This window comes from Streptomyces sp. PA03-3a (assembly GCF_033792735.1).
Classification (GTDB): Bacteria; Actinomycetota; Actinomycetes; order Streptomycetales; family Streptomycetaceae; genus Actinacidiphila.
The window spans coordinates 115,081-171,397 of sequence record NZ_JARAVM010000001.1; the positions used below are offsets into that span (position 1 = coordinate 115,081).

Sequence of the window (56,317 nt, forward strand, 5' to 3'; positions counted from 1 at the left end):
CGGCGCGGCTGGGACTTCGTCTCGGCCGGGCACGGCGACGTGCCGTGGGAGGACGTCTTCCGGATGCTGCGGTCGATCGGATACGACGGCCCGATCTCGGTCGAGTGGGAGGACGCGGGGATGGACCGCCTCGCCGGCGCCCCTGAAGCGCTTTCCCTCCTGAAGCGCTTTGACTTCGACCCGCCGACGGCGTCCTTCGACGCCGCGTTCGGAGGCAACGACTAGGGCGTCGTCGCAGGTCACAGCCAGAAGTCCGCAGCCCGGCGGCCATCGCCGCCGGGCCTGTCGGGCTGCCTGGGCGCTCCTTTGTCCTGACCCTGGAGAAAGTTCAACTTATCTGCCGCACAAGGGCTTTCGGTCCCGGACGAACCCGGCTACCGTCCCTGAGGTGTACAGGACACGGGCCTGAAACACGAGGCCGGTCCTGACGTGGCATCCCCGACCAGCGTGACGGCGCACGCCGGTCCCCGGATCTTCCGCACGGCAGCTGCATCCGCCCGTACGACCTTCCCGGAGGACACACGTGCACAGAAAACGGCCCGGAGCACCCGGAACCCGATTCCGGCAGGGACTCGCGCTCCTCACCGGCGGCCTCCTCGCCGCCACGTCGCTCGTCGTCTCCGCCCCCTTAGCCGCCTCGGCCCGGCCTCTGGATACGGAGCCCGCGGCCGCGGCGGCGGAGGAGTTCCAGCAGGTCACCCTCGCCAAGGGCGAGCCCGAGACCGGCGAGCCCATGTCGCTCGCGGTCCTGCCCGACCGCAGCGTGCTGCACACCTCGCGCGACGGCGAGCTGCGCAGGACCGACGCCGCCGGCGACACCACCGTCATCGGCACCGTCCCCGTCTACACCCACGACGAGGAGGGCCTGCAGGGCGTCGGCATCGACCCGGACTTCAGCGAGAACCGGGCGATCTTCCTCTACTACGCGCCCCCGCTCGACACCCCCGCGGGCGACGCCCCCGACCAGGGCACCGAGGCCGACTTCGCCAAGTTCGACGGCGTCAACCGGCTCTCCCGCTTCACGCTGAACGCCGACTGGACCCTTGACCTCGGCAGCGAGAAGAAGGTCCTCGACGTCTCCACCACCCGCGGCATCTGCTGCCACGTCGGCGGTGACATCGACTTCGACGCCCAGGGCAACCTGTACCTGTCGACCGGCGACGACTCCAACCCCTTCGCCTCCGACGGCTTCTCGCCCATCGACGACCGCCCGGGCCGCAACCCCGCCTACGACGCGCGCCGCACCTCGGGCAACACCAACGACCTGCGCGGCAAGCTGCTGCGGATCAAGGTCGCCGACGACGGTTCGTACACGATCCCCGAGGGCAACCTCTTCGCCCCGGGCACCGAGAAGACCCGGCCCGAGATCTACGCCATGGGCTTCCGCAACCCGTTCCGCTTCAGCGTCGACAAGAAGACCGGCATCGCCTACGTCGGCGACTACGGTCCCGACGCCGGTGCGGCCGACCCCCAGCGCGGCCCCGGCGGCCAGGTCGAATTCGCCCGTGTGACGGAGGCCGGGAACTTCGGCTGGCCCTTCTGCACCGGTGACAACGACCCGTACGTCGACTACGACTTCGCCACCGGGCAGTCCGGCCAGACCTTCGACTGCGCCGCGCCGAAGAACGACTCCCCGTACAACACGGGCCTGACCGACCTGCCGCCCGCGCAGGCCGCCTGGCTCCCCTACGACGGCGGTTCGGTGCCCGAGTTCGGCTCCGGCTCCGAGTCCCCGATGGGCGGCCCGGTCTACCGGTACGACCCCGAGCTGGACTCCCCGGTGAAGTTCCCCGAGGCCTACGACGGCGACTTCTTCGCCGGCGAGTTCGGGCGCCGCTGGATCAAGCGCATCGAGCAGGGCGAGGACGGCACCGTCCAGTCCATCAACGACGTCCCCTGGACCGGGACGCAGATCATGGACATGGCCTTCGGCCCGGACGGCGCGCTGTACGTCCTCGACTACGGCACCGCCTGGTTCGGCGGTGACGAGCACTCCGCGCTCTACCGGATCGAGAACGCCACCGACGGCCGCTCGCCGAGCGCCGAGGCGTCCGCCAACAAGACCTCGGGCACCGCGCCCCTGAAGGTCACCTTCTCCTCGGCCGGCACCACCGACCCCGACGGCGACACGCTCGCCTACAGCTGGGACTTCGGCGACGGCGGCACCTCCACCGCGGCCGACCCCGCCCACACCTACCGCACGAACGGCACCTACACCGCGACCCTCACGGTGAAGGACCCGACCGGGCGCACCGCGACCGCGAGCGTCCAGGTCGTCGTCGGCAACACCGCGCCCAAGGTCACGTTGGACCTGCCCGCCGAGGGCGCCCTGTTCAGCTTCGGTGACGAGATCCCGTTCAAGGTCACCGTCACCGACCCCGAGGACGGGACCGTCGACTGCTCCAAGGTCAAGGTCACCTACATCCTCGGCCACGACAGCCACGGCCACCCCGTGACCTCCGCCAACGGCTGCTCCGGCACCATCAAGACCTCCGCCGACGGCGGCCACGACCCCAACGCGAACATCTTCGGCGTCTTCGACGCCGAGTACACCGACGGCGGGGGCGGCGGCCAGGAGGCGCTCACCGGCCACGACCAGGCCCAGCTGCAGCCGCGCCACCGGCAGGCCGAGCACTTCACCTCCTCGTCCGGAGTCGACCTCTTCGACAAGGCCGAGGCCCACGGCGGCCGTACCGTCGGCAACATCGACAACGGCGACTGGATCTCCTTCAAGCCCTACAACCTCACGGGCTCCGTCCGGCTGACCGCCCGGGTCTCCTCCGGCGGCGCCGGCGGCTTCCTCGAGGTGCGCACCGGCTCGGCGACCGGCCCGATCCTGGGCTCCGCCCCCGTACCGGTCACCGGCGGCTGGGAGACCTTCCAGGAGATCGACGTACCGCTGCGCGCCGTGCCGAAGAAGACCACCGAACTCTTCCTGGTCTTCAAGGGCGGCTCCGGGGCGCTCTACGACCTGGACGACTTCGAGCTCTCCGACGTTCCGGCCGACCGCGCCGCCAAGCGCGTCCTGGTCTTCTCCAGGACCGCCGGCTTCCGCCACGACGCCATCCCCACCGGGATCGCCGCGCTGAAGGAGCTCGGCGCCACCGCCAACATCACCGTCGACGCGACAGAGGAGCCCAAGCAGTTCACCAGCAACAACCTGGCGCGCTACGACGCCGTGGTGTTCCTGTCGACCACCGGTGACGTCCTCAACGCCGAGCAGCAGCAGGCGTTCGAGAACTACGTCAAGGGCGGGGGCGCCTACATGGGTGTCCACGCCGCGGCCGACACCGAGTACGACTGGCCCTTCTACGGCGGTCTCGTCGGCGCCTACTTCCAAGGCCACCCGCAGATCCAGAAGGCCACCGTCCGCGCCGAGGACCACGACCACCCGGCCACCGCGCACCTCGACGAGGCCGGCTGGGAGCGGACCGACGAGTGGTACAACTACCGCACCAATCCCCGCGGTCAGGCCCGCGTCCTCGCCACCCTGGACGAGACCACCTACCAGGGCGGCACGATGAAGGGCGACCACCCCATCGCGTGGTGCCAGACCTACCAGTCCGGCCGCTCCTTCTACACCGGTCTCGGGCACACCAAGGAGTCCTACGCCGAGCCGGCCTTCCGCCAGCACCTCCTCGGCGGACTGCGCTACGCCGCCGGACAGGTCAAGGCCGACTGCAAGCCGCAGACGGGCTACCGCGACCTGTTCAACGGGCACACCCTGGAGGGCTGGAAGCAGGCGGGCCCGGGCAAGTTCAACGTCGTCGACGGTGAACTGCGCACCGAGGGCGGCATGGGCCTGCTCTGGTACCAGGCCAAGCAGTACGGTTCGTACTCGCTGAAGCTCGACTGGAAGATGGACGGCGACGACAACTCCGGTGTCTTCGTGGGCTTCCCGGCCTCCGACGACCCCTGGTCCGCCGTGGACAAGGGCTACGAGATCCAGATCGACGCCTCGGACGCCTCCGACCGGACCACCGGCTCCGTCTACAGCTTCAAGTCGGCCAACCTCAAGGCCCGCGACCAGGTACTGCGTCCCCCGGGCCAGTGGAACAGCTACGAGATCAAGGTCCAGGGTGAACGACTTCAGATCTTCCTCAACGGAGTGAAGATCAACGACTTCACCAACACCGACCCGGTCCGCAGTCTGAAGGACGGCTACATCGGCCTGCAGAACCACGGGGCCGACGACAAGGTGTCCTTCCGGAACGTCCAGATCAAGGAACTGCCCTCCTCGTAGGGCGGGTCCTGCCGGCACCCACGAGCCGGCGGCGGGCGGGGAGACGCCGTGCCCCCGCCCGCCGCCCCCCACCACTCGCACCAGGGAGGCAGCCGTGACGAACCCGTCCGCCCCGGCACCGGCATCGGACAACCAGTCGCCCCCGCGCACCGGAGTGTGGCTCATCGGAGCCCGCGGCTCCGTCGCCACCACCGCCGTCGCAGGATGCGCGGCGGTCACCGCCGGGCTCCATCCCGCGACGGGCATGGTGAGCGAGACCGCACCCTTCGCGGCGGCCGCACTCCCGCCGCTGCCGTCCCTGGTCTTCGGCGGCCACGACACGGCCGCCTGCCCACTGGGCAAGCGGGCCGAACAGCTCGCGGAGGGCGGCGTGCTCCCGCACGGCCTGCCGACCGCGCTCCGCGCCGAACTGGCCGCCGCGGACCGGGAGATCCGCACCGGCGGCCCGCTCCCCGGCGACACGCGCGGCGACGAGGAACTCATCGCGGCCTTCGCCGCGGACATCACCGCCTTCACCCGGCGCCACCACCTGGCCCGGACCGTCGTCGTCAACGTCGCCTCCACCGAGCCCGTGCCCGAGCCCGGGAGCGACCGCCTGCCCGCGAGCTCCCTCTACGCGGCGGCGGCGGTCGAGGCCGGCTGCGCCTATGTGAACTTCACCCCCTCCACCGGGATACGGACCCGGGCCCTCGCCGAGGCGGCCACCGCCCGCGGCCTTCCCCACGCGGGACGGGACGGCAAGACCGGGCAGACCCTGCTGCGCTCCGTCCTCGCCCCGATGTTCGTGCAACGCGCCCTGTCGGTGCGGGCCTGGTCCGGGACCAACCTGCTCGGCGGCGGTGACGGCGCGGTCCTCGCCGACCCCGCGGCGGCCGCCGCGAAGAACGCGGGAAAGGAACGGGTCCTCGCCGACGCCCTCGGCGCCGCCCCCGAGGGCGAGGTGCACATCGACGACGTGCCGGCCCTCGGCGACTGGAAGACGGCCTGGGACCACATCGCCTTCGACGGCTTCCTCGGCACCCGCATGGTGCTCCAGACCACCTGGCAGGGCTGCGACTCCGCCCTCGCCGCCCCGCTCGTCATCGACCTCGCCCGTTTCGCGGCCCGCGCCCACGAGGCCGGTCTGAGCGGCCCCCTCCCCGAACTGGGCTTCTACTTCAAGGACCCCGACCCGGGGGCGCCCGCATCGCTCTCCGAGCAGTACGGCGAGCTGCTGGCCTTCGCCACCCGGCTGGGGGAGTCCCGGTGAGGGCTCCGGGAGCGCGGCGGCTGCGGGCCCTGGCCTTCGTGGCGGCCCTCGGCGCCGTGACGGCGTTCACCGCCCGCCGCCCGCCGGGCGGCGCGGCGCAGGACGCCGTCCCGCGGAACGGGGCGCGCGGCACCCACCCGCCCGGGGCGGCGGAGGGGGCCGTCCCGGGAGGGGGCAGAAGCGGCGGTCGGGCCGACGTCGCCGAGGACGCGGAGGGCTCCGATGCGCGCCGGACCGCTCCGGGCACGCGGCTGTGGGACTGGGCCGAACTCTTCCGCGTCTCCGCCCTGTTCACCGTCCCGGGTGACGCCCTCGCGGGCGCCGCCGCGACCGGTCGGGGCCCCGGTCGCGGCACCTTCCTCGCCATCGGCAGCTCGCTGTGCCTCTACCACGCGGGCATGGCGCTCAACGACTGGGCCGACCGCGACGAGGACGCAGTCGACCGCCCCCACCGACCCCTCCCGTCCGGCCGGATCAGCCCGGCCGCCGCCCTGACGGCCGCCGGAGCCCTCACCGCGACCGGCCTGGCCCTCGCGGCCCGCGCGGGACGCGCCCCGCTCGCCCTCGCCACCACCCTCGCGGCGACGGTCTGGGCGTACGACCTGCGCCTGAAGCACACAGCGGCGGGCCCGGCCGCCATGGCCACGGCACGCGCCCTTGACCTGGTGCTCGGCGCGACGGCCACCCGCCCCCGGGCACTGGCCGCGGCGCTGCCCCACGCCGCCCTGCTCGGCGCGCATACCTACGCGGTCACCACCGTCTCGCGCAACGAGACGCGGGGCGGTTCCAGCACCGCACCGCTCGCCGCGCTGGTCACGACCACGGCGATCGCCGCCGTCACCACCGACGCCGCCCGAACCCTGCGCCGGCTGCGCACGTCCGGACGCCCGCCGGCGGCCACCACCCGGCACGGGGCGGGCGGTGGCCGCCGTGCGCGACCGGCGGCACCGCCGACGGCGCGGCCACCGGACCTGCCCCACGCCATGACGGCACTGGCCTCCGCCGTCTACGCGGGCACCGCTCTCACCCCCTACCTGCACGCTGCTCTCAACCCGTCACCACCCCTCACCCAGCGCGCGGTCGGGGGCGGGATCCGCGCCATGATCCCGCTGCAGGCCGCCCTGGCGGCCCGATCCGGCTCGGGTGCCTCCGCGGCGGCCGTCCTGGCCCTCGGCCCCGTCGCCCGCCGGATCGCCAGGAAGGTGAGCCCCACATGAGCCTGCGCCTCGGTTACGGGACCAACGGCCTCACCGACCTGCGTCTCGACGACGCCCTGGCACTTCTCGCCGACCTCGGCTACGACGGCGTCGGACTCACCCTCGACCACATGCACCTCGACCCCCTCGCACCCGACCTCGGTCCCCGCACCCACCGGCTCGCGCAACGGCTGTCCGCCCTCGGCCTCGAGGTCACCGTCGAGACCGGCGCCCGCTACGTCCTCGACCCGCGCCGCAAGCACGGCCCCTCCCTCCTCGACCCCGACCCCGACGCCCGGGCCGCCCGCACCCGGCTGCTCGTGCGGGCCGTCCAGGTCGCCGCGGACCTCGGGGCCCACGCCGTGCACTGCTTCAGCGGGATCACGCCCGCCGGCACCCCGTCCACCACCGCCTGGCAGCGGCTCCAGGACGCCTTGGCACCCGTCCTCGACGCGGCGTCCACCGCCCGGATCCCCCTCGCGGTCGAGCCCGAGCCCGGTCACCTCCTGGCGTGCCTGGACGACTTCCACCACCTGCGCGGCCTGCTCGGCGACCCCGAACCGCTCGGACTCACCCTCGACATCGGCCACTGCCAGTGCCTGGAACCGGCATCTCCCGCCGACTGCGTCAAGCAGGCCGCTCCCTGGCTGCGCCATGTCCAGATCGAGGACATGCGCCGAGGCGTCCATGAGCACCTCCCCTTCGGCGACGGGGAGATCGACTTCCCGCCCGTCCTCCAGGCCCTGGCAGACAGCGGCTACGAGGGCCTGACCGTCGTCGAACTTCCCCGCCACTCCCACGCCGGGCCCGAACTCGCCCGCACCTCCCTCGACTTCCTGCGCTCCCACACCCCCACGAACGGAGCCACGGCATGACGACACCCGCCCATGAAGTAGTCCACGACCGGCTCGGCGACGCCGCCCGCGCCTGGCTCGACGCGGCCCTCGCCGAAGCCGGAGCCGCCCCCGGCGGCGCCACGGACGACGACACCCCCACCGCACCCTCCTCCCCGCCGGGCTGGGAACAGCACTTCGCCTCCGCGGGCCGCCACTGCGGTCAGGAGCACGCGGACTCCGCCCGGGTGCTGCTTCTGCGGGAGGCCCGCGCCGACGCCGCCACCCTGACCCGTCTATACCGGCAGGGCACCGCCGCGGAGCGCCGCGCAGTCCTCCTCGCGCTGCCCCACCTCGAGCCGGCCCCCGCCGACGGGGTCCCGCTCGTCGAGGACGCCCTGCGCACCAACGACACGCGGCTGGTCGCCGCCGCCGTCGGCCCCTACGCCGCAGAGCACCTCGATCCGCACACCTGGCGCCACGCCCTCCTCAAGTGCCTGTTCACCGGGGTTCCGGTGGACGCCGCCGCCAAGCTCGGGCAGCGAGCACACGGTGACGCGGAACTGGCCCGCATGCTCGGCGACTACGCGGCGGAACGCACCGCCGCGGGCCGGCCCGTCCCCGCGGACCTCCACCGCGTCCTCGCCCTGACGTCCCGGACGGAGGAGTCCTGATGCGCATCTTCGACCCCCACATCCACATGACCTCCCGGACCACGGACGACTACGAGGCGATGTACGCCGCCGGTGTCCGAGCCCTCGTCGAACCCTCCTTCTGGCTCGGTCAGCCCCGTACCTCTCCCGAGTCCTTCTTCGACTACTTCGACTCCCTCCTGGGCTGGGAACCCTTCCGCGCCGCGCAGTACGGCATCGCCCACCACTGCACCGTCGCCCTGAACCCCAAGGAGGCCAACGACCCGCGCTGCCTCCCCGTCCTCGACGCGCTGCCGCGCTTCCTCGTCAAGGACAACGTCGTCGCCGTCGGCGAGATCGGCTACGACTCGATGACCCCGGCCGAGGACACCGCACTCGCCGCCCAGCTCCAGCTCGCCGCCGACCACGGACTGCCCGCCCTCGTCCACACCCCGCACCGCGACAAGCTCACCGGGATGCGCCGCACCATCGACGTCGTCCGCGAGTCGGCGCTCGACCCCGAGTTCGTCCTGCTCGACCACCTGAACGAGACCACCGTCAAGGAGGCCGCCGACAGCGGCTGCTGGCTCGGCTTCTCGATCTACCCCGACACGAAGATGGACGAGGACCGCATGGTCGCCGTGCTGAAGTCCCACGGCACCGAGAAGATGCTGGTCAACTCGGCGGCCGACTGGGGGAAGAGCGACCCCCTCAAGACCCGCAGGACCGCGGACGCGATGCTCGCCGCCGGATTCAGCGACGACGACGTCGACCAGGTCCTGTGGCGCAATCCCGTCGCCTTCTACGGCCGCAGCGGCAGGCTGCAGCTCGACGCCGCCGCCTCCGGGGACCTGCACGAGGGCAACTCCATCCTCCGCGGCGGGGAATGAGGAGGCGGGACCCATGCGCTTCCGGCACCCCGACGGCTCGGTCGTCCACCTGGCCTACTGCACCAACGTCCATCCCGCGGAGACGCTCGAGGGAGTCCTCTCCCAGCTCCGCGACCACTGCGAACCCGTCCGCAAGCGGCTCGGCCGGGACCGCCTCGGCATCGGGCTCTGGCTCGCCAAGGACGCCGCACACGCCCTCCACACCGATCCGGCGGCCCTGCGCGGGCTGCGCACCGCCCTCGACCGCCGCGGCCTCGAGGTCGTCACCCTCAACGGCTTCCCCTACCAGGGCTTCGGCGCCGCCGAGGTCAAGTACCGGGTCTACCGACCGGACTGGACCGAACCGGAACGGCTCGCCTACACCAGCGGCCTCGCCGACCTCCTCGCCGCCCTGCTCCCCGCCGATGTCACCGAAGGATCGATCTCGACCCTTCCGCTCGCCTGGCGGACCCCCTGGGACGACCGTTCCGCGCGGACCGCCCGGGACGCCCTGACCACCCTCGCCGCGCGGCTCGACGCGCTGGCCGAACTCACCGGGAAATCCATCAGGATCGCGCTGGAACCCGAACCCGGGTGCATCGTGGAGACCACCGCGGACGCGATCGAGCCCCTCGCCGCGATCGCCCACCCGCGCATCGGTGTGTGCGTCGACACCTGCCACCTCGCCACCTCCTTCGAAGAACCCGCCGCCGCGCTGGACGCGCTCACCGCCGCGGGGATCACCATTCCCAAGGTCCAGCTCTCCGCCGCCCTGCACGCCGAACACCCGCACCTGCAGGACGTACGCGACGCGCTCGCCGCCTTCTCCGAACCCCGGTTCCTCCACCAGACCCGCGCCCGCACCGCCGGCGGCCTGCACGGCACCGACGACCTGAACCAGGCGCTCACCGAGGGCCCACTCCCCACCGGCGCCCCCTGGCGGGCCCACTTCCACGTGCCGCTGCACGCACCGCCCGCGCCTCCGCTCACCTCCACCGTCCCGGTCCTCAAGGACGCCCTCGCCCGCCTCGTCGGCGGTCCGTCCCCGCTGACCCACCACCTCGAGGTCGAGACCTACACCTGGCAGGCCCTTCCCCCCGAGCTGCGCCCTCGTACCCGCGCCCAGCTCGCCGACGGCATCGCCGCGGAACTCGGCCTCGCCCGCGACCTCCTCCACGACCTCGGCCTGAAGGAACTCCCATGACCGACACCGCCGGGCCGTCCCCCCTCCTCGTCCTGGACGTCGTCGGCCTCACCCCCCGTCTCCTGGACCACATGCCGCGCCTGAAGCGCCTTGCCGACGCCGGTTCACAGGCCCCGCTCGGCACCGTCCTCCCCGCGGTGACCTGCGCCGCCCAGTCCACCTTCCTCACCGGTGCGCCGCCCGCGGAGCACGGCATCGTCGGCAACGGCTGGTATTTCCGCGAACTCGGCGACGTCCTGCTGTGGCGCCAGCACAACGGTCTCGTCGCCGGCGACAAGCTGTGGGACGCCGCCCGGCGCGCGCACCCGGGCTACACCGTGGCCAACATCTGCTGGTGGTACGCCATGGGCGCCGACACCGATGTCACGGTCACCCCACGCCCCGTCTACTACGCCGACGGCCGCAAGGAACCCGACTGCTACACCCGGCCCCCCGAGCTCCACGACGAGCTCACCGACGCCCTCGGAACCTTCCCCCTCTTCCACTTCTGGGGTCCGGGCGCCGACATCGTCTCCAGCCGCTGGATCATCGACGCCACCCGGCACATCCTGCGCACCCGCACTCCCGACCTCGCCCTCTGCTACCTCCCGCACCTCGACTACGACCTGCAGCGCTTCGGCCCGGACGACCCCCGATCCCGGCGCGCGGCCACCGAACTGGACGAGGCACTCGCCCCGCTCCTGGACGACGCACGCCGGGAGGGCCGGACGGTGGTGGCGCTCTCCGAGTACGCCATCACGCCGGTCAGCCGGGCCGTGGACATCAACCGGGAGCTGCGGCGCGCCGGGCTGCTGGAGGTCCACACCCAGGACGGCATGGAGTACCTCGACCCGATGGCCTCCCGCGCGTTCGCGGTCGCCGACCACCAGATCGCCCATGTGTACGTGCGCCGTCCCGAGGACCTCGAGGCCACCCGCAAGGTCCTCGCCACCCTGCCCGGAATCGCCGAACTCCTCGACGACGAGGGGAAGAAGCGCCACGGCCTGGACCACCCGCGCTCCGGCGAGCTCGTCGCCGTCGCGGACCCGGACGCCTGGTTCACGTACTACTACTGGCTCGACGACGACAGGGCACCCGACTTCGCCCGGCTCGTCGAGATCCACCGCAAGCCCGGCTACGACCCCGTCGAGCTCTTCATGGACCCCGAGGACCCCTACGTACGCGTCAAGGCCGCCACGGCCCTGGCCCGCAAGAAGCTCGGCATGCGCTACCGCATGGCGGTCGTGCCGCTCGACCCCTCGCCTATTCGCGGCAGCCACGGCCGCCTCCCGGCGAGCGACGAGGAAGGTCCGCTCATCATCTGCTCCGCCCCCCGTGCCGTCGACGGCCGCGTCGCGGCCACCGAAGTGAAGTCCCTGCTCCTGCGCCTGGCAGGACTCCACTGAACCACACGTCACCGACGCCAAGGAGTTATCCACAATGACCAGCACGCGTCGTAACAGCAGCCCCGACCCGGAGCTGAGCCGCAAGCTCAGCAGGCGCGGCATGCTCGGCGTCGCCGCAGGGGCCACCGCCGCCGCGCTGCTCGGCGCGACCGCCCCGACGGCCGCCGCCCACGGCAAGGGCCACGGCCGCCCCCTCCTGCCCCCCGGCCGCCTCGGCGTCCAGCTGTACTCGCTGCGCGACAAGGTCTCCACCCTCGGCTTCGCCCCCGTCTTCGCCGAACTCGAGAAGTACGGATACGACGAGATCGAGTACGCCGGCTACACCCAGGGCTCCGCGGGCGCGATCACCCTCGCCCAGCTGCGCCGGCTCGCCCGCGACCACGGACTGCGCGCCATCGGCAGCCATGTCGGCTACTACGACGACGGCGACCCGGGCGCCTATACCTTCGCGCAGAACCTGACGAAGGTCCTCGACGACGCCCAGGCGCTGGGGCTGAAGCACATCGGCACCGCGTCCGGGCCCTGGCGGTACGGCAGCACCGTCGACGGCTGGAAGCGCTGCGCCGAGGAGTTCAACGAGTACGGCGCCGCCGCCAAGGCCCGCGGCATGAAGTTCTACCAGCACAACCACGCCGAGGAGTTCTCCTTCGCGACCGACCGCCCGAACGTGCGGCTGTACGACGTCCTCCTCGCGGAGACCGACCCCGACCTGGTCTACCTGGAGATGGACATCTACTGGGCCTACGCCGGCCAGTTCCGCTTCTCCAAGCGGGTGGACGGCACCCCCGCCCCCTTCGACCCGCTGCGCTACGTGCTGAAGCAGCCCGACCGCTACCCCCTCTTCCACGTCAAGGACGGGGACCGGGACGAGACCACCCGCGACGGCTACCGCATGGTCGACGTGGGGGACGGCGACATCGACTACCAGCGGTTCATCTCGGCCGTGACGCGCACGCACGGCGGCCGCCTCGACCACCACTGGCAGACCGAGCACGACACGCCGGCCGATTCCCTCAGCTTCGCGCGCAGGTCGAGCGCGTACCTGCACTCGCTGCGTGAAAAGGACTGCTGACGCCGTGTCGGTGACGAGCTGACGCTTCGTCCGGCCTGCCACAGGGGCCCCGTGCCCGCCCGCTCGGGCGGGCCGGGCCCTTTTGTCTTCCTGAGGGGGGCCGGGCTTGCGTGTCGCCCCGACTTCGTGCAGTCCTGCGGCTGCAGCGCCACCCGAGCCCATGACCAGGGCCGGAGCGGTTCCCATCCGCTCCGGCACCGCGGTCGGCTCGGTCGTCCCGCGGGCTGGGTGGCCGCGTTGACGTACGTTGTCGGTGACGAGGATTCACCCGTCGGGAGGCCCGGACGTGACGGTTCGTGATTACGGTGCGTGGCCGAACGGTTGAGGCCCCGTCGGACCCGTGATCATCGGGCATTCAGCGCCATGCGCCCCGTCCGGAGTCCACCGTTCGCCGCATCTGACGCGCTGTCGCGTAACGGAGTGTGACGGAATTCCGTCGTGCGGCGCGAATGTCCTCGACGCACGCTCTCCCTGTCGGAACCTTGCGGACACCGCCACGGTGCCCGCCGAGACAGGAGAGTCAGTATGCGCGTTTCCCGTTTTGTGGCCGCTGTCGGTGTGGCCTCTGTCGTTCTGCTGGGTGGTGCCACTGCTGCCGGCGCCGCCACCCCGGACCTCGCCAGCACCAAGGGAACCCACGTCACGGGCGACCACGGTCGCGGCGGCTACGACCGCGGCCACGGTGGCCGCGGCCACAACCGTGACTTCTACCGCTTCGACCGCGGCTTCTTCGGCTCGTACCTCTTCGGGCCCTACCTCTTCGACCCCTTCTTCTTCGGTGGTCGCTTCCGCTGAGCTCCGGCCGGCCTGAACGCCCACGCGTGACGGCCCTCGATTCCCGGGCCGCCGCCCCCGCACGGGGGCGGCGGCCCCGTCGCGTGCGGGAGGGCGCACGTCGCGGACTCCCATGTGAACGGCGCTAACGAGATCTCGTTAGCGCCGGTTGCGTTTCCGTCGATAACGTGGCACTGTTATCGGTGGAAGCGGGGCGACGGAATGAGCCGCCCCCCTCGTGTGATCAGGAGACCGCAATGACCGAGACCACCACCGCCCGCCGCGTCGCGATCGTCACGGGCGGCTCCCGCGGCATCGGCCGCGAGGTCGCGCTGCGCCTGGCCGCCGAAGGCCAGGCGGTCGTCATCGCCTACGCCGGCAACCAGGCCGACGCCGACGCGACCGTCGCGCAGATCGCCGCCGAGGGCGGTTCCGCCCTCGCGGTACGGGCCGACGTCGCCGACGAGAAGGCGGTCCAGGCGCTCTTCGACGCCGCGGAGCAGGAGTTCGGCGGTGTGGACGTGGTGGTCAACTCGGCCGGTCTCATGATCCTGAACACCGTGGCGGACTTCGACCTCGACGCCCTGGACCGCATGCACCGCACCAACATCCGCGGCACCTTCGTGGTCAACCAGCAGGCCGCCCGCAGGCTCCGCGACGGCGGTGCCGTGATCAACGTGTCCTCGTCCCAGACCCGGATCGCCACGCCGACCTACGCCGCGTACGCCGCGTCGAAGGGCGCGGTCGAGGCGATCAGCCTGATCCTGGCCCGGGAGCTGCGCGGTCGCGACATCACCGTGAACGCCGTCGCGCCGGGCCCGGTCGCCACCGATCTGTTCCTGAACGGCAAGGACGAGGCGACCATAGAGCGGTTCGCGAAGATGAACCCCCTCGAGCGACTCGGGTCCCCCGAGGACATCGCCGCGGTCGTCTCCTTCCTGGCCGGCCCCGGTCGCTGGATCAACGGCCAGACGATCTTCGCCAACGGCGGAGTGGCCTGACTCGCGGGCCGCGCCTCGCGCGGCTCCTGCCGGGTGCCGGCCGCGGGCCCGTCCGCCGGACGCCGGCCTCCCGGTTCCCTCGGCCCCCCGTACCGAGCAGCACCCTGCCTCCCGGCAGATCCAGTACCTCGCGCCACCCACCCGATCCGTGACCCGGACGCCGCCTGAACCGGGAGCGGCCCCCAGTAGCCCAAGGAGCTCCGAAATGTCCCCCGTGTCTTCCGTCGTCCTGGTCACCGGTGCGAGCTCCGGATTCGGCGCTCTCGCCGCCCACGCCCTCGCCTCCGCGGGTCACACCGTCTACGCGAGCATGCGCGACATATCCGGCCGCAACGCCGAACGCGCGGCGGAGGTACGCGAACGGGCCGCCCGCGAGGACATCGACCTGCGGGTCGTCGAACTCGACGTGCTCTCGCAGGACAGCGCGGACCGGGCCGTCGCCACCGTTCTGCGCGAGGCCGGCCGGCTGGACGTCCTGGTCCACAACGCGGGCCACATGGTGCTCGGCCCCACCGAGGCCTTCACCCCGGAGGAGATGGCCGCCGTCTACGACACCAATGTGCTGGGCACCCAGCGGGTGAACCGCGCGGCCCTGCCGCACCTGCGGGCCCAGGGGCACGGTCTGCTGCTCTGGGTCGGGTCCAGCAGCACCCGCGGCGGTACTCCGCCCTACCTCGCCCCGTACTTCGCCGCGAAGGCGGCCATGGACGCCGTCGCCGTCAGCTACGCCGCCGAGCTCGCACGCTTCGGCATCGACACCTCCATCGTCGTCCCCGGCGCCTTCACCTCCGGCACGAACCACTTCGTCAACGCGGGGCATCCGGCCGACACCGCCACCGTCGCGGACTACGAGACCCGCTACGAGGGCCTGACCGAGCAGGTCGGCCGCGCCCTGGCGGCCATCACACCCGAGGACGCCGACGTCGCCGAGGTGGCGCGCGAGATCGTCCGCGTCGTGGGGCTTCCCGCGGGCAAGCGGCCCTTCCGGACTCACATCGACCCCGCCGACGACGGCTCGGAGGCCGTCTCCGTCGTCGCCGACCGGATCCGTGAGGACTTCTACCACCGGATCGGCCTGGAAGACCTGCTCGGCCCCCGCACGCAGGCCTGACGAGCCCACGGCCACAGCCGCCCGACACCGCCAAGGAGAACCGCCATGACCGCTTCCGACTTTCCCGAGCTTCCCGAGCCCGTACGGCGCGCCGTCGCCGCGGCGAACGCCCATGACAACGAGGCCTTCCTCGACCAATTCAGCGAGCACGGCGCAGTGGACGACTGGGGCCGCCGCTTCGAGGGCCGTGAGGCCGTCGAGGGCTGGAGCGACCGCGAGTTCATCGGCGTCAAGGTCTCCCTGACGGTCACCGGAGTGACCCGGCGCGGGAGCCAGGTGATCGTCTCCACCCAGGTCGGCGGCGACGGTTTCAACGGCCCGTCGGACTTCGCCTTCACGGTCGAGGGCGACCGGATCGCCCTGATGAGGATCACCGGCTGACCGGCTGTGGCCGGAACGCCCGGTGGGGAACCGTCGCACGACGGTTCCCCACCGGCCGTTTCCGCGCAGGAAGAGCAGGAAGAAGTGAGGCAGCCGCAAGGCGCCGCGGGCAGGGCGGCGGCGGGTCCCGCGCGCGGCGGCTCAGGCGGAGTGCGTGATGCGGTCCAGCAGCTCGTTCAGCAGGATGCGTTCACCAGGTGTGAGGATCTCCTCGATCTCGGGGAGCACGGCCTTGAAGGCGACGGTACGGGTGATCGTCCGGCGCTCCTCCCCGGCGGCATCCTCGGGCTGCGCGGTGGTGATGGCGGCGAGAATGGCCTCGCGTGTCCGCGGTGACAGTTCCGGGTCGCGAGCCCCGGGCAGTGTGGCGATCAGCGTCAGGACGACCCCGCAGCCGGCCGAGTGGATCATCAGCATGGCGCGTTCCACGTCGACGCTCAGCCGGCCCGCCTCGGCGACCCGGGTCACCAGGCCGCGCAGGACGTTGAAGGACTCGGTGACGGCCGCCGGCTCGGCCCCGGGCCTGGGCTGACCGAACATCAGCTGGTATATCTCCGGGTTGGCCACACCGAACTCGATGTGCAGGTCCCAGCCCCAGCGCAGGTCCTCGACGGGATCGTCGGCCCGCGTCCGGTCGGTCTTGCGGTGCAGGTAGTCGGCGAAGCCCTCCGCCGCGACGGCGTCGAGCAGGCCCTGCATGTCGCCGAACTGCCGGTAGATGGTCGGCGGCTGAACGGCCGCAGCCTTGCTGACCGACCGGGTCGAGACCGCGTCGCGGCCGCCCTCGGCGAGCAGGTTGGCGGCAGCGGACATGATCCGCTCTCTGGTGGTCGCCCTCTCATCCATGAATCAACGATAACAGAAAAATGTTACCAAAGGAAACTTACCCGCCGAAAGGCCGTGAAGGGGCGGCAGGATGAGCCCGCCGCCCCTCCTCGTACGGTGTGCCGAAAGCTCACTTGGCGGGGCCGGAATCCGCCCCGTGCAGCGCCTCGCGGAGCGCCGCGGTGACCTCGGCCACCGCCTTCTTGTTGGACTCGGTGTCGCGGAGGGCGTTGAGCATCATGAAGTCGTGCGTGATCTTGGGGTAGTGCGTCAGCCGGACGGGCACGCCGGCCTCCCGCAGCTTCTCCGCGTACGCGGTGCCCTCGTCGAAGAGCGCGTCCGAGTCCGTGACCATCAAGGCCGGTGGCAGGCCGCGCAACTGGTCGACCGTGGCGCGCAGCGGGGCCGCCAGCGGGTTCTGCCGGTCCTTGAGGCGGGGGGCGTACGCGTCCCAGAACCACTTCATCGCGGGTTTGGCGAGCCAGCAGTTCTCCGCGAAGCGGTTGTACGAGGCGGTGTCGAAGTTCGCGTCCGTGACCGGGTACAGCATCACCTGGTGCCGGAAGTCGGGCCCGCCGCGCTGCTTGGCCATCATCGTCACGGCGGCGGTCATGTCACCGCCCACGGAGTCGCCGGCGACCGCCAGGCGCGAAGGGTCGACGCCGATCCGTCCGCCGTTGTCGGCGACCCACTTGGCCACGGTGTACGCCTGCTCGATCGGCACGGGGAACTGCGCCTCGGGAGAGGGGGTGTAGTCGACGAAGACCACCGCCGCCTGCGCGCCGTTGGCGAGCTCGCGCACCAGGCGCTCATGGGTCTTGAAGTTGCCCAGCACCCAGCCGCCGCCGTGGATGTAGACGATCCCGGGAAGGTCCCCCTTGGCACCCTCGGGCCGTACGACGTGCACCGACACCGGGCCGGTCGGTCCGCCGGGCACGGTCCGCTCGCTGACCTGCGCCGGGAGCATCTCCACCGGACCCGCCTGCAGCTTGTCCAGCACTCCCCGGGCGGCCGCGTAGGAGAGCGTGTACAGGGGAGGGCCGTCCGCCGCCGCGAGCTGGTCCAGGAAGTCCTGAGCCTGTGGGTCGAGCTGCACCGGCGGGTTGCCGCAGGGCACCTTCGGCGCGGGCGTGTCCGCGGGCACCGCGTGGTCGACGCGTGCGGCGTTCGTCGTCTTCTCCCCGCAGGCGGTGAGGCTCGCGGCGGCCGCGAGGAGGACTGCGACGGCGTAGCGAGCCTTGCGTCGCGTTATGGACCGGACGTGCGGACAGGTCATTGCGGTCTCCGAACCGTGGTCGGTCGTTGGCCCCCACGTGAGCAGCCTGCGGAGGCGGTACGGTCCGGACAACCGGGGATGGGCCGGGTGAGTGGCCCGCGGGCGCCGGGCGCCGCGCGGCCCTGCCGGGCCCGGGGGTCAGACGACGACGAGGTCCCAGGCCGTCATCGCGTCGGCGAGACGCAGGTGGGGGGCGGCCTCCGCGAGCCGGCCCTGCCGCTCCAGCGTGCGGCCGAGAAGGAGGTGCGCGTGCGCGTCCTGCGGCTCGGCACGCAGGAGGTCGCGCAGCTCCGCCTCCGCCCGCGAGAGCTGCGCGGAGAAGTAGTACGACCTGGCCAGCAGCATGCGCACCGCCATGTTGCGGGGCGCCACGTCCACGATGGACGCGAGCGTCCGGGCCGCGGCGGCGTAGCGCTGCCGGTTGAAGAAGAGCACGGCGCGCTTGAACGTCTCCGTGGACGGACTGGTCATCTCGGTGCCCACTGCTGTATCACCTCGGCGGAATGACGATCTCGGTGTCAGGGCTTTCAACCGGGGCAAGTGTCGGATTTGTTCCACGGCGACCCTTGATCTGGTCGCATTTTTCCGTACCCATCCGATGACTGAGCGTGTCGGTGGGGCCCGAACATGGTCCGGCCGGGTTGCGCGCCTCACCCTCCTGGAGGAACGTGACTTCGAGGCCGTACGGCCGCGGACCGGGGACCGCGTGCCGTCCCTCCGTCCTTCCGCCCCTGCTCTCCGTGCCACGCCTGCCCGCGGGCACGCCGCCGGCAGTCCTGCCTCCGGTCCCGCGGCCGGCGCGGCGGCACTCCGGACCGCACCCTCGCCACCGACCGCCACCACTCCCGGCGGCGGCCAGGAAGGCAGACCGAGATGCCACTCCTCCGCACCCTCGCCCTGACCGCCACTTCCGCCGCCCTCGCGACCGTGATCGCGGCAGCCCCCGCCTCAGCGGCCTCCGGTGTCCAGGCGGCCCAGGCCGAACCGACCTACGCCACGGTCCTGGTCACCTGCTTCGGCCGGGGGCTCGTCATGCCCCCCGACTTCCTGCTGGCCTGCGGGGACGGGAACGACCGGCTGGGCGGCCTGTACTGGTCGCACTGGGGCGGCGACTCGGCCGTGGCCACCGGTTACGAGGAGGCCAACGACTGCGATCCGTACTGCGCGGCGGGCCACTTCCACACCTTCCCGGTCAAGATCACGCTCTCCGACAGCAAGCCCTGGCCCGGGGACCTGGGCCTGCGGCACTTCACCAAGCTCACGATCAGCTACCCCGACACCGAGCCGTCCTGGCCGCACGACCCGGTCCGCGAGCTGTGGGACTGAGCGGTCGCGCGAGCGTGTGACGCGCGACTGTGCGACGCGGGACCGTGTCACGGGAACGGCCGGGGCCGTCCGCGCGTCCTTCCCAGCCGGGACGCGAGGGAAGAACGTGCCCCGTGGTGGCAGGGAGGGACATGACCGCGAGTGGATTCGCCTGGTGGACGGAGCGCTTCGAGGAGGAGCGGGACCGGCGGCATGCGACGGGTGATCCCGCGTGGGCCCGGGGAGCGGTGCTGCACGACGCGGTACGCGCGAGCGTGCAGCGCTTCCAGGCCGGTGAGGACGGCGACGGCGCGCACCTGATCGCCAAGGCGGACGCGGCCGGGGACCGCGACTACGCGCGGGCGGTGCGCCTGTTCGTCGCCGAGGAGCAGAACCACGCCCGGTTGCTCGCCCGGCTGCTCGACGCGGCCGGCGCTACCACCATCGACGGCCACTGGACGGACCGGGCCTTCGTCGCCCTGCGCCGCCTGCTGGGGCTACGTCTGGAACTGCTGGTGCTGATGGTCGCCGAGGAGGTCGCGCTGCGCTACTACCGGGCCCTGAGGGAGGGTGCGGACGACGAGCTCACACGTGAGGTCGCGGGCCGGATCCTCGCCGACGAGCAGCGGCACGTGCCCTTCCACTGCGCGCGCCTGCGGGCGTCGCTCGCGGCCCTGCCGGCTCCTTCGCGCCGTGCCGCGACGGCCGGCTGGCGTGTGGCCGTGGCGGGGGCCGCGATCCTGGTGGCGGTGGATCACGGCCGGGCGCTGCGCGTGCTGGGCGTGGGGCGGGCGCGGTTCGTCGCCGACACCGTGGCGTCCTCGGGAGCCGCCGCCTCCGCGATGCTGCGCGAGCCCGACGCGACGGACTCCGAGGCGGACGAGGGCACACCGAAGGCCCCCGCATCACGGGGGCCGTCGGTGGTTCTGCGGAACACGCGCTTGTCCTCGCCGGGTCGGGCGGGCCGGAGGGCCTGACGGCCCTGGCCGGCCCCGTCCGCCCGGCGGGTCGAAAGTCGACACCGTGGGCCGTCACCGTCCGAGTCCGGAGGCCCGGACGGCGGCGGTCGCGGTGGGGACGTCATCGGACGGGCCGGCGGGGCGCCGGCCCGACGACCTCAGCGGTAGAAGCCTCCGTAGAAGCCGGAACCGTAGAAGCCGGGGTAGAAGCCGTAGTAGCCGCCGTAACCGCCATAGCCGCCGTAACCGCCCCAGCCGTAACCGTTCCCCCAGCCCCAGCCGCCGTGTCCGCCACCCCAGCCGCCGTGTCCGCCGCCCCAGCCGCCGCCGTGGTCGACGACGGACTGCGCAGTGGCGGGTGCTGTCTGTGGCGTCGCCGCGCTGGCCGCGGTGGCTCCGGCGAAGGCGAGCAGGGGCGCCACCACAGCGGCGGCGGCGATCCTGCGGATGGTAAGCGTGCGCATGACTCCCCCTTCGGGGATCTGGACTTCGGGTCGCGGTCCGCGCTGTGCCGACCGCCGCCACGCGGGAACGTGAGCGATCCCGGCGCGGATGGGGGTGCGGACGCCTGGGCGCTGACGCACCTCACGGACGTGGAACGCCGGAACAGATGTCTGTAGTTGAAGACGTCCCTATATGAACGGTAGGCGTGTTTTGCACCGCGCGTCAAAGGGATCCGGCAAAAAGTGCATATTGGTACCTTTTGCTCGACCGTGACGGCCCCTCAACCGTGCGTGCCGCGGAGGTTCCGTTGCGTCAGCGATGGCCCAACCATGCTGCGCGGCGCGGTGGTTGAGGCCGCGTGGGAACCCCTCTCCGGCGGAATCCTCTGTGGCGCAGAGGCTGTCGTGACGTATGCGACAAAAGGGGTCATTGATGCGCGTGGGATGCAAAGGAAAATTCCGCCGAAACGCCGGAGCCCGCAAGTCCGCTTCGCCGTCAAGCGCTTGCGTCCCGCGCCGTGCACCGCTGCGTCCATGCCTCGTCACTCCGGGCATCCGTCAGCACGTCACGCGGTCGTCGAGCGTCGGTAACGCTTCGAAAATCGCTGGTCGGCAATTTGTTAACACCATTGACATATCCGCGCTTGCTGCATACGGTCCTGCGTCGAAGCGCTTCGACGCGTCGCATCGAAACCATTCGATGGACGCCTCACTCGTTCGGCCCAGGTGGAGGTCACTTCAATGTTGAAGGTGCGCAGACCGCTGGCTCTCGCAGCAGCTGCCCTTGCGGGCGCCATGCTCATCACTTCGTGCGGAAGCTCGGACAGCGGTGCGGAGGGCGACGGCAAGACGCTGAAGCTCTGGCACTACGAAGCTCCGAACAGTGCCATGGGTATCGCCTGGAACCAGGCGATAGAGGAGTTCAAGAAGTCCCACCCCGGCGTCAAGGTCGAGTTCGAGGCGAAGGGCTTCGAGCAGATCCAGAAGACCGCCTCGATGGTGCTCAACTCCAGCAACGCCCCTGACCTCATGGAGTACAACAAGGGCAACGCCACGGCCGGCCTGCTGGCCAAGCAGGGTCTGCTCACCGACCTCACCCCGCAGGTCACCAAGTACGGCTGGGACAAGCTGCTCAGCCCCAGCGTCACCACCACCAGCCGCTACGACGCCAAGGGCGTCATGGGCTCCGGTAACTGGTACGGCATCCCGAACTTCGGTGAGTACACGATGGTGTACTACAACAAGGACCTCTTCGCGAAGAACGGCGTGAAGGTCCCGACCACCTTCAACGAGTTCGAGCAGGCGCTGGCCGCCTTCAAGGCCAAGGGCGTCACCCCGCTCGCCAACGGCGGCGCCGAGTACCCGGCCCACCAGTACCTGTACCAGCTGGCCCTGACCAAGGCCGACCGCAGCTGGGTCGACTCGTTCGAGCTCTACAAGGGCAAGGCGGACTTCCACGACGCCGCCTGGACGTACGCCGCGAACACCCTGTCGGACTGGGTGAAGAAGGGCTACATCGCCAAGACGACCAGCGGGGCCAAGGCCGAGGACGCCGGCGTCTCCTTCATCAGCGGCAAGTCCCCGATCTTCTTCTCGGGCAGCTGGTGGTACGGCCGCTTCCGTGACGAGAGCAAGTTCCAGTGGGGCTCGTTCCTCTTCCCGGACTCCAAGATGACCCTCGGCTCGGGCGGCAACCTCTGGGTCGTCCCGAAGAACGCCAAGAACAAGCAGCTGGCCTATGACTTCATCGACATCACGATGAAGAAGGGGATCCAGAACACCCTCGGCAACAACGGCGGCGTGCCCGTCGCGGCCGAGCCCTCGGCGATCACCGACCCCAGCTCCAAGGAGCTGATCGAGAACTTCAACAAGGTCTCGGACCAGGACGGTCTCGCCTTCTACCCGGACTGGCCGGTCCCCGGCTTCTACGACGTGCTGGTCTCGGCCACCCAGAAGCTGATCACCGGCAGCGGCACCCCGGACCAGGTCCTGGACGAACTGCAGAAGGCCTATGACGCGGGTGCGCCCACGTCATGAGTGCCCGACCCCTCCGGCTGCGCAATCCCTACGCGCTGTACCTGATCCCGGGTGTCATCGCCTTCCTGGCCGTCGTGATCGTGCCGTTCGTGATGAACATCTACTTCAGCTTCACGCACTGGCAGGGCGTCGGCTCGCCCACCTGGGCGGGACTGGAGAACTACCGGGAGCTGATGAAGGACTCGCGCTTCTGGGAGTCCTTCCGGCACAGCGTCGCCATGGTCCTGGCGATGGCGGTGATCCCCACCGCCGTCGGTCTGGTGGTGGCCGCGGCGCTGTTCGACTTCATCGGCAAGCACTTCGGTTCGAAGCTGGCCAGCGTGCTGCGTGCCTGCTTCTACCTGCCCCAGGTCCTGCCCATCACCGTCGCGGGCATCGTCTGGAGCTGGATCCTGGCCCCCGAGAACGGCTCGCTCAACGAGCTGCTGAAGGCGGTCGGCCTGGGTTCGCTCCAGCAGGACTGGCTGGGTGACCCGAAGTTCGCGCTCTACAGCGTGATGGCCGTCATGGTCTGGGTGCAGCTGGGGTTCCCCGTCGTGATCTTCATGGCGGGACTCCAGCGGGTCGATCCCTCGCTCTACGAGGCGGCCGAGCTGGACGGGACGAACTGGTGGCAGCGTTTCTGGCACGTGACGCTGCCCCAGATCCGCCCCGAGATCTACGTGGTGATGCTGTGGTGCACCATCGCGGCCCTGAAGGTCTTCGGCGCGGTGTACGTCCTCACCAAGGGCGGTCCCGCCGACGCGACCATCGTGCCGTCCTACTTCTCCTTCTCGACCTTCTTCGAGAAGACGGACGTCGGCTACGGCTCGGCGATCGCGACGGTACTCACCCTGATCATCCTGGCGCTGACCACGGTCGGCCTCCGCTTCCAGACCCGATCGGAGGACGCACAGTGAAGGCGCTCAAGCGCTACCCGGTGCTGGTGGCGATGATCCTCGGCGCGATCTTCATGGTGCTGCCGCTCCTGATCGTGCTCATCAACGCGCTGAAGTCGCCCGCCGACTACTCCGCGCACGGCCCGCTCTCCCTGCCCCACGGCATCCACCTGGACGGCCTGACGGACTTCTGGACCCGGGTCAACTTCGGGCACACGCTCGTGAACTCGGTCGTGATCTCGGGTTCGGTCGCCGTGTTCGGCGTGATCCTCTCGGTGCTCAACGCGTATGCGATCGGCATCGGGCGGATCAAGGGCAAGGCGTACTTCCTCGCCTTCTTCGTGCTGGCCAACGTGCTGCCGCAGGAGGCCCTGGTCTACCCGCTGTACTACCTGTCCAAGCAGGTGGGGCTGTACGACACCAGGCTGAGCCTGATCATCGTCTTCAGCGTCGTTCAGGCGGCCTTCGGCACCTACCTCCTCTCCTCCGTGCTCGGGGCCTTCCCGAAGGAGATCATCGAGGCGGCGAGGATCGACGGCGCGAACAGCTGGCAGATCCTGTGGCGGATGGTGGTCCCGGTCAGCCGGCCCACCCTCGGCGTCCTGCTGGTGTTCTTCTTCATCTGGACCTGGAACGAGTTCCTGCTCCCGCTGGTCATGCTGCCGTCGAACGACAACCAGACCGTCTCGGTGGCGCTCGGCGTGCTCCAGGGCCAGCGACTGATGGACGCGACGATGACCAACGCGGCCGGCCTGCTCGGCGCGCTGCCCGCCATCGTCTTCTTCCTCCTCTTCCAGCGGACGCTCACCCGCGGCATCGCCGTCGGCGCAGTGAAGTGACCCGCGCCCGGACCACCGTGTCCGCGGCCCTCCACCCGGGCGGGTGACGTTCGCCCCGTTCCGCCCACGGCTCTGCCTCCCCCCTGCGCGGGCAGGAGGCAGAGCCGGTCCCACCTGCTCCCACACGTACCGAGAACGCCGGTGGCCGCCCACCGGGAAAGGCATCGACCATGAAGTTCACCAACGGGTACTGGCTGCTGCGCGAAGGCGTCACGGCGGCGTATCCGGCCGAGGTCCTCGATGCCGTCCCGGGTCCCGGAACGCTGCGGGTCCATGCGCCCACCCAGCACATCCGGCACCGCGGCGACCTGCTCAAGGGCCCGCTCATCACCGTCGACTGCACCGCGCCGATGCCCGGTGTCATCGGCGTGCGGATCACCCACTTCGAGGGCGACGTCGAGACCGGGCCGCACTTCGAGCTGCACCACGAGCCGCACGAGCCCGTCGTGTCCGTCGACGAGGAGCAGGCCGTCCTCACCTCCGGCGACCTGAGCGTCCGCTTCCGCCTCGACGGCGAGTGGCGGATGGAGTTCCAGGCCGACGGACGCACCCTCACCAGCAGCGACGTGAAGGCCATGGCGCTGATGGAGACCGCCGAGGGCGAACACCACGTCCGCGAGCAGCTCCGGCTGGCGGTCGGCACGTCCGTCTACGGGCTCGGCGAGCGCTTCGGCCCGCTGGTCAAGAACGGCCAGACCGTCGACATCTGGAACGCCGACGGCGGCACGAGCAGCGAGCAGTCCTACAAGAACGTCCCGTTCTACCTGACCGACGCCGGCTACGGCGTCTTCGTCGACGACCCCGGAAAGGTCTCCTTCGAGGTCGCCTCCGAGCAGGTCTCGCGGGTCCAGTTCAGCGCCGAGCGCCAGCAGCTGCAGTACTACGTCATCCACGGCCCCACGCCGAAGGAGATCCTGCGCAAGTACACCGCGCTCACCGGCCGGCCCGCGCTGCCGCCGGCCTGGTCGTTCGGGCTGTGGCTGACCACCTCCTTCACGACCTCCTACGACGAGCAGACCGTCACCGGGTTCGTCGACGGGATGGCCGAGCGCGACCTGCCGCTGTCGGCCTTCCACTTCGACTGCTTCTGGATGCGCGAGTTCAACTGGTGCGACTTCGAGTGGGACCCGCGGGTCTTCCCCGACCCGGAGGGGATGCTGCGCCGCCTGAAGGAGCGCGACCTGCACATCTGCGTGTGGATCAATCCCTACATCGCCCAGCGCTCCCCGCTCTTCGCCGAGGGCAAGGCGGCCGGCTACCTCCTCAAGCGCCCTGACGGCGGCGTCTGGCAGTGGGACCTGTGGCAGCCCGGCATGGCCCTGGTCGACTTCACCAACCCCGACGCCTGCGCCTGGTACGCCTCCAAGCTCGAGGCCCTCCTCGACCAGGGCGTCGACTGCTTCAAGACCGACTTCGGCGAGCGCGTGCCCACCGACGTCGCCTGGTTCGACGGCTCCGACCCGGAGCGCATGCACAACTACTACACGCAGCTCTACAACAAGACCGTGTTCGACGTGCTGCGCAAGCACCGCGGCGAGGGCGAGGCGGTGCTCTTCGCCCGCTCCGCGACGGCCGGCGGCCAGCAGTTCCCCGTGCACTGGGGCGGCGACTGCGAGTCCACGTACGAGTCGATGGCGGAGTCCCTGCGCGGCGGCCTCTCCCTCGGTCTGTCCGGCTTCGGCTACTGGAGCCACGACATCGGCGGCTTCGAGGGTCTGCCCGACGCGGGTCTGTTCAAGCGCTGGACCGCGTTCGGCATGCTCTCCTCGCACAGCCGGCTGCACGGCTCCTCCTCCTACCGGGTGCCGTGGCTGTTCGACGAGGAGGCCGTGGACGTCCTCCGCCACTTCACCAAGCTCAAGCTCGGCCTCATGCCCTACCTCTACGGTGCCGCGCACCAGGCGCACACCGAGGGCATCCCGATGATGCGCGCCATGGTGCTGGAGTTCCCCGACGACCCGGGCTGCGCCTCGCTGGAGCGCCAGTACATGCTCGGCGGCGACCTGCTCGTCGCGCCGGTGTTCTCCGAGGACGGCGAGGTGTCGTACTACGTGCCCGAGGGCACCTGGACGCACTTCACGACCGGAGAGAAGGTCACCGGCCCGCGCTGGGTGCGCGAGACCCACGACTACCTCGGCATCCCGCTGCTGGCCCGGCCCGGTTCGGTGATCCCGGTCGGCTCGGTCGACGACCGTCCCGACTACGTGTGGGCGGACGACGTGACCGTCCGGGTCTTCGAGCCGGCCGACGGCTCGCGCACCACCGTGCGGATCCCGCGCGAGGACGGTACGGCCGCGGCCGAGATCACCGTCGTGCGTGAGGGCTCCACGCTGCGGGCGGAGACCTCCGACGCGTCCCTGCCGTGGGGTGTCGAGGTCGCCGGCGGTCCCTCCGCGCGTGCGGCGGCCGGTACGGCCGTCCTCACCCTGGAGCTCTCCGGCTCCTGAGGGCGGTCCGGCGCAGCACGCAGGCAGGGGAGAGGAGTTGCATGGTCAAGATCACTGACGTCGCGCGGCACGCCAACGTGTCGCCGAGCACCGTCAGCTATGCCCTCAGTGGCAAAAGGCCGATCTCCCCGGAGACCCGGCGGCGCATCGAGGACAGCATCCGTGAACTGGGCTACCGGCCGCACGCCGGGGCCCGGTCCCTGGCCAGCAGCCGGTCACGGGTGATCGGCCTGGTGCTGCCCCTCCGGAAGGGCATCCATGTGCCCGTGGTCATGCAGTTCGCCACCTCCGTGCTGACCGCCGCCCGGGAGCACGACCACGATGTCCTCCTCCTCACGCAGAACGAGGGGGAGGAGGGCATCAACCGGGTCGCCCAGAGCGCGATGGCGGACGCCTTCATCATCATGGACGTCGAGACGGACGACCGGCGGCTGCCCTTGCTGCGCGTTCTGGACCGGCCGTCCGTGCTCATCGGCTTCCCCTCGGACACCGCCGGGCTGACCTGTGTCGACCTGGACTTCGCGGGTGCCGGCGAGGCGTGCGTCGAGCACCTCGCCGCGCTCGGCCACCGCACCGTGGCCCTCGTCGGCTCGCCCCCGGAGGTCTACGTCCGCGGCACCGGCTTCGCCCGCCGGGTCGCCGCGGGGTTCACGGCCGCCGCCGACCGCCTCGGCCTGCGTTCGTCCGTCCACCCCTGCCCCGAGACGCCGGCGGCCGCGCGGGCCATGGCCGAGCAACTGCTGCGCGAGCAGCCGGGGCTCACCGGGGTCGTGGTCCACAACGAGCCGATCACCCAGCCCCTGATCTCGGCGTTCCAGGCCATGGGACTGCGCGTCCCGGAGGACCTCTCGGTCACCGCGATCTGCCCGGACGAGACCGCCGAGCAGGCACCGGTGCCCATCACGTCGGTCTCGATCCCCTCCGTCGAGATCGGCACCCGCGCGGTGGAGCTCTTGATGGCCAAGCTCGCCGGCCGCGACGACGTCCCGGAGACGACCGTGCTCTCCGCGGTCCTGACCCCCCGGGCCACCACCGCCCCGCCCGTGGTCGCGGCGCCCTGACCCGCTCCACACGGCGTCACTCGGTGCGCAGCCCGTCCGGGCGCATCATGCGGACCAGGGCGGGGAGGCTGAGCGCGGTCACCAGCAGGACGACGGCCGCGCTGACGCCGGTCATGGCGGCCACGTCGGCCCAGTCGACGGTGACGCTCGCGCCGACCATGCGGAGCAGCACCGCGCCCAGGGTCAGCCCCACCGCGCACGCGAGGGCGAGGCCGAGCCCGACGGGGAGGGCGGTCTGCCAGAGCACCGACAGGCTGAGGGTGCTGCGCCGGGTGCCGAAGGCCACCAGGGTCGACAGCAGTCTCCGGCGCTCACGCAACTGCTCCAGCTGGGAGACGAGCAGACTCGCGCCGATCAGCAGCAGGACGCAGCAGCTGCCGACGAACACGCCGGTGCGGATCGAGGAGTAGCGCGCGGACCGGGTGTGGGTGGCGTACTCGTGGGCGTCGGCCAGCGGGTCGACCGCCGCCGCCGTGTTGCGAACGATCTCGGGCGCGTCGGGGACCGAGCGGTTCAGTGAGACGTAGACCCGCCCCGTGACCGCCCGGGCGGCGGCCGCGGGGAGGGCCGCGGGGGTGACGAGGACGCCGCCGCGCTCGTAGCCGCTGGGATCGGCGCGGGTGCGGGCCTTCTTCAGGCCGGGCGGCAGGCGCCAGGCGACTGCGAGTCCCGCCGAGTCGGCGTACCCGGGGTCCACGTACATCACGCGCCCGGGTTTCGCCGCGCGGACGGTGTCCTCGTCGTACGACCGGTCCTGGACGACGAAGACGTCGCCGTCGCGGCAGGCGGAGAACCTGGCGACCTCGCGCAGCGCGTCGCACGTGCCCACGGTCAGTTCGAGGTACCGCTCGGGCTCCCGGGTGCGTTCGCCGAGTGCCCCCACGGACAGCGGGGTCGCCCGGGAGACGGCGTCGCCGGCGGTGAGCCGCCGGGCGGCGTCGGCGGGGGAGTCGCCCGCCGGGAGGTGCACCTCCATCTGGGCCCGGGAGAGGTCGTTGCCGGTATCGCGGGTGTACGAGCCTTCGACGCCCGCGAAGAGCATGTGGAGCGCGATCGCCCCGGCGACGGCGACGGCGATGCCGTTCACGGTGCGGGCCGCGGTGCCGCTGTTCAGCTGGAGCCTGCGGACCGCGAGCTGCCAGGAGGGCGCACCGGTGCCGAGACGGCCGACGGCCGCCTCGACGATCCACGGCAGCAGCGCCGTGACGCCCATCAGCAGCAGGACGGTGCCGCCGACCACCAGCCCCTGGTTGAAGTTCCCGCGGTTCAGGCCCTGTCCGACCATCGGGGACAGGAGGGCGATCCCGCCCAGCGGCAGCAGGAGCCGCCACCACAGGCGGCGGCGCGGCGGCCTCGTCGTGCGCACGACACCGAGCGGCTCGATGACCACGCCGCGCAGCGCCAGCAGGGTCACGGCCACCGAGGCGGCCGGGACGGCGACGGCGACCAGGGCGGTGAGCACGGGTGCGGGCGTGAGGTCGCCCGGGAAGACGCTGACGCGATAGAGGCTGACCCGGCCCGCGAGGACGCGGCCGGCCGCGAAGAGCACGGCACCGACGGCGAGTCCGCACAGGGCGCCGGCGAGGGCCTCGCCGGCGGCGACGCGTCGCGTGGCCGCCGCGTCCGCGCCGAGCAGGCGCAGCGCGGCGAGCCTGCGGTCGCGGCGGTCCCCGCCGAATCGGACCGCGGCGGCGATGAACACGCCGACCGGCATGAGCAGCGCCACGAAGACGATGAGCACGAGCAGCACGAGGACGGGGTCGGTCGTGCCGCCCCGGTCGACGGAGCCGAAGGCGTGGATGCGTTCGACGCGGACGGTCCGCTCGGCCGCGGCGCCGACGGCAAGCCCCGAGGTGCCCGCGTAGTAGGCGAGGTCGTCCGGTCCGACGAGCCCGTCCCGGCCGATGGTGCCGGTGATGCGGTACGGCAGCCGCTCGCTCAGCAGCCTTCCCTCCGGCGCGGCGAGCAGCCGCCGCAGGGCGGGGGAGGCCACCATCGTCCCGCGCCCGGGCAGCCTGCCGACGCCCGGCGGCAGCGGCGGCCGCGGTCCCTCCGGCTGCAGCAGGCGGCCCCGCACCTCCTGGTCGCGGTAGGTGGTGTCGACCGTGGCGATCAGCATGGTGTCCTCGGCCCGGTGCTCGGCGAGCGAGGTGTACGTCATGTCGTTGCGGGCGCGTTCCCGGTCGTGACGCTGCGTCAGCGCGTTCGGCAGGGCGGCCGTGAGCAGCAGCAGGGCCACCCCCAGGCCGACGCCGACGGCGGTCAGGAGGTTACGCACCCAGGCCTCGCGCCCGCCGGTGACAGCGAACCGGACGCCCATCGCCAGGTCCTGGATCCCGCTCCGGCGGATGCCGCCGGGGGAGTCGCCGGGCCTCATGCCGCGCGTGCCGTGTCGCGGGCCTTCCCGTCGCGTACGACCACCTCGCGGTCGGAGTACGCGGCCACCCTGGCTTCGTGGGTGACCAGGACGACCGCGGCGTCGGTGTCGCGGGCGGCGTCGGTGAGCAACCGCATCACGCGTTCGCCGTTGAGGGAGTCCAGCGCGCCGGTGGGTTCGTCGGCGAACAGCACACGGGGGGCGGTGACCAGAGCGCGTGCGACGGCGACCCGCTGCCCCTGTCCTCCGGAGATCGCCCCGGGGCGTTGCGCCGCGACGTCGTCGACCTCCAGCCGGCGCAGCCATTCCAGGGCGGTGCGCGCGGCCTCCTTGCGGGAGGTGCCGTTCAGCCGCAGCGGGAGCGCCACGTTCTCCGCGCAGGTGAGCTCGGGGACGAGCTGCCCGAACTGGAAGACGAAGCCGAAATCGCTCCGGCGCAGCGCGCTGCGCCGGGCGTCGTTCATCGCGGACAGCTCGTCCCCGCGGTAGGTGATGGTGCCGGAGTCGGGGACGACGATTCCGGCGAGGCAGTGCAGCAGGGTGGACTTGCCGGAGCCGGAGGGGCCCATCACGGCGACGACCTCACCGGCGCGTATGGAGAAGCCGGCCCCGTCCAGCGCGGGTGTCGAGCCGTAGCTCTTGCACAGGCCGTCGGCGACGAGCAGGGGCTCGGCGGCCGTCATGCGCTCAGCTCCCGGGCGAGCCTGTCCAGGCGCGCCGCGGTCAACTCCAGCCACCGCAGGTCTGCTTCCAGGTGGAACAGGGCGTGGTCGCAGATCAACTGGTCGGCCAGGTCCCCGGTGCGCTTGCGTTCCGTCAGGTCGCGCATCAGCCGCAGGTGCTCGGCGCGCTGCACGTCGAGGATGTCGGCTGCGTCGCGTCGGGTGAGCAGCGCGAGGACGACCTTGGTGTAGAGCGTGGACTGCAGGTACGGCTCGGGCTTCTCCGGGGTCGCGAGCCACCGCGCGACATCGGTGACGCCCGCCTCGGTGATCGCGTACCGCTTGCGCTCGGGCCCCTCGCCGGGCTCTATCGCCTCCACCTCGACCAGTCCGTGCTTCAGCAGCCGCGACATCGTGGAGTAGACCTGCCCGTAGTGCAGAGGGCGGTCGTGGCCGAATCGCTCGTCGAAGGCCCGCTTGAGGTCGTAGCCGTGACGCGGTCCGGATTCGAGGAGGCCGAGGAGGGTGTGACCGATGGACATGCGCGTCAATATACACATGACGTATACACCTCATGTTGACGCGGTTCACGGGGTGCCGGCGGGGGAGCACCCCCGATATGAATAACATGTATACCCCATGTGTATAGTCGCGGTCATGCGATTCATCCGGCCTCGACGCCCCCTGCCCGCCCGACATGACGCCTCCCCCGCCCGGACCGTCCGCAGATGGGCGGCGCTCCCGGTGGCCGGGCTGGCGATCGCGCTCGCCCTCACCGGGTGCACCCGCGTCGAGACCACCTCCCCCGACACCGTGCGGCAGGAGGCCGGCAAGACCGGCAAGGGCGACTTCGGCAGCGTCGACTGCCGGGAGGCCAAGTGCATCGCGCTCACCTTCGACGCGGGACCGAGCAAGAACACCGCGCGGCTGCTCGACGTCCTCAAGGACAAGCAGGTGCCCGCGACCTTCTTCCTGCTCGGCAAGAACCACGTCGAGCGCTACCCGGACATGGTCAAGCGCATGGTGGCCGAGGGGCACGAGGTGGCCAGCCACACCTGGTCGCACAAGATCCTCACGGAGATCGACCCCAAGGAGATACGTGAGGAGCTGAGCCGCCCCGACGACGCGATAGAGCGGATAACGGGCCGCCGTCCCACCCTCATGCGCCCGCCGCAGGGACGCACCAACGACACCGTCCAGGGGATCGCACGCGAGATGGGCCTCTCCGAGGTGCTGTGGAGCGTCACCGCCAAGGACTACGAGACCAACGACCCCGACGTGATCACCAAGCGTGTCCTGGATCAGGCCGACCGCGACGGCATCATCCTGCTCCACGACGTCGTCCCCGGCCCTGACGCCAAGGGCTACCGGGGCACCCTGCGGGCCGTGCCCGGGATCATCGACGCGCTCAAGCAGCGGGGCTTCACCTTCGTCACCGTTCCGCAGCTGCTCGCGCCGGGCACCCCGCAGCCCGGGACCGTCTACCGCCCCTGACCGGATCCGAGGGGCATGCGGCCGGAAGGACGTGGCCGCGACGCCGCCGCCTGGGCCACCGTGGGTGACGGGAGCCGGACCGCGTGGCGGGAGTGAGAGATGAGCGACACCCACCCTTCCGGGGCCGCCGACCTTCCGGCCGGCCCGGCGCGGGCCGGCGGACGGGGTGCGCGCCCCGACGGGATCCCGTCCGGGCGTCACGACGCCGCAGACGTCTGGCTGGTCGGGCTGCGCCATCGCGCCGGTTCGGGGGTGCTCGTCCACCACTACTACGTGGTGGCCGGGACGGTCGGCGGCGTCGACGCGCTGCGCCGCGCCCGCTGGTGGGCGGCGCAACCCGCGGAGCGCCGGCTGCGCGGCGACGCGGCGGTCGACGGGACCTGGGCGGAGGTGCGCCGGCTGATAGGGGACGCCCTCGGCCGGTTCCGCCTCGCCGCACGGGCGGGCTGACCGCGGTGCCGCCCCTCACCCGCCGGTCCCCGGCCCCGGGCCCACCAGCAGCAGGGCGATGTCGTCCCGGCCGCCCGAGGTCCGCTGTGCCTCCCGCAGGAGTTCGTCGGCCAGATCGTCCAGTGACCCGGCGGTTGCGGCGGAGAGCCGTCCGGCGAGTTCCCGCAGCGCCGTCTCCAGATCGGTGCCCGGGCGTTCGATCAGACCGTCGGTGAACAGGGTGAGCACGCTTCCCGGCGGCATCGGCACCTCCGCCGCCCGGTACTCCGCGGCGACGTCCACCCCGAGCAGGAGGCCCGGCGGGACGTCGAGGACCTCGGTACGGCCCGAGCGGTGGCGCAGCAGCGCGGGCAGGTGGCCGGCGCTCGCCAGCAGCGCGCGGTGCCCGGGCACGTCGAGCTGGGCGTACAGGCAGCTGGTGAACAGGTCCGTGTCGAGATCGCTGAACAGGCGGTTGATCCGGGTGAGCACGTCGGCCGGGGCCGCGCCGGTGCTGGCGTGGGTGTGCACCGCCGTGCGGATCTGGCCCATCAGTGCCGCCGCGTTGACGCTGTGCCCCTGGACGTCGCCGATGACCGCGGCGGCGGCCCCGGAGCCGTCCAGACGTATCAGGTCGTAGAAGTCGCCGCCGATGTCCATGCCGCTGGCGGCCGGGAGGTAGCGCGCGGCGACGCGCAGTCCGGGTACGTGCGGCAGGGAGTGCGGCAGCAGCGCGGTCTGGAGGGTGCGCGCGACCTGGCTCTTGGTGTCGAAGAGCCGGGCGCGTTCCAGTGCCTGGGCGATCATGCCGGCCAGCGAGGTCAGGGCGGCGCGTTCGTCGGGCGGGAAGGCGCGGGGGAGCGCGAAGGCCAGGACGAGGCAGCCGATCGTGCGGCCCGAGGCGTTCAGCGGGAGAAACGCCCAGGCGCCCATCCGCGTGTAGGGGGTGACGAGGGGGAAGGCCAGCCGTATCGCGTCGGCGTCGCTGAAGAACATCGGCACACCCGTGGCGACGGTGCGCGAGCCCGCCGTGTCGACCGTCAGCGACAGACCCCGGAAGAAGTCCTTGTGGGTCCGCGGGAAGCCGCGGGAGGCGACGTCCTGGAACCGTCCCTCGTCCGTGGTCAGCAGTGACAGGCCGTCCGCCCCGAGGACGGGCATGATCTGCTCGGTGACGGACGCCGCCACGTCCCGGACGCCGACCGCCTCGGTGAGCGACGAGGCGATGTACAGCAGGTGGTACAGCGCGCCCGCGCGGGTCGGCGCGGTCCCGGAGGGAGTGGTGGGCGGAAGCCGGTTGCCCGCCGGGGCGGGGGCGGTCCGCAGGCGGATGCTGATCCCGGTGGTGTCGGGGTAGAGCCGGAAGGACAGCCAGTCGTCCGGGGGGCGCAGCGCGGTGAAGTCCGTGGGGAGCCGGCTGAACAGGGCGGCCAGGTAGGGGTCTTCGTAGGCGGGGTCGATCAGCCAGGGCAGGGACTCCCAGAGGCGGGTGTGCATCAGCTGCCGCTTGTCGCGGCCGAGCAGCTCGGCGGCCCTGCTGTTGAGGAAGGTCACCCGCCCCTCCAGATCCAGCGCGAGCACGCCCTCGTTCAAGCGCTCCGCCAGGTCCGCCGCCGCCTGGGCCTCGGCGGACGGCACGGGAGGCGGGGGGTCCGGCGCGAGCACCCGGGGCACGGCGCCCGGCCGCAACGGCCGCCCCCGGGCCGCGGCCTGGGTCAGCAGCCCGCCCATCCGGTCCGCGGCGCGGGTGACCGCGGCCCGTTCGTCCGGGGAGAGCCGGTCGGGACGGGTGTCGGGCCACAGCAGTTGCAGCACGCCCGACACCGTGGTGCCGGTGTGGAGCGGGACGACGTACATTGCCAACCGGTACGGCAGGGCGAAGGCCGTGCGCGGGAACCGGCGGGCGAGTTCGTCGTGGCCGTGCACCCAGACCGGATGCCCTTCGCGCGCCACGACGGAGACGGGGGCCGGGGTCGCGAGCGCCAGCCGGGACCACGGCCGCACCGCGCCCGCCGACAGCCCCGTCACCACCGCCAGTCGCAGCGCCTGGGCGTCCGGCACGAGCAGGAACACCCCGGCGGCGTGGGACCCGGTGATTCCCGCCACTTCCGCCAGAACGCGGTCGAGTGCGGCCTCCTCTTGCGGCGCGGCGCCCGGCGCCGCGCTTGCGCCCATCACCCACCGGCCCCGCGCGGTGCCCAACGGGCCGTTCGCCGCCGGGGAACGCCGTTTCGGCGCGGCCGGGGCGCTCCCATATGTGGACGATAGACCCCGCCGACAGGTGCGGGCATCTCGGCCGGGGCCGGATCCGGGCCGGAGCCGGTGGAGAGACACTGGTTTAAACTTGAAACCACCCGAATCCGAGGAGACCCCCGTATGCAGTCGGCCGCACTGGACGTACCCGTGATCGTCACGCCCGCGGACGCACCCCCGGACACCCCCACCGACGCGTCGTCGCGGCCCGCGCACGCCGCGGCCGGGAACGGCGGGGGCCCCCGGCGTGCGACGCGCATCGGGCTGATGTCGGTCTCCCTCGGCACGGCCGGCCTGGGCGGACTCTGGCAGTCCGCAGCGGCGACGGTGGACGCGCCCCTCGGCGTCAGCGACGTCCTGTTCGTGGTCAGCGCCCTGGTGTGGGTGGTGCTGCTGGCGCAGTACCTGCGGCACGGCGGGACGCGTTGGCGCAATGTGGTCGACGACCTCCACCACCCCGGTCAGGGCTTCGCGCTCGCCTACGTCCCTATCGTCGGCATGCTGGCCACCGGTCACTTCGCCCGCTTCGGTGTCGACGGCGCCCGCTGGTCCTACGCGCTGTTCGCGCTCGCCTCGGCCGTCATCGCGGCCCGGCTGCTCGCCCACTGGGTGAGCGGCGGCCTGGGCGCCGCCCCGCTCCACCCCGGCTACCTGCTGCCGGTGGTCTCCGGACCCTTCATCGCCAGCACCACCGCCACCGCGGTCCGGCTCCCCGACGCGGCGGCCGCCGCCTTCGCGGTCGGCGTCCTGTACTGGCTCGCCTTCGGCACCGTCGTCCTGGGCCGCCTCGTCGCCGGCGGCCTGCCCGGACCCGCCCGCCCCACGCTGACCGTCCTGACGATCCCGCCCGCCGTGGGCGGCCTCGCCTGGACCGCCGCCCACGGCGGCCGGGTCGACCCCGTCGGCCAGGGTTTCGCCGGGCTGGTGCTCTTCACCGTCCTGATCGTGCTGTTCCTCGTGCCGCACGTGCGCCAGGACGGGTTCCACGTCGGCTACTGGGTCTTCTCCTTCCCCGCGGCCGCCACGGGCAACTTCCTCGTCCGCTGGCTGCACGGCGCCGGCGTCCCGGGCCGGCAGGGCCTGACCTGGCTGGTGGTCGCCCTGGTCAGCGGCGCGTTCCTCGTCCTGTACGCGGCGACCGTGCGGTACGCCGTCCGCGCCGCCGGCCGGCACCGGGCCGTCGCGGCGGAGGGGTAGCAACGGCGGCCGGCCCGCGGCAGGGTCAGGTGAAGGGCACCTGGCTGTCGAGGAAGCGGGCGACGTGGGCGCAGAAGAGCCGCGGGTACCGGAAGAGCGCCCCGTGGCCCGCGCCCGGGGAGACGACGAGCTGTGCGTGCGGGACGTGCTGCGCCAGATCCACGAGTTGACCGTCGGGACCATGATGTCGTTCCGGCCGTTCACGACGAGCGTGGGCCGGGTGATCTGCCGCAACTCGGTGAACCGTTCGCCCCGCGCGGTGTTCCAGTCGGCCCGCAGCGCCTGCTGTGCCCGGACGCTCTCCGGCCCCGACTCGGCGTCGGCGTCCGCGGTCCGCTCGTGGCGACGCTCCCAGAACTCGCGTCCGGCCCGTCGGCAGCCGGGGGAGTTGTGCGTACCGCGTCCTGTGGACGTTGTCCGGCAATGCGCGGTTCGCCTCAAAAGGCACCGGCGGCGGAGGGGCCCACGCTCACCGGACGGTGGCCAGCACCTCGTTGAAGGCCTCGGTCGAGCTCGGGTGCGTGTAGATGGCGTCGCGCAGCTCGCTCGCCGTGACCCCGTGGCGCATCGCCAACGCGACGGTGTTGACCAGCTCCTGCGAGTCCACGCCGAACAGGGCCGCACCGAGCACCCGGTCCGTCGCCGTGTCGAGGACGAACTTCATCAGCCCCCGCGTCTCCCCGACGATCTTCGCCCGGGGCATCGCGGCGATCTCGGCGACCGCCTTCTCCGCGACCCCGACGGCGTACCCCTGCTCGCGCGCCTGCTGCTCGGTGAGGCCGACGCGGGAGAGCGGGGGCGTCGTGAAGACCGTGTACGGCACGGCCTCGCGGTCCCGGGTCGTGCGCGTGCCGGAGCCGGTCAGCTGGTCGCCCACGATCCGGCTGTCGTCGAGCGAGATGTAGGTGTACTGCGGCCCGCCGTTGACGTCCCCGACGGCGAAGACGTGCGGCTGGCTGGTGCGCAGGTACTCGTCCACGGCGATCGCGCCCGACTCCGTGGTACGGATCTCCGCTGCCTCGAGGCCGAGCCCCGCCGTGGCGGGCCTGCGTCCGGTCGCGACCAGGACGGCGTCGGCGTCGGCCGTCAGGTCCCGGCCGTCGACGCGGTAGTGCACGGTGGCGTGGTCCGCCGCGTCCGTGACACCGGTGACCGCCGCCCCCGTCACCAGGGTGACCCCCTCGTCGGCCAGGACGGCGGCCACGGCGCCCGCGACGTCCTCGTCCTCCCGCGGCAGCACCCGTGCCCCCGCCTCCAGGACGGTCACCTCGGTGCCGAACGCGCGGTACATCCCGGCGAACTCCAGACCCAGGTAGCCCGCGCCGAGGATCACCATGCGGGCCGGACGCCTCGGGTCGCGCACCAGGTCGGTGCTGGTGCGCGTGTACGCGCTGGTGCGCAGCCCCGGTACGTCGGGCACGACCGGTTCCGCGCCGGTGTTGACGACGACGGTGTCCGCGGTGACGAGCAGCCGGTCGGTGCCCGCGCTCACCTCCACGGTCTTCGGGTCGGCGAACCGGGCACGGCCCGTGATGACCGTGACCGAGTCGACGGTGTCGAGCATCTCGAGGTTCTTCGCGCGGAGCGCGTCCGTCAGCCGGGTCGTGCTGTGCACGGCGTCACGGAACCCCGCCTCCGGCGGATCGTCCGGGCGGCGGGCGCCGGCGTGGTGGATCAGCGCCTTGGTCGGTACGCACCCCACGTTGACGCAGGTGCCGCCGTACATCGAGTCCGACTGCTCGACGATGGCGACGCGCCGGCCGAGGCGGCCCATCCGCCCCGCCAGGGTCTTGCCGCCCTTGCCGAATCCGATCACGAGGAGATCGACATGCATGGTTTCCATGCCTCTCACCTTGCTGCCCCTGAGGCGAGATGCCAAGATCAGTCAGTGCCGATTTCTATCGAGAAAGTCTCATGGACACCCTGAGTCGTGTGGTCCACCTCGCCCGGTTGCGGGGCAGCGTCGACATCCGCTGCCTGATCGCCGGGAGCCACACCCTGGACAACCCCGCGGGCGGGACCGGCAGCTCGCCCTTCCATCTGCTGCTGGAAGGAGAGTGCACCCTCGAACTGCCCGGCCGGAGCATCGACCTGCGGGCAGGCGACATGGTGCTCCTGCCACGCGGCACCGAGCACCGCGTCCACACGCACGGGACCGGCCCGGCCGTGTCCGTCGATCACCGTGACGTCGGCCCGTACGCCCTGGTGAGCGGGACCGCGCCGGGCGACGATGCGGCGCCCGTCGACCTGTTCTGCGGTCACTACACATGGGAGCCGGGCGCGGGCCAAGTGCTGATGGGCATGCTGCCCGAAGTGCTGCACGTCCCGCTCGGCGCCGGTGCGGGCAGCCCCCTCGCGCTGCTCAGCGCCTTCATGCGCGACGAGGCCCGCACCGCGGGCCCGGGCACGCAGGCCGTCCTCGACTCCCTCTGCGACGTGCTGCTGACACTGGCCCTGCGCGGGGTGTCCGGCGTGAACCGGGTGGCGTGGCTCGCCTCCACCCGCGGCGTCGTGCGGACCGTCACCGACGCCGTCCTGCGCGACCCCGCCCACGACTGGGGCATCGAGAAGTTCGCCGCGCTCAACTCCATGTCGAGGGCCACCTTCATCCGGCACTTCGGCCGCGAGACCGGGCTGAACGCCGGGGAGTTCCTGATGCGGCTGCGCATGCTCCTCGCCGCGGAACTCCTCACACAGACCGAGCAGCCGGTCGCCTCCGTGGCCGCCGCCGTCGGATACGCCTCGGAATCCGCCTTCGGCCGTGCCTTCCGCATCGCGGCGGGCGACACCCCCGCCCGGCTGCGCCGATCGGCGCGTCAGGGCGTGCCCGGCGAGGAGGCCTCCGTCCTGCGCCTGCGCGCCGCGAACGGCGCGGACACATCCGGGCCGTGACCGCTCAGCGGCGCCGCCGCAGACGGCGTACCCACCCGCTCGGCCGCCGCGCGGAGCGAGCGGCGGCACGGGCCGGCCGGGCCGGCCGGGCCGGGCGCCACGGATCGTCCGGCGACTCCAGGGGCAGCTTGCGCCCGGCCTGGGTCCGGATCTCCTGGTGCGCCTCGTAGGACGTGACGCGGAACGCCTCCTCGTAGGAGGCCAGCGCGGCGGCGACCGCGTGCCCGGCGACGCCGCGGCGCCGGATCACCCGCGCCAGCCAGGCGAACACACCCATGATCACGGCCAGTACGGCCGCCAGGACCAGACAGCCCAGCAGGTCATCCACGCACCACACCCTACGTCGGCCCTCCTCGCGGGCGCGTCGGTGCCAACGGCTCGCTTTATCGGCCGATAAAGTCCGTTGAAGCGGGCTTCGAACGGGCCCGGGGCAGGGCAGAGCCGTGGAGGGAGGCCAAAGATGCTGGCGGTGGACGTACGGCAGGCGCTGCGCGACGGGCGCACCGTCGAGGAGAGCGCGGCCCGGGCCTGGCGCTTCTCGGCCCGGACGGTCGACCAGCACGGGGACTTCCTGCTGGCGTTCGTCGACGGAGGGGTCTGCGTCGGCGTGTTCGAGATCCGCGGCAGCCGCGCCGACGACGGCAGCGGCGGGAAGTACCTGTTCGACCTGGCACCCGCACGGCGCTTCCGCTGGGCACTGGGCCGCAGGCTTCCGCTGCCCCCGGGGCGCAATCCGGCCCGTATCCTCACGGGGCAGCACCTGCGCGAGTTCCTCGACGCGGAACCCCGCCGCGCCTTTGGAACAGGCCAGGACTGAAGCAGCGAAGGAGCCCACCGCCGCATGGCCAGCACGTCCGATCCCGTCGACGCCCTCCTGAAGTCGGGGCCGCGGCGGACCCGTCTGCCCGAGCCCGCCGAACGCGCCCGGCTGCGTACCGAGTACGGCCTGACCCAGGTCGAGGTCGCCGAGGCGCTCGACGTGACCCGGACGACCGTGGCCGGCTGGGAGGCCGGGCGCAGCGAGCCGCAGGGTGCCACCCGCGCCGCGTACGCCAAGCTGCTGGACGGCATCGCCGCTCAACTCGATGCCCAGTCCGAGCCCGCCCCCGTCGCGGCCGTCGCGCCCGAGCCCGTCACCGAGCCCGTCACCGAGATTGCCGCCCCCGCGCGACCGGCGCCCGCCCGCGCGCGGAAGGAGACGGCGCCCGTTCGGAAGGAGACGGCGCCCACGCCCGCCACGGCGGATCCGCGTTTCGCCAACGGCCCGCTCGCCGTGCTGGACGGCGACGGCACCGCCTACTGCGCCGGCGGCCTGGTGCTCTCGTGCCCGGCGACCGACGTACCGTCGCTCGTCGCCTGGACGCTCGCCGAGGCGAAGCTCGGTGCGCCGCGGCTGCACCGCAACGGCAAGGACTCCGATCCGCTGATCGTCCTGACCGCTCCGGCCGCCGAACGCCTGGGCCTGCCCGCCGTCCTGGAGGACCGCCGGGCCCTGCGCCTGCCCGCGGACCACAAGGCCGTCCGGCAGATCGCCCGCGCCAAGTGGCAGCTCACCCGCCGCGGCTTCGGCCCGTGGGCCCGCGTCTACCGCCCCGCGCAGGACGGCAGGCGCCAGTGCGTACAGCTCGCCGTCCTGCCCTGGGGCGCGCTCGACACCCGTTCCTGGGGAGGTGCGGAACACCTGCCGCCCCCCGAACTGGCCCGACTGCTCGCGGACTACGCGCACCGCGTCCTCACCCCGCGCGGCTCGACCGCGGTGAGCGGCCTCGAACTCATGACCGCCCTGCGCCCACCGACCCGCGCGGTCAAGGACCACGCGACCGGTGCGTGGGTCTCCGGGCCGAACCCCGGCGCCCTCACGCGGCCCGTGGACCCGGCACCCCCCGAGGCGCCCGACGAACACCCCGTCGTGGCCTCACGGTTCGCGCGCGGGCACCGCCGCACCCCGGAGGAGGTCCTCGACGAGGAGGCCTTCGAATGGATCCGGGACCCGCAACTGCTCACCGACGACGAGTGCGCCAGGAAGTACGCGGTCGGGATCGACGTCAACATGGCGTTCGCCGCCGCCGCGAACCGGCTGAACGTCGGCCTGGGCGCCGCCGTCCACGTCCGCGCCCCGGAGTTCGACAAGGCGCTGCCCGGCTCCTGGCTCGTCGACCTCTCGCACATCGACCTCGACCCGCGCCTGCCGAACCCGTTCACCCCGGACGGCTCCCGGCCCGAGGGCCCCGCCTGGTACGCGACGCCCACCGTGGCCTACGCCGCCGAACTCGGCCACGTGGTGCACCCGGTCGAGGCGTACGTCCGCCCCGAGCACGGCGCGTACCTCGACGCCTGGTACGGCAGGCTGCGCGACGCGTACATGGCCACCATGGCCGAACTCGGCGTCGTCCCCGGCATGCCGGAGGCCGACTTCCTCGCCGCGATGGAGCACCACAAGGAGGCCGACCCGTCCCGCGCGGCACTGCTCTCGGCCGTCAAGGCCACCGTCAAGGGCGGCATCGGCAAGCTCCGCGAGCGACCCCAGGGTGCCGGGTACCGTCCGGGGGAGCGCTGGCCCGCCCTCGACCGCCCCACATGGCGCCCCGACATCCGTGCCGCGGTCATCGCCACCGCGCGGGTCAACATGCACCGCAAGATGGTCAGGTTCGCCGCCGCGGGACTCTTCCCGGTGGCCGTGCTGTCCGACTGCGCCGTCTACCTGTCCGACGGCCCGGGCCCGCTGGACTTCCTGCCGCGCACACCGGAGGGCCAACCGCTGCCGGGCGGTTTCCGGCTCGGCGTCTCGCCGGGGATGGTCAAGCACGAGGGCACCCAGTCCCTGATGTGGGCCGTGGAGCTGCTCGAGGACGGACACAACCCCGCCCGCCACATCAAGGGCGGCGACGCCGCACTCGACGGAGAGTAGGAGACCTCGGTGGGCATGCTCGGCGACGGCCTCGACAAGGCCACGGAGAAGACCTTCACGCGGCCCGTGCCGAAGTCGGCGCAGGCCCAGATGCGGTTCCTGGTCAAGCAGGAGAAGGGCACCAGGGCCGTCGCCGCTCTGCTCGGCGTCTCGCAGCGCACCGTCGAGCGCTACCTGGCCGGACGGCTCAAACGCCCCCGCAAGGACCTCGCCGCCCGCCTCGAGAACGAGGTCCGCAGGCGGTGGCAGCCCCGTGTCCGCGAGCGCGCCAGGCGGCGCGCGGCCACCACCGGCGGCATCGTCATCGAGACCCGCGCCCGCTTCGGCTTCACGGCCGCCCCAGGCTCCACGGACGACGCCCGCCTCCGCCTGGTCACCCAGGCGCTGCCCCCCGACTACGCGGCCCGCCTCTTCGCCGCCCAGTCCGCGGGCGCCGGCGAGGACCGGCTGCGCGCCATCGCGGCGGAGGGCCTCCAGGAGATCTACTTCCAGGACCGCGGCCGCCGCGCCCAGGGACTGCAGGTCGACTTCACCGACATCGACTACGTCGAGTTCGAGTTCTGAGCCCGGCCGTCGTGTCGGCCCTCGACGGCCTCGGCGATCCGCAGGGCCGCCTCGGCGGGCGTCAGGTGCGTGGTGTCGACGACCTCGGCCTCGTCGTGCAGCCAGGTACGGGCCGCCTCGGCGTAGGGCCCGAGGTGCTCGAGGCGGAACGTGGAGGGCCCGAGGACGGTGTCCCCCTCGATGCGCCCCCGGAGGGTCTCCTGGTCGGCGTGGAGGACGAAGTGCCGCACCGGGATGGCGTGTTCGGCGAGCCCCGTGCTGATCTCGCGCCAGTACCGCTCGACCAGGACCGTCATGGGCATCACGAGGGTGCCGCCGGTGTAGTCGAGCACCCGGCGGGCGGTCTCGACGACGAGCGGCCGCCATGGCGGCCAGTGCTGGAAGTTGCCCGTCTCGGGCAGTCCGGGTGTGATGTCCATGAGCGTCTCGCCGACCTTCTCGGCGTCGAGCACCCGTGAATCCGGGATCAGCTGCTGCACGAACGCACTGGTCGTCGTCTTGCCCGCGCCGTGGGTGCCGTTGAGCCATACGATCATGGGCCTCGACGCTAGCGCCGTTCAGCCCGTGGGAACAAGCACGGGCGAGGCGCCTCCGCGACCGGAGCGCCCGGGCACAGGACGATCAGTGCACCAGCCGCGTCATCTCCGCGGGTGGCAGGGCGGGATTGGCGGTCGCCGCACACGCCACCTGCCGGTCGTCGTCCGCGAGCAGTTCCACGATCACGGCGGGCGCCAGCGCGGGATGCCCCGCGGCCACGGGCCGTGCCCGTCCGTCGTCCAGGCGGGCGACCAGCGCCACGGCCGTCGCGCGCGGGTGCCGGGCGATCTCCGAACAGGCCAGCGTACGCGCCCACTCCGGCGGTCCCGCGCGCTCGTCGAGCAGGGCGAGCGCTACGAGCGGCCGGGCGACGGGATCGACGTCGGCAGCGGTGAGACGCCCCCCGTAGGCCGGCTGCAGCGCGGCACCCTCATCGCGGGCGGCCAGGGCGACCACCTGGGCACGGGTGAGGTCGGGCCGTTCGGCGAGCGCTTCGGCGAGTTCGCCGTCGCTATCAGCCGGTCGACCGACGCGCGGGGCAGCGAGGGATTGCCGGCCAGGCCGAGCAGGACGTCACTCACGGGCCACGATCGTGCCGGAATCCCCGCCGGTCGGCGCGGCGATTTCCCACGGGTGCGCCGTCGGTGCGGGGGCCCGGTCGGCCCGGAGACCGTGATGGCTGCCGACGGCTCGTTCTCTGCCTTCGTGCTCTCGTTCGTGGGGTGTCCGGCATCGCCGGACCGGCTCCTCCCGGAACCGGAGCACTCGGCGTCACACCGTCATCGAGAAGCGCCGGCACACGTGCACCCGGCTGAACTCCGCACGCAGGCGGGCCTCGTCCGCCAGCTCGGCGTGCAGGAAGGCGCCCATGAGCCGCAGACCGGGGCGGGGGGTGAGGATCGCGCGGTCCGGTTCGCCGGGGGCGGTGTAGCGGTGGGCGTACACGTGCAGGTAGTGGTCGCTCTCCGTGAAGCCCATGGCGCGGTACCAGGCCAGGGTGCCGGGGTCGTCGCGGGTCCAGGCGTCGAGAGTCCTCGCGCCCCGTTCGCGGACCTCGGCGCGGGTGCGCCGCAGGAGGGCGCGGCCGAGGCCGCGGTGCTGATGGTCGGGGTGGACGGCGACGGTGTCCATGGTCGCCAGGGCGGTGCCGCCGGCGTCGACGGCGGTGTCCATGATGGCGACGACCGCCCCCGACCCGTCGACTGCGACGAGTTCCAGACCCGGGGCCGGGATCGGCGGCTTGGCGCGGTCGACGTCGTCGTAGTAGGCGGTGCCCAGGAACGAGAGCACCCTGCAGCGTAGCCAGGAGACCTCGTCGGCCGGGGTGTACTCACGCAGCGTGTAGCTCACGTCGCAGGACCTCGCGTGCCGTCGGCGGATGACGGATGACGGATGTGATGCTCCCGGTGCCGGACGTCGCCGCGCAAGGCGGTTTCGCCGCTCGATGCGCCGTCCCCGCCGCACGGCGGTGCGACGGGGACGGGAACGAGAAAGGAGCGTGTTACTTCCGTCAGGCGCGGTGGTACTGAACCGGGGTGCTGACCTTCCCGCCCAGCGCGGATGCCGCGTGGCGCGCCCAGTACGGGTCGCGCAGCAGCTCGCGGCCGAGAAGGACCGCGTCGGCCCTGCCGGAGCCGACGATGGCCTGCGCCTGGTCCGGCTCGGTGATGAGACCGACGGCCGCGACGGGCATACCGGTCTCGTTGCGGACGCGCTCGGCGAACGGGACCTGGTAGTCGGGAGCGACGGCGATCTTGGCGTTCGGGGCGTTGCCGCCCGTGGAGACGTCCATCAGGTCCACGCCCCGGGCCTGCAGTTCCTTGGCGAGGCGGACGGTGTCGTCGGCGGTCCAGCCCTCCCGGTCGTCGTCGGCGTTCTCGCTCAGCCAGTCGGTCGCGGAGATGCGGAAGAAGACCGGCAGGTCCTGCGGCCACACCGCGCGGACGGCGTCGACGATCTCCAGCGCGAAACGGGTGCGGCCCTCGAAGTCCCCGCCGTAGCCGTCGGTGCGGCGGTTGCTGTGCGGGGAAAGGAACTGGTTGATGAGGTATCCGTGGGCCCCGTGGATCTCGGCGACCTGGAACCCGGCGTCCAGGGCGCGCCGGGCGGCGTCGGCGAAGTCCGCCACGATCCGGGCGATCTGCTCGGTGCCGAGTTCCTCCGGCGTGGTGGAGCCGGTGTCGAACGGGACGGCGCTGGGGCCGGCCGGCGTCCAGCCGTGCGGCTCGCCGGGGGCGATGGGGGCGCCGCGGTCGACCCAGGTCCGCTCGGTGGAGGCCTTGCGCCCGGCGTGGGCGAGCTGGATGCCGGGCACGGTCCCCTGGGACTTCAGGAACGCGGTGATCCGCCGGAAGGCGTCGACCTGGGTGTCGTTCCAGATGCCGAGGTCGTACGGGCTGATCCGGCCGTCGGGGCTGACCGCGGTGGCCTCGGTGATGATGAGGCCGGTGCCGCCTGCCGCCCGCGCCGCGAGGTGCGTGAAGTGCCAGTCGTTCGGCACGCCCGCCTGCTCGCCGTCCGGCGCCGCGCTGTACTGGCACATGGCGGCCATCCAGATCCGGTTCGGAACGGTCAGGGACCGGAGGGTGAGGGGATCGAACAGGGTGGTGGTCACGAAGCTGTCTCCTCTGGGGGCGGACGGGGCCGGGCCGCGCGGCGACGAGTCGGTGCCTCATTCATGTGCCTGCGCCCTACAGGCTCAATCAATAATTGCACACGCGGATTAATTCCCGTTACGGGGTCGGCCACCGACATTCGCATGACGCAGGTATCAAGCGTTTGCATTAGTCCGCGCCTGCAAGTAATCTCGGTTCCGTAAGGCGCCGGGCGGGGTGCAGTGCAGACCCCGTCCGACGCACCTCCGGCCGACGCCGGATCCCGGCGGGCCGGAGGCGATCCCCCTCGCGAACCGGCCCCGCGGAGAAAGCCGCACCCCGCACACCGCCCCGCACACCGTCGTCGAAAGGCACCATCATGTCGCTCAAGGAACTCATCCCCGGCCGCCTCGGCTTCGGTACCGCCCCCCTCGGCAACATGTTCCGCGCCATCCCCGAGGAGGAGGTGAGCGCCACCCTGGAGGCCGCCTGGGACCAGGGCGTCCGCTTCTACGACACGGCCCCCTTCTACGGCGCGGGCCTCGCGGAGCTTCGGCTCGGCGAGCTGCTCTCGCAGAAACCCCGCGACTCGTTCGTACTGGCCAGCAAGGTGGGCCGCGTCATCCTGGACGAGCCCGAGCCGGGCGCCCGCGACCTCGGCGAGAAGGGCGGCCTGTTCGAGCACGGGCGTCCGAACGCGATGCTCCACGAGTGGACCGCCGACGCCACGGAGCGGTCGATCGAGGGCAGCCTGAAGCGCCTAGGCGTCGACCGCCTGGACATCGTCTGGGTGCACGACATCGCCCAGGACTTCCACGGCGACCTGTGGCTGAACAAGTTCGAGGAGGCCCGCACCGGCGCCTTCCGCGTGCTGTCCCGGCTCCGCGACGAGGGCGTCATCAAGGCCTGGGGCCTCGGTGTGAACCGGGTCGAGCCCATCGAGCTGACGCTGGACCTGGACGAGCCGCAGCCCGACGGGTTCCTGCTCGCGGGCCGCTACACCCTGCTGGACCACGCGCGCCCGCTGGAGCGGTTGCTGCCCAAGGCGCAGGAGCAGGGCGTCGGCATGGTCGTCGGCGGTCCCTACAGCTCCGGGGTCCTCGCCGGCGGCACCCACTTCGAGTACCAGGACGCGCCCCCGGAGGTCGTCGAGCGCGTACGGCGCATCAAGGAGATCACGGCACGCCACGGGGTGAGCGTCAAGGCCGCTGCCCTGCAGTTCTCCCTCGCGCACCCGGTGGCCGTCGCGGCCGTCCCCGGCGCCACCAAGCCGGGCCGGATCGCCGAGGACATCGCAGCGCTCCACGAGGACGTCCCGGCCGCCTTCTGGACCGATCTGCGCGCCTCCGGCCTCGTCAGCCCCGCCGCGCCGCTCCCGAACGGCGCCTGAACCGCCCCCGGTCCCGTCACCCCGCCCCCGTCACCCCGCCCCCAGCCAAGGAGGAAGACCATGGCGTCCACCTCGGTCAGCCGTGTCGTACCCGCATCGCCCGAACGCGTCTGGAGCCTGATCGGCGGCTTCCACGCGCTGCCCGACTGGCTCCCGTTCATCCCGGAGAGCAGCCCCCTGGAGGGCGGGCGGGCGCGCAGGCTCCGCACACCCGAGGGTGACGTGATCGTCGAGCGCATGGTGGCCTTCAGCGAAGCCGAGCGCCACTACGCGTACGCGATCCTGGAAGCGCCCTTCCCGGTGAGCGGGTACGTCTCCGACCTGCGTGTCCATGCCGTGCCCGGTAGGCCGGAGGTCGCCGAGGTCGTGTGGAGCGGCCGGTTCGTCCCTGACGGGGCCGGCGAGGCGGAGGTGGTCGAGCTGTTCACCGGCATCTACCGCGACGGCCTCGAAGCGCTCCACGGCACGCTCACCGGCTGAACCCGCGGCGGCGCTCCCCTTGCCACGTCCCGTGGTGGGGGGGGGAGCGCCGCCTCGTCGTGCCGCCGTGAGCCGCCTCAGGGGGTGGGGCCGATGGTGACCTTCACGTTCTTCATCAGCGGCTGGTCGCTCTGGCTGCTGTAGTCGTTGGCGGCGATGAGCACGTTCATCTCGGGCATGTAGCCGGCCGCGCAGCCGCGGGGCATGTCGTAGGGCAGCGCGCGGTAGCCGGTGAGGGCCCGCCTGCTGCCGTCCTTCGCCGTCGCCGTGATGTCGACGAGCGTGCCCGGCCCGATGTCCCGGGCGCGCATGTCGGCCGGGTTCATCAGGACGAGGGTGCGCAGGTTCCGCACGCCGCGGTAGCGGTCGTCGTCCGAGTAGATCGTGGTGTTCCACTGGTCGTGGGAGCGCATGGTCTGCAGTACGAGCATCCCGTCGGGTGGCACCACGTCCGGCAGCGGCGCGCTGGAGAACTCGGCCCGCCCGGAAGGGGTGAAGAAGACCAGTTCCCGCGCGGGCTGACGGATCCGGAAGCCCAGCGGGAGCCGGACGCGGCGGTTGAAGTCCTCGAACCCGTCGAGGACCCGGGCCATGGTGTCGCGGATCCGGTCGTAGTCCTCGACGTAGTGCTCCCACGGCGTGGAACTGCCGGGGAGGGCGGCGCGGGCCATGCCCGCGATGATGGCGGGCTCGGAGAGCAGGTGCGACGACGCGGGCCGCTTCATCCCCACGGACAGGTGGACCATGCTCATGGAGTCCTCGACGGACGTGGCCTGCAGACCGCGCCGCTGCTCGTCCTTCTCGGTACGGCCCAGGCACGGCAGGATCAGGGCCTGTTCGCCGTGGACGAGGTGGCTGCGGTTGAGTTTGGTGCTCACCTGCACGGTCAGCGCGCACTTGGCGAGTCCCCGGGCGGTGTACGGGGTGTCGGGCGCCGCGAGAGCGAAGTTGCCGCCCATACCGACGAACACCTTGACCCTGCCCTCGTGCATGGCGGCGATGGTGCCCACCGTGTCCATCCCGTGCTCCCGCGGCGGGTCGATGCCGCAGACCGCGCCGAGGCGGTCCAGGAAGGCCTCGGTCGGCCGGTGGTCGATGCCGCACGTACGGTTGCCCTGGACGTTGCTGTGGCCGCGTACGGGGGAGGGGCCGGCGCCCTCGCGTCCCAGGTTGCCGCGGAGCAGCAGGACGTTGACGATCTCGCGGACGGTGTCGACTCCGTGCTCGTGCTGGCTCACACCCAGGCACCAGCTGATCAGGGTGCGGTCCGAGCGCGAGTAGACGGCCGCGGCCTTGAGGATGTCGGCGCGGGTCAGCCCGGACTGGCGCTCCAGTTCCTCCCAGGGCGTGGCCTCGCACAGGGCACGGTACTCCTCGAACCCGTGGGTGTACCGCTCGATGAACTCCCGGTCCAGCGCCTTGGGTTCGCGGGCCGACTGCTCCAGCACGGCCTTGGCGATGCCCCGCATCAGCGCCATGTCGCCGCCGGAGCGCACCTGCAGATCGAGCGTGCCGGTCCGGGTCGACTTGAACAGGGCCATGTCCGTGACCTCGTGCGGCACGATCGTCCGGGTGGCCGCGGCCTCGATCAACGGGTTGACGTGCACGATCTGGGCGCCGCGACGGTAGGCGTCGGCGAGGGCGGTCAGCATCCGCGGCGCGTTCGAGGCCGCGTTGACGCCCATGATGAACAGGGCCTCGGCGGACTCCCAGTCCTTGAGGTCGGCGGTGCCCTTGCCGGTGCCGAGGGCCGCCTGCAGCGCCCGTCCCGATGCCTCGTGGCACATGTTGGAGCAGTCCGGCAGGTTGTTCGTGCCGAACTCCCGGGCCATCAGCTGGTAGAGGAAGGTCGCCTCGTTGCCGAGCCTGCCGGAGGTGTAGAAGGAGGCCTCGTGCGGGCTGTCCAGGGCGCGCAGTTCACGGCCGACGAGATCGAAGGCGGCCTGCCAGGAGATGGGCACGTAGTGGTCCGTGCCGGGGTCGTACACCATGGGCTCGGTGAGCCGGCCCTGGTCCTCCAGCGCGAAGTCGGTCCAGGTCGACAGCTCGGTGACGGTGTGGGCGGCGAAGAACTCCCGCGTCACCCGCTTGGGCGTCATCTCCCAGGTCACGTGCTTGATGCCGTTCTCGCAGATGTCGAGCTTGAGGCCCTTGGTGTCGTCGGGCCATGCGCATCCGGGACAGTCGAAGCCGCCGTTCTCGTGGTTCATCTTGAAGATCGCCCGGGGTCCGTCGACCAGCGCACGCTCCTTCAGCAGCACCCGGGTCACGCTCTTGGCGGCGCCCCAGCCGGCGGCCGGGTGGTGGTAGCCGTGCTGGGACGGCTGCTTGTCGTCGGTGTGGCCCTCACCGCCGGTCGGCGGTACCTCGGGCCGGCCGCCGCCGGGTGCCGTCGGCTCGTTCACGCCCTGGACGCTCATTCCGACCACCTTTGGAGCAAATGTGGCATTTGAGGATGATCATTATCCTATGGGGGTGGAGGGGCACTGTCCTCCCCGGGCGGGCACCGGGACGGCGGACAGGCCGCCGGCCCGGCGGCGCCCCGGACGGTGAGGTGAGGGAAGCCATGGACGACACCCCCGCGACCGGCTGGCCGCTGACCGGGGCGCGACCCGGCCAGATCGTGGTGATCGCGCGCTGGACGCCCGCGCCCGGCAGCCACGAGGAGATCCGCGCCACGCTCGCCGATCTCGTGGAAGCCTCCCGGGCGGAGCCGGGATGCCTGGGCTACCGGGCCTTCCATCCCGACGGTCCCGGCCGTGGCGACATCGTGCTGGTCGAGCGCTACACCGATCGGGAGGCCCTGGACGCGCACCGCGGCAGCGCCCACTTCCGGAGCCTGGCGCTGGAGCGGATCGTCCCGCTGCTGCTGGACCGCCAGGCGGTCGTGACGACGGTCTCCTGAACGCCGGAGAGTCTCAGGGGAGGATGGCGTCGACGTAACCGCCGTCGACCCGCAGGGCGCCGCCGGTGGTGGCCGAGGCCAGGTCGGAGCTCAGGTAGACCACCATGTTGGCGATCTCCGCGGGCTCGATCAGGCGCTGCAGCAGGGACTGCGGGCGGTGCTCGCGCATGAAGACCCGCTGCGCCTGGTCCCAGGGGAGGCCGGGTTCCACGAGCTGGTGGACGAAGTCCTCGACGCCCGCGGTGTGGGTGGGGCCGGCGATCACCGAGTTGACGGTGACGCCGCTGCCCGCGGCCCTCTTGGCGAAACCGCGGCCGAGGGCGAGCAGCGCGGTCTTGGACATGCCGTAATGGATCATCTCGGGCGGCGTCGCGACCGCCGAGTCGCTGGCGATGTACAGGACGCGGCCCCAGTCCCGTTCGAGCATTCGGGGCAGGTAGAGGCGCGTGAGGCGGGCGGCGGCGAGCACGTTGACCTCGAAGTAGCGGCGCCATTCGTCGTCGTCGATGTCGAGGGCGTCCCTGGCGCCGTAGACGCCGAGGTTGTTGACGAGGACGTCCACGTCCGGCGCCTGCTCGTACACGCGTGCGGCGCCCTCCGGGGAGGCGACGTCGGCGCCGACGGCGAGGAAGTCGCCCTCCGGGACCTGGCCGCGCAGTCGTGCGACGGCCTCGTCCGCCCTCCCCGGATCGCGGCCGTTGACCACGACCCGGGCGCCGGCCCCTGCTAGGCCCGCGGCGATCGCCGACCCGATGCCCTGCGTCGAACCCGTCACCAAGGCGGTCCGTCCGGTGAGATCGATGCGCATGTACCGCTCCTTCGGCTGTCCCGGTCTCCGGTGGACGGTCGCGGCGCGGCCGTCCACCTCCCAGCCTTCCCGGGCGGGGCTGCGGTGCTCGCCGGACGCGCCGTGCGGGGGACGTACCGGCGTGCCCGCGCACGGCGAGCACCTGACGGTGTATTAGCTGTGAGCGAAGATCGGCGTCAGCGAGGAGTGGACATGACGACGGCAACGACGCAGGGGCCCGTGGAGGAGTTCCGCAGGCTCAGTGACGGCGACGCGGAGCTGAGGGCGCACGGGGCGTACTTCAGCTGCACCTACCTTCTGGACATGGAACGGCACGCCTTCCTGGTGCGCATGCACCGCGGCAGGGTGGAGGACCTCGTCGTCGATCCCGAACCGCTCACGGCCTACGACTTCGCCATCAGGGCCGGTGCCGCGACCTGGCGGGAGTTCTGCTCGCCGGTGCCGAAGCCGATGTACCACGGCATCTGGGCGGCGAGCTTCCAGCGGGACATGCGGCTGGAGGGCGACCTGCTGGTCCTCATGCAGAACCTGCGCTGCCTCACACGTCAGCTCGAACTGCTCCGCCTCACCGGCCCGCTGGGCTGAACGGCCGTTCCGCCCCGCACCGCCGAAAGGACCCCTTGATGAGCACCGCCTCCCGTATCTCCCCGGTGACCGGCCACTACGTCACGATCGACGTGGAGGACGTCCAGTACAAGGTCTTCTACCTGGAGAACGGCCAGGGGCAGCCGCTGGTGTGCCAGCACACGGCGGGCTGCCACAACCACCAGTGGCGCGGCCTCCTGGAGGACGAGGACATCACCGCGAACCACCGCGTCATCGCCTACGACCTCGCGCGCCACGGGAAGTCGGACCCGCCGCTGAACAAGGACTGGTGGAAGGAGGAGTACAAGCTCACCGCCGACCACTACGTCGCCTTCATCACCGCGTTCTGCGACGCGCTCGGCCTGGAGGACCCGATCTTCATGGGCTCCTCCTTCGGCGGGAACGTGGCCCTGCAGCTGGCGCTGCGGCACCCGGACCGCTTCAAGGCGGTGATCCCCGTGGAGGGGGCGGACTACTCCCCGGGCTTCTACCTCGACTGGTGGCAGCATCCGCACGCCAACGCGGCGCAGGTCTGCGCCAGCGGGGTGTGGGACCTGATGGCCCCGCAGTCGCCCGACGCGGACCGCTGGGCGACCTGGTTCTACTACAGCCAGGGCTCGGAGGCGTTCAAGGGCGACCTGTACTTCTACTCCGTCGACCACGACCTGCGCGGCAGGCTGGGGGAGATCGACGGGGAACGCTGCCCGGTCGTCATGCTCACCGGCGAGTACGACTACCTGACCACCCCCGCGGACGGGGCCAGGACCGCGGAGCAGATCCGTGGGGCCGAGTTCATCGAGATGAAGGAGATCGGGCACTTCCCGATGAGCGAGAACTACCCGCGCTTCGCCGGGTACCTCAAGCAGGCGCTGCGGCGCATCGAGGAGCGCACCGCTTCCTGAGCCGCGTGCGCCATGTGTGCTCGAGGGCCGCCCGCCGGTTCGCGGGGTGCGGACCGGCGGACAGGACGGCCCCGGCCCCGGCGGTCAGTTGAAGGTGTCGGGGTCCGGGCCGATGCGGGTGCCGCTGTCGAGGGCGGTGATCGCCGCGATGTCCGCGTCGGAGAGCGCGAAGTCGAAGACGTCGATGTTCTGGCGGATCCGTTCGGGCGTCACCGACTTGGGGATGGCCACGTTGCCGAGCTGCAGGTGCCAGCGCAGGATCACCTGGGCCGGGGTCCTGCCCAGGCGGTCGGCGATACCGGTGACGACCGGGTCACTCAGGACGGCGCCCTGGGCGAGCGGGCTCCACGCCTCCGTGGCGATGCCGTGCCGGGCGTGGAAGGCGCGCAGCTCGGCCTGCTGGAGCTGGGGGTGCAGCTCCACCTGGTTGACGGCGGGGACGACGTCGCTGTTGTCGATGATGCGCTGCAGGTGCGCGGGCTGGAAGTTGGAGACGCCGATGGCGCGGGCCCGGCCCTCGGCGTGGATCTTCTCGAAGGCCCGCCAGGTGTCCAGATACGTGTCGCGGGCCGGAGTCGGCCAGTGGATCAGGTAGAGGTCCACGTGGTCGAGACCGAGCTTGGCGAGGGAGGCGTCGAAGGCGGCGAGGGTGCTGTCGTAGCCCTGGTCGCCGTTCCACAGCTTGGTGGTGACGAACAGTTCGTCGCGGGCGATGCCGGAGGCGGCGAGGGCCTGGCCGACGCCTGCCTCGTTGCCGTAGATCGCCGCGGTGTCGATGCTGCGGTAACCGTTCTCGAGTGCTGAGGTGACGGCGGCGGCGGTGTCGGCGTCGGGCACCTGGAAGACGCCGAAGCCGAGCTGCGGCATGGTGACGCCGTTGTTCAGGGTGATGTCCGGGGTGGGGGTGGTCATGGTGCTGATCCTTTCGCGTCGCGGCCGGCGGTGTGCGCCGGTGCGAGTGCGGACGGGTGAACGACCCGGGAGGGGGCGGGGGACGCGCCCTTCCCGTGCTCCACGACCAGATTAATTGCGTACGCGGTCAATTGCAAGCGCCGAATAACCTCGTGCGCCGACTGGCTGCGTCAGGAGGCGGGGACCTTGGCGCCCTGCAGGTCCTCCACCGCCTTGACCAGCGGTGCGAGCTCCGGGACGAGGGCCGCCTCGTCCATCGCCGCGCGCAGCGCCGTGTTGTTCGTCGGGCGGGCCTCCTCCAGCAGCTTGAGGCCGTCCTCGGTCACGTTCGTGTAGATGCCGCGCCGGTCGGTGGGGCAGAGGTAGCGGGCCAGCAGGCCGCGGTCCTCCAGCCGGGTGACCAGGCGGGTCGTCGCCGACTGGCTGAGCACCACGGCGTCGGCGACCTGGCGCATCTGCAGGTGGCCACCCTCGCCCTCGTGCTGGCGGCTGAGGACGTCGAGCAGCGAGTACTCACGCACGCTCAGGTCGTGGTGGGTCTGCAACTGCTTCTCGATCTGGCCCTCGATCCGACCGTGCAGCAGGGACAGGGCGTGCCACCCCTGTGCGAGGGCGGTCAGTGCCGGATCGGTGGCGGTCATCGAGGTCCCCTTTGTGCGGCGGCTGCGGGTGGAGGCGGTGATCCTCCACTGGCCATGGTAAGCCGCCGCCCGCAGATGTCCAGCGTTTGACGTTATAGCGCGTCTGCAATTATTGTGGACGCCTGTTAGATGCCGCTGCAATTTCCGGAAGGTCTCCGCCATGCCTCTCGCGCTTCTGGCCCTCGCCATCGGGGCTTTCGGGATCGGAACCACCGAATTCGTGATCATGGGCCTGCTGCCCGAGGTCGCCACCGATTTCGGGGTGTCCGTCCCCACTGCCGGCCTGCTCGTGACGGGCTACGGACTCGGCGTCATGATCGGCGCGCCGATCATGACGCTGCTCGGCACCAAGGTGTCCCGCAAGAACATGCTCATGCTGCTCATGGGTGTGTTCGTGCTCGGCAACCTGGTCTCCGCCCTGGCCCCCGCCTTCGGCGTGATGATGGCCGGGCGCATCCTCGCGTCCTTCACCCACGGCGCCTTCTTCGGCATCGGCTCGGTCGTCGCGGCCGACCTCGTGGCCCCGGAGAAGAAGGCGCGTGCGATCTCCATGATGTTCGCCGGGCTCACTGTGGCCAACGTGATAGGCGTGCCGCTGGGCACCTTCATCGGGCAGAGCGCCGGCTGGCGTACGACCTTCTTCGTCGTCGCCGGCCTGGGCGTCCTCGGGCTGGCCGGTGTCCTCAAGCTGGTGCCCGACATGCCGAAGCCGCAGGGCGTGCGCCTGCGCCACGAACTGGGCGCCTTCCGCAACGTGCAGGTCCTGCTGGCCATGGCGATGACCGTGCTCGGCTTCGGGGGCGTCTTCGCGGCCATCACCTACATCGCCCCGATGATGACCGAGGTCACCGGTTTCGCCGACTCCTCCATCACCTGGCTGCTGGTGCTCTTCGGGGCCGGCATGGTCGTCGGCAACCTGATCGGCGGCAGGTACGCCGACCGTGCCCTGATGCCGATGCTGTACACGGCGCTGGGCGCCCTGGCCGCCGTGCTGGCGCTGTTCACCCTCACCGCGCACAACGAACTCACCGCAGGGGCCACGATCTTCCTCATCGGCGCCCTGGGCTTCGCGACCGTTCCGCCGTTGCAGAAGCGGGTCCTGGACCAGGCCTCGGGGGCCCCCACCCTGGCCTCGGCCGTCAACATCGGCGCCTTCAACCTCGGCAACGCCCTGTCCGCCTGGCTCGGCGGGGTCGTGATCGCCGCGGGCCACGGCTACACCTCACCGAACCTCGTCGGGGCGGTCCTGACCGCCTCCGCCCTCGTGCTCGCGGTCGTCTCCGCCGCACTGGAGAAGGGCCGCGGCGGCCGGCACGGCCGGGTCGTGGCCGGGACCGCGCCCGCCGGGGAGCCCGCCCTCACCTCCCGGCACTGATCGCGCGCGCCGGGACCGCCGGCACCGCGGACCCGACACCGCACCCGAAGAGAGCCCGCACCATGACCAGCACCGCCCTCACCCGCCTCACCAGTCCCCATCGGCGGCTCACCCTCGGACTCGAACTGCCCCTGGACAACGACTGGGAAACCGGCCGCCTCGCCGCCGACCGGCAGGCGGGCCGTCCCCTCGGGGTGCCGGACCTGAGCGGCCACGCCGACCTCGCCCGACTCGCCGACCGCCTCGGCTTCAGCGCCCTGTGGCTGCGGGACGTGCCGCTGTACGACCCGCTCGCCTTCGGCGACGCCGGATCCGTCTTCGACGTCTTCGCGTACCTCGGCCACCTCGCCGCGCTCACCGAGCACGTCGTCCTCGGCACCTCCGCCGTCGTG

The 56,317-nt window shown here is 71.9% G+C and carries 54 protein-coding genes (2 of these 54 running past the window's edge); 35 read left to right on the forward strand and 19 right to left on the reverse strand.

Annotated features, from left to right (window positions below):
- The 14 genes from PV342_RS00470 to PV342_RS00535 all read left to right on the forward strand — a co-directional run.
- On the forward strand, positions 1-225 hold the 3' end of the coding sequence (locus PV342_RS00470; protein ID WP_400797266.1) for a sugar phosphate isomerase/epimerase family protein. It extends 780 nt beyond the left edge of the window; the window shows 225 of its 1,005 coding nt (coding positions 781-1,005); its start codon lies beyond the left edge, outside the window; its stop codon occupies positions 223-225.
- A gap of 298 nt (positions 226-523) precedes the next feature.
- A complete protein-coding gene (locus PV342_RS00475; protein WP_329183610.1) occupies positions 524-4,243 on the forward strand; it encodes a ThuA domain-containing protein in 3,720 nt (1,239 codons plus the stop codon).
- Positions 4,244-4,337: 94 nt separating this feature from the next.
- On the forward strand, positions 4,338-5,492 hold the full coding sequence (locus PV342_RS00480; protein ID WP_500315537.1) for an inositol-3-phosphate synthase: 1,155 nt from the start codon (positions 4,338-4,340) through the stop codon (positions 5,490-5,492).
- Positions 5,489-6,709: an SCO3242 family prenyltransferase gene (locus PV342_RS00485; RefSeq protein ID WP_500315538.1), complete on the forward strand. Its 1,221-nt coding sequence runs from the start codon at positions 5,489-5,491 to the stop codon at positions 6,707-6,709. Before PV342_RS00480 ends, PV342_RS00485 begins: the two co-directional genes overlap by 4 nt.
- On the forward strand, positions 6,706-7,563 hold the full coding sequence (locus tag PV342_RS00490) for a sugar phosphate isomerase/epimerase family protein (protein ID WP_400797254.1): 858 nt from the start codon (positions 6,706-6,708) through the stop codon (positions 7,561-7,563). Before PV342_RS00485 ends, PV342_RS00490 begins: the two co-directional genes overlap by 4 nt.
- A complete protein-coding gene (locus PV342_RS00495; RefSeq protein ID WP_360999574.1) occupies positions 7,560-8,195 on the forward strand; it encodes an EboA domain-containing protein in 636 nt (211 codons plus the stop codon). Before PV342_RS00490 ends, PV342_RS00495 begins: the two co-directional genes overlap by 4 nt.
- Positions 8,195-9,043, forward strand: a complete 849-nt coding sequence (locus PV342_RS00500) for a TatD family hydrolase (RefSeq protein ID WP_500315539.1) — start codon at positions 8,195-8,197, stop codon at positions 9,041-9,043. The genes PV342_RS00495 and PV342_RS00500 overlap by 1 nt, the downstream gene beginning before the upstream one ends.
- Positions 9,044-9,056: 13 nt before the next feature.
- A complete protein-coding gene (eboE, locus tag PV342_RS00505) occupies positions 9,057-10,226 on the forward strand; it encodes a metabolite traffic protein EboE (protein WP_400797249.1) in 1,170 nt (389 codons plus the stop codon).
- Positions 10,223-11,611 (forward strand): alkaline phosphatase family protein, encoded by a 1,389-nt coding sequence (locus PV342_RS00510; protein ID WP_400797246.1) that lies wholly within the window; start codon positions 10,223-10,225, stop codon positions 11,609-11,611. The genes eboE and PV342_RS00510 overlap by 4 nt, the downstream gene beginning before the upstream one ends.
- A 34-nt stretch (positions 11,612-11,645) precedes the next feature.
- Positions 11,646-12,683 (forward strand): sugar phosphate isomerase/epimerase family protein, encoded by a 1,038-nt coding sequence (locus PV342_RS00515; protein ID WP_500315540.1) that lies wholly within the window; start codon positions 11,646-11,648, stop codon positions 12,681-12,683.
- Positions 12,684-13,241: 558 nt separating this feature from the next.
- Positions 13,242-13,478: a hypothetical protein gene (locus PV342_RS00520; protein ID WP_158689908.1), complete on the forward strand. Its 237-nt coding sequence runs from the start codon at positions 13,242-13,244 to the stop codon at positions 13,476-13,478.
- Positions 13,479-13,714: 236 nt separating this feature from the next.
- The gene (locus PV342_RS00525; protein ID WP_018563749.1) at positions 13,715-14,458 is read left to right on the forward strand and encodes an SDR family oxidoreductase; all 744 of its coding nucleotides are present in this window, start codon (positions 13,715-13,717) and stop codon (positions 14,456-14,458) included.
- Positions 14,459-14,663: 205 nt separating this feature from the next.
- Positions 14,664-15,569 (forward strand): SDR family NAD(P)-dependent oxidoreductase, encoded by a 906-nt coding sequence (locus PV342_RS00530; RefSeq protein ID WP_400797241.1) that lies wholly within the window; start codon positions 14,664-14,666, stop codon positions 15,567-15,569.
- A gap of 45 nt (positions 15,570-15,614) precedes the next feature.
- The gene (locus PV342_RS00535; RefSeq protein ID WP_400797238.1) at positions 15,615-15,950 is read left to right on the forward strand and encodes a nuclear transport factor 2 family protein; all 336 of its coding nucleotides are present in this window, start codon (positions 15,615-15,617) and stop codon (positions 15,948-15,950) included.
- A gap of 141 nt (positions 15,951-16,091) precedes the next feature.
- Here the strand turns inward: PV342_RS00535 and PV342_RS00540 are convergent, their stop codons facing one another.
- The 3 genes from PV342_RS00540 to PV342_RS00550 form a co-directional block, all read right to left on the reverse strand.
- Positions 16,092-16,796, reverse strand: coding sequence for a TetR/AcrR family transcriptional regulator (locus PV342_RS00540; RefSeq protein WP_026251855.1), 705 nt, complete (start codon positions 16,794-16,796; stop codon positions 16,092-16,094).
- A gap of 109 nt (positions 16,797-16,905) precedes the next feature.
- Entirely contained in the window at positions 16,906-18,051 is a 1,146-nt protein-coding gene (locus PV342_RS00545; RefSeq protein ID WP_018563753.1) for an alpha/beta hydrolase, read from the reverse strand.
- Positions 18,052-18,189: 138 nt separating this feature from the next.
- On the reverse strand, positions 18,190-18,534 hold the full coding sequence (locus PV342_RS00550; RefSeq protein ID WP_018563754.1) for a tetratricopeptide repeat protein: 345 nt from the start codon (positions 18,532-18,534) through the stop codon (positions 18,190-18,192).
- Positions 18,535-18,924: 390 nt separating this feature from the next.
- On the opposite strand from PV342_RS00550, the gene PV342_RS00555 reads away from it, so the two are divergent.
- Together PV342_RS00555 and PV342_RS00560 are read left to right on the forward strand one after the other, a co-directional pair.
- Positions 18,925-19,377 carry a hypothetical protein gene (locus PV342_RS00555; protein ID WP_500315541.1) on the forward strand — a complete coding sequence of 151 codons (453 nt, stop codon included), beginning with the start codon at positions 18,925-18,927 and terminating at the stop codon, positions 19,375-19,377.
- Positions 19,378-19,508: 131 nt separating this feature from the next.
- On the forward strand, positions 19,509-20,333 hold the full coding sequence (locus PV342_RS00560; protein WP_500315542.1) for a ferritin-like domain-containing protein: 825 nt from the start codon (positions 19,509-19,511) through the stop codon (positions 20,331-20,333).
- Between the two features lie 140 nt (positions 20,334-20,473).
- On the opposite strand, the gene PV342_RS00565 is transcribed toward PV342_RS00560, so the two are convergent.
- Entirely contained in the window at positions 20,474-20,779 is a 306-nt protein-coding gene (locus PV342_RS00565; protein ID WP_018563757.1) for a hypothetical protein, read from the reverse strand.
- A 720-nt stretch (positions 20,780-21,499) separates the two neighbouring features.
- Between PV342_RS00565 and PV342_RS00570 the strand changes: the two genes are divergently transcribed.
- From PV342_RS00570 to PV342_RS00590, 5 genes are all read left to right on the forward strand, one after another.
- Positions 21,500-22,795 (forward strand): ABC transporter substrate-binding protein, encoded by a 1,296-nt coding sequence (locus tag PV342_RS00570; protein ID WP_500315543.1) that lies wholly within the window; start codon positions 21,500-21,502, stop codon positions 22,793-22,795.
- Entirely contained in the window at positions 22,792-23,694 is a 903-nt protein-coding gene (locus PV342_RS00575) for a carbohydrate ABC transporter permease (protein ID WP_018563759.1), read from the forward strand. The genes PV342_RS00570 and PV342_RS00575 overlap by 4 nt, the downstream gene beginning before the upstream one ends.
- 32 nt (positions 23,695-23,726) lie before the next feature.
- Positions 23,727-24,512 carry a carbohydrate ABC transporter permease gene (locus PV342_RS00580; protein ID WP_051102267.1) on the forward strand — a complete coding sequence of 262 codons (786 nt, stop codon included), beginning with the start codon at positions 23,727-23,729 and terminating at the stop codon, positions 24,510-24,512.
- A 170-nt stretch (positions 24,513-24,682) separates the two neighbouring features.
- Complete coding sequence (yicI, locus tag PV342_RS00585) at positions 24,683-26,959, forward strand: alpha-xylosidase (protein WP_400797221.1); 2,277 nt, start codon at positions 24,683-24,685, stop codon at positions 26,957-26,959.
- A 41-nt stretch (positions 26,960-27,000) separates the two neighbouring features.
- Positions 27,001-28,020, forward strand: coding sequence for a LacI family DNA-binding transcriptional regulator (locus PV342_RS00590; protein WP_386993896.1), 1,020 nt, complete (start codon positions 27,001-27,003; stop codon positions 28,018-28,020).
- Positions 28,021-28,036: 16 nt separating this feature from the next.
- Here the strand turns inward: PV342_RS00590 and PV342_RS00595 are convergent, their stop codons facing one another.
- From PV342_RS00595 to PV342_RS00605, 3 genes are read right to left on the reverse strand one after another with little or no spacing between them, the layout of a single operon-like run.
- Entirely contained in the window at positions 28,037-30,397 is a 2,361-nt protein-coding gene (locus PV342_RS00595) for an ABC transporter permease (RefSeq protein WP_500315544.1), read from the reverse strand.
- Positions 30,394-31,080 carry an ABC transporter ATP-binding protein gene (locus tag PV342_RS00600; protein WP_360999526.1) on the reverse strand — a complete coding sequence of 229 codons (687 nt, stop codon included), beginning with the start codon at positions 31,078-31,080 and terminating at the stop codon, positions 30,394-30,396. Before PV342_RS00600 ends, PV342_RS00595 begins: the two co-directional genes overlap by 4 nt.
- Positions 31,077-31,601, reverse strand: coding sequence for a PadR family transcriptional regulator (locus PV342_RS00605; protein ID WP_360999523.1), 525 nt, complete (start codon positions 31,599-31,601; stop codon positions 31,077-31,079). Before PV342_RS00605 ends, PV342_RS00600 begins: the two co-directional genes overlap by 4 nt.
- A gap of 115 nt (positions 31,602-31,716) precedes the next feature.
- Between PV342_RS00605 and PV342_RS00610 the strand changes: the two genes are divergently transcribed.
- Together PV342_RS00610 and PV342_RS00615 are read left to right on the forward strand one after the other, a co-directional pair.
- A complete protein-coding gene (locus PV342_RS00610; RefSeq protein ID WP_386993890.1) occupies positions 31,717-32,553 on the forward strand; it encodes a polysaccharide deacetylase family protein in 837 nt (278 codons plus the stop codon).
- A 99-nt stretch (positions 32,554-32,652) separates the two neighbouring features.
- A complete protein-coding gene (locus tag PV342_RS00615) occupies positions 32,653-33,003 on the forward strand; it encodes a hypothetical protein (protein WP_386993888.1) in 351 nt (116 codons plus the stop codon).
- Positions 33,004-33,018: 15 nt separating this feature from the next.
- On the opposite strand, the gene PV342_RS00620 is transcribed toward PV342_RS00615, so the two are convergent.
- Entirely contained in the window at positions 33,019-35,157 is a 2,139-nt protein-coding gene (locus PV342_RS00620) for a SpoIIE family protein phosphatase (protein WP_400797211.1), read from the reverse strand.
- Positions 35,158-35,358: 201 nt separating this feature from the next.
- Here PV342_RS00620 and PV342_RS00625 point away from each other — a divergent pair, with 201 nt between their 5' ends.
- Positions 35,359-36,432 carry a TDT family transporter gene (locus tag PV342_RS00625; RefSeq protein ID WP_500315545.1) on the forward strand — a complete coding sequence of 358 codons (1,074 nt, stop codon included), beginning with the start codon at positions 35,359-35,361 and terminating at the stop codon, positions 36,430-36,432.
- Between the two features lie 25 nt (positions 36,433-36,457).
- On the opposite strand, the gene PV342_RS00630 is transcribed toward PV342_RS00625, so the two are convergent.
- Both PV342_RS00630 and PV342_RS00635 read right to left on the reverse strand, forming a co-directional pair.
- Positions 36,458-36,595: an alpha/beta fold hydrolase gene (locus PV342_RS00630; RefSeq protein WP_400797205.1), complete on the reverse strand. Its 138-nt coding sequence runs from the start codon at positions 36,593-36,595 to the stop codon at positions 36,458-36,460.
- Positions 36,596-36,901: 306 nt separating this feature from the next.
- On the reverse strand, positions 36,902-38,275 hold the full coding sequence (locus PV342_RS00635; RefSeq protein ID WP_400797202.1) for an FAD-dependent oxidoreductase: 1,374 nt from the start codon (positions 38,273-38,275) through the stop codon (positions 36,902-36,904).
- A gap of 71 nt (positions 38,276-38,346) precedes the next feature.
- On the opposite strand from PV342_RS00635, the gene PV342_RS00640 reads away from it, so the two are divergent.
- Entirely contained in the window at positions 38,347-39,324 is a 978-nt protein-coding gene (locus tag PV342_RS00640) for an AraC family transcriptional regulator (protein WP_500315546.1), read from the forward strand.
- Positions 39,325-39,328: 4 nt separating this feature from the next.
- Here PV342_RS00640 and PV342_RS00645 read toward each other — a convergent pair whose 3' ends face one another.
- Positions 39,329-39,652 (reverse strand): hypothetical protein, encoded by a 324-nt coding sequence (locus tag PV342_RS00645; protein WP_500315547.1) that lies wholly within the window; start codon positions 39,650-39,652, stop codon positions 39,329-39,331.
- Positions 39,653-39,784: 132 nt separating this feature from the next.
- Here PV342_RS00645 and PV342_RS00650 point away from each other — a divergent pair, with 132 nt between their 5' ends.
- The 3 genes from PV342_RS00650 to tpg are packed head-to-tail and all read left to right on the forward strand — an operon-like array spanning position 39,785 to position 42,796.
- Entirely contained in the window at positions 39,785-40,141 is a 357-nt protein-coding gene (locus PV342_RS00650; protein WP_500315548.1) for a hypothetical protein, read from the forward strand.
- Positions 40,142-40,165: 24 nt separating this feature from the next.
- On the forward strand, positions 40,166-42,232 hold the full coding sequence (gene tap, locus PV342_RS00655) for a telomere-associated protein Tap (protein ID WP_500315549.1): 2,067 nt from the start codon (positions 40,166-40,168) through the stop codon (positions 42,230-42,232).
- 15 nt (positions 42,233-42,247) lie between these two features.
- Positions 42,248-42,796, forward strand: a complete 549-nt coding sequence (gene tpg / locus PV342_RS00660) for a telomere-protecting terminal protein Tpg (protein ID WP_500315677.1) — start codon at positions 42,248-42,250, stop codon at positions 42,794-42,796.
- Here the strand turns inward: tpg and PV342_RS00665 are convergent.
- The 4 genes from PV342_RS00665 to PV342_RS00680 form a co-directional block, all read right to left on the reverse strand.
- Positions 42,775-43,332, reverse strand: coding sequence for an AAA family ATPase (locus PV342_RS00665; RefSeq protein WP_500315550.1), 558 nt, complete (start codon positions 43,330-43,332; stop codon positions 42,775-42,777). The genes tpg and PV342_RS00665 overlap by 22 nt on opposite strands.
- Before the next feature lie 85 nt (positions 43,333-43,417).
- Complete coding sequence (locus PV342_RS00670) at positions 43,418-43,789, reverse strand: hypothetical protein (RefSeq protein WP_500315551.1); 372 nt, start codon at positions 43,787-43,789, stop codon at positions 43,418-43,420.
- A gap of 315 nt (positions 43,790-44,104) precedes the next feature.
- Positions 44,105-44,683, reverse strand: coding sequence for a GNAT family N-acetyltransferase (locus tag PV342_RS00675; RefSeq protein WP_400797184.1), 579 nt, complete (start codon positions 44,681-44,683; stop codon positions 44,105-44,107).
- A gap of 160 nt (positions 44,684-44,843) precedes the next feature.
- Positions 44,844-45,947 (reverse strand): NADH:flavin oxidoreductase/NADH oxidase, encoded by a 1,104-nt coding sequence (locus PV342_RS00680; protein WP_500315552.1) that lies wholly within the window; start codon positions 45,945-45,947, stop codon positions 44,844-44,846.
- A 359-nt stretch (positions 45,948-46,306) separates the two neighbouring features.
- On the opposite strand from PV342_RS00680, the gene PV342_RS00685 reads away from it, so the two are divergent.
- Both PV342_RS00685 and PV342_RS00690 read left to right on the forward strand, forming a co-directional pair.
- Positions 46,307-47,317, forward strand: coding sequence for an aldo/keto reductase (locus tag PV342_RS00685; protein ID WP_360999484.1), 1,011 nt, complete (start codon positions 46,307-46,309; stop codon positions 47,315-47,317).
- Between the two features lie 60 nt (positions 47,318-47,377).
- Entirely contained in the window at positions 47,378-47,797 is a 420-nt protein-coding gene (locus PV342_RS00690; RefSeq protein ID WP_360999481.1) for an SRPBCC family protein, read from the forward strand.
- A gap of 77 nt (positions 47,798-47,874) precedes the next feature.
- Here PV342_RS00690 and PV342_RS00695 read toward each other — a convergent pair whose 3' ends face one another.
- On the reverse strand, positions 47,875-50,217 hold the full coding sequence (locus PV342_RS00695) for an FdhF/YdeP family oxidoreductase (RefSeq protein WP_500315553.1): 2,343 nt from the start codon (positions 50,215-50,217) through the stop codon (positions 47,875-47,877).
- 146 nt (positions 50,218-50,363) lie between these two features.
- Between PV342_RS00695 and PV342_RS00700 the strand changes: the two genes are divergently transcribed.
- Positions 50,364-50,702: a putative quinol monooxygenase gene (locus tag PV342_RS00700; RefSeq protein WP_400797169.1), complete on the forward strand. Its 339-nt coding sequence runs from the start codon at positions 50,364-50,366 to the stop codon at positions 50,700-50,702.
- Between the two features lie 13 nt (positions 50,703-50,715).
- Here PV342_RS00700 and PV342_RS00705 read toward each other — a convergent pair whose 3' ends face one another.
- Positions 50,716-51,510 carry an SDR family NAD(P)-dependent oxidoreductase gene (locus tag PV342_RS00705; RefSeq protein ID WP_400797164.1) on the reverse strand — a complete coding sequence of 265 codons (795 nt, stop codon included), beginning with the start codon at positions 51,508-51,510 and terminating at the stop codon, positions 50,716-50,718.
- A 192-nt stretch (positions 51,511-51,702) separates the two neighbouring features.
- Between PV342_RS00705 and PV342_RS00710 the strand changes: the two genes are divergently transcribed.
- Together PV342_RS00710 and PV342_RS00715 are read left to right on the forward strand one after the other, a co-directional pair.
- A complete protein-coding gene (locus PV342_RS00710) occupies positions 51,703-52,095 on the forward strand; it encodes a hypothetical protein (protein WP_026251861.1) in 393 nt (130 codons plus the stop codon).
- Positions 52,096-52,133: 38 nt separating this feature from the next.
- On the forward strand, positions 52,134-52,997 hold the full coding sequence (locus tag PV342_RS00715; protein WP_500315554.1) for an alpha/beta fold hydrolase: 864 nt from the start codon (positions 52,134-52,136) through the stop codon (positions 52,995-52,997).
- An 84-nt stretch (positions 52,998-53,081) separates the two neighbouring features.
- On the opposite strand, the gene PV342_RS00720 is transcribed toward PV342_RS00715, so the two are convergent.
- Together PV342_RS00720 and PV342_RS00725 are read right to left on the reverse strand one after the other, a co-directional pair.
- Entirely contained in the window at positions 53,082-53,909 is an 828-nt protein-coding gene (locus PV342_RS00720; RefSeq protein ID WP_500315555.1) for an aldo/keto reductase, read from the reverse strand.
- 170 nt (positions 53,910-54,079) lie between these two features.
- Complete coding sequence (locus PV342_RS00725) at positions 54,080-54,550, reverse strand: MarR family winged helix-turn-helix transcriptional regulator (protein ID WP_386993860.1); 471 nt, start codon at positions 54,548-54,550, stop codon at positions 54,080-54,082.
- A 160-nt stretch (positions 54,551-54,710) separates the two neighbouring features.
- On the opposite strand from PV342_RS00725, the gene PV342_RS00730 reads away from it, so the two are divergent.
- On the forward strand, positions 54,711-55,925 hold the full coding sequence (locus tag PV342_RS00730; RefSeq protein ID WP_500315556.1) for an MFS transporter: 1,215 nt from the start codon (positions 54,711-54,713) through the stop codon (positions 55,923-55,925).
- A 62-nt stretch (positions 55,926-55,987) separates the two neighbouring features.
- Positions 55,988-56,317: the start of an LLM class oxidoreductase gene (locus PV342_RS00735; protein WP_500315557.1), read on the forward strand. 660 nt of this gene lie beyond the right edge of the window; the window shows 330 of its 990 coding nt (coding positions 1-330); it begins with the start codon at positions 55,988-55,990; the stop codon falls past the right edge of the window.

Coding starts and splice junctions, on each gene's coding strand:
- PV342_RS00715 (WP_500315554.1), top strand. CDS start 52,134: ATGAGCACCGCCTCCCGTATCTCCCCGGTGACCGGCCACTACGTCACG.
- PV342_RS00530 (WP_400797241.1), top strand. CDS start 14,664: ATGTCCCCCGTGTCTTCCGTCGTCCTGGTCACCGGTGCGAGCTCCGGA.
- PV342_RS00615 (WP_386993888.1), top strand. CDS start 32,653: ATGAGCGACACCCACCCTTCCGGGGCCGCCGACCTTCCGGCCGGCCCG.
- PV342_RS00515 (WP_500315540.1), top strand. CDS start 11,646: ATGACCAGCACGCGTCGTAACAGCAGCCCCGACCCGGAGCTGAGCCGC.
- PV342_RS00650 (WP_500315548.1), top strand. CDS start 39,785: ATGCTGGCGGTGGACGTACGGCAGGCGCTGCGCGACGGGCGCACCGTC.
- PV342_RS00525 (WP_018563749.1), top strand. CDS start 13,715: ATGACCGAGACCACCACCGCCCGCCGCGTCGCGATCGTCACGGGCGGC.
- PV342_RS00610 (WP_386993890.1), top strand. CDS start 31,717: ATGCGATTCATCCGGCCTCGACGCCCCCTGCCCGCCCGACATGACGCC.
- PV342_RS00690 (WP_360999481.1), top strand. CDS start 47,378: ATGGCGTCCACCTCGGTCAGCCGTGTCGTACCCGCATCGCCCGAACGC.
- PV342_RS00695 (WP_500315553.1), bottom strand. CDS start 50,217: ATGAGCGTCCAGGGCGTGAACGAGCCGACGGCACCCGGCGGCGGCCGG.
- PV342_RS00705 (WP_400797164.1), bottom strand. CDS start 51,510: ATGCGCATCGATCTCACCGGACGGACCGCCTTGGTGACGGGTTCGACG.
- PV342_RS00620 (WP_400797211.1), bottom strand. CDS start 35,157: ATGGGCGCAAGCGCGGCGCCGGGCGCCGCGCCGCAAGAGGAGGCCGCA.
- PV342_RS00595 (WP_500315544.1), bottom strand. CDS start 30,397: ATGAGGCCCGGCGACTCCCCCGGCGGCATCCGCCGGAGCGGGATCCAG.
- PV342_RS00545 (WP_018563753.1), bottom strand. CDS start 18,051: ATGACCTGTCCGCACGTCCGGTCCATAACGCGACGCAAGGCTCGCTAC.
- PV342_RS00565 (WP_018563757.1), bottom strand. CDS start 20,779: ATGCGCACGCTTACCATCCGCAGGATCGCCGCCGCCGCTGTGGTGGCG.
- tpg (WP_500315677.1), top strand. CDS start 42,248: ATGCTCGGCGACGGCCTCGACAAGGCCACGGAGAAGACCTTCACGCGG.
- PV342_RS00490 (WP_400797254.1), top strand. CDS start 6,706: ATGAGCCTGCGCCTCGGTTACGGGACCAACGGCCTCACCGACCTGCGT.
- PV342_RS00720 (WP_500315555.1), bottom strand. CDS start 53,909: ATGACCACCCCCACCCCGGACATCACCCTGAACAACGGCGTCACCATG.
- PV342_RS00570 (WP_500315543.1), top strand. CDS start 21,500: ATGTTGAAGGTGCGCAGACCGCTGGCTCTCGCAGCAGCTGCCCTTGCG.
- PV342_RS00580 (WP_051102267.1), top strand. CDS start 23,727: ATGATCCTCGGCGCGATCTTCATGGTGCTGCCGCTCCTGATCGTGCTC.
- PV342_RS00725 (WP_386993860.1), bottom strand. CDS start 54,550: ATGACCGCCACCGATCCGGCACTGACCGCCCTCGCACAGGGGTGGCAC.
- PV342_RS00560 (WP_500315542.1), top strand. CDS start 19,509: ATGACCGCGAGTGGATTCGCCTGGTGGACGGAGCGCTTCGAGGAGGAG.
- PV342_RS00730 (WP_500315556.1), top strand. CDS start 54,711: ATGCCTCTCGCGCTTCTGGCCCTCGCCATCGGGGCTTTCGGGATCGGA.
- PV342_RS00605 (WP_360999523.1), bottom strand. CDS start 31,601: ATGTCCATCGGTCACACCCTCCTCGGCCTCCTCGAATCCGGACCGCGT.
- PV342_RS00700 (WP_400797169.1), top strand. CDS start 50,364: ATGGACGACACCCCCGCGACCGGCTGGCCGCTGACCGGGGCGCGACCC.
- eboE (WP_400797249.1), top strand. CDS start 9,057: ATGCGCTTCCGGCACCCCGACGGCTCGGTCGTCCACCTGGCCTACTGC.
- PV342_RS00685 (WP_360999484.1), top strand. CDS start 46,307: ATGTCGCTCAAGGAACTCATCCCCGGCCGCCTCGGCTTCGGTACCGCC.
- PV342_RS00590 (WP_386993896.1), top strand. CDS start 27,001: ATGGTCAAGATCACTGACGTCGCGCGGCACGCCAACGTGTCGCCGAGC.
- PV342_RS00640 (WP_500315546.1), top strand. CDS start 38,347: ATGGACACCCTGAGTCGTGTGGTCCACCTCGCCCGGTTGCGGGGCAGC.
- PV342_RS00555 (WP_500315541.1), top strand. CDS start 18,925: ATGCCACTCCTCCGCACCCTCGCCCTGACCGCCACTTCCGCCGCCCTC.
- PV342_RS00625 (WP_500315545.1), top strand. CDS start 35,359: ATGCAGTCGGCCGCACTGGACGTACCCGTGATCGTCACGCCCGCGGAC.
- PV342_RS00510 (WP_400797246.1), top strand. CDS start 10,223: ATGACCGACACCGCCGGGCCGTCCCCCCTCCTCGTCCTGGACGTCGTC.
- PV342_RS00575 (WP_018563759.1), top strand. CDS start 22,792: ATGAGTGCCCGACCCCTCCGGCTGCGCAATCCCTACGCGCTGTACCTG.
- PV342_RS00495 (WP_360999574.1), top strand. CDS start 7,560: ATGACGACACCCGCCCATGAAGTAGTCCACGACCGGCTCGGCGACGCC.
- PV342_RS00635 (WP_400797202.1), bottom strand. CDS start 38,275: ATGGAAACCATGCATGTCGATCTCCTCGTGATCGGATTCGGCAAGGGC.
- PV342_RS00540 (WP_026251855.1), bottom strand. CDS start 16,796: ATGGATGAGAGGGCGACCACCAGAGAGCGGATCATGTCCGCTGCCGCC.
- PV342_RS00665 (WP_500315550.1), bottom strand. CDS start 43,332: ATGATCGTATGGCTCAACGGCACCCACGGCGCGGGCAAGACGACGACC.
- tap (WP_500315549.1), top strand. CDS start 40,166: ATGGCCAGCACGTCCGATCCCGTCGACGCCCTCCTGAAGTCGGGGCCG.
- PV342_RS00500 (WP_500315539.1), top strand. CDS start 8,195: ATGCGCATCTTCGACCCCCACATCCACATGACCTCCCGGACCACGGAC.
- PV342_RS00535 (WP_400797238.1), top strand. CDS start 15,615: ATGACCGCTTCCGACTTTCCCGAGCTTCCCGAGCCCGTACGGCGCGCC.
- PV342_RS00600 (WP_360999526.1), bottom strand. CDS start 31,080: ATGACGGCCGCCGAGCCCCTGCTCGTCGCCGACGGCCTGTGCAAGAGC.
- PV342_RS00710 (WP_026251861.1), top strand. CDS start 51,703: ATGACGACGGCAACGACGCAGGGGCCCGTGGAGGAGTTCCGCAGGCTC.
- yicI (WP_400797221.1), top strand. CDS start 24,683: ATGAAGTTCACCAACGGGTACTGGCTGCTGCGCGAAGGCGTCACGGCG.